Genomic DNA, 40,894 nt, shown 5'->3' on the forward strand with positions numbered 1-40,894 from the left:
GTACTAAAACTAGCATCCTCCTCTGCCAACGCCACGTATAACCCCGCCAACTCAGCCGGCTGCCCTGCCCTTCCTAGCGGCGTATCCTGGCCGAACTCCTTCATCTGCCCTTCCAACTGCCCACCCGCCACCTGCAGCGGTGTCCATACCGGACCCGGCGCCACGGCGTTGACGCGGATGCCCTTCTTGGCCAGTTGCTTGGCCATGCCCTTGGTGAGATTGAGGATGGCGGCCTTGGTCGAGGCGTAGTCGATCAGCTCTTCGCCAGGATCATAGGAATTCACCGAGACGGTGTTGATGATGCTGGCGCCCGGCGGCAAGTGTGGGATGGCGGCCTTGCTGAAGCGGAAGACGTGATAGACGTTGGTCTTGAAGGTCCGGTCGAATTGCTCGTCGGTGATTTCGAGGATGTCCGCCTTGCTCTGCTGATAGGCTGCGTTGTTCACCAGCAGGTCCAGACCGCCAAGTTGCTGGATGGCCTTGTTCACGACATCTTCGCAGGCCTCCTGGGTACGGATGTCAGCCGGCAGGGTGATGGCCTTGCGACCGGCTTCGGTGATCAGCTTGACCACTTCTTGGGCGTCGGACTCTTCGGAAGGGTGATAGTTGATGGCCACGTCTGCCCCCTCGCGAGCGAAGGCGATGGCCACGGCGCGACCGATGCCGCTGTCGCCACCGGTGATGAGGGCCTTGCGCCCGGCCAGGCGACCCGAGCCGTGATAGCTGGTCTCGCCATGATCCGGACGTGGATCCATCTTGCTGGTCAACGCCGGCCATTCCTGGCGCTGCTCCTTGAAGGGCTCACGGGTGTACTTGGTGCGCGGGTCCTGCAGCGGCCTGGCGGGGCGAGTCGCGCTGGTGCCTTCCTGAGCAACGGCAGCACCGGAAGCAGCGGCAGCTAGCCCCACGGCGGAGCCAACGAGAACGTTACGACGCGTAAGGGAGTAATCGGTCATTGGAGCTCTCCGCATGGGCAGCTATCAATTGGAAGGATAAGAGGGTCAAAGCTGCGGCAAGGCTGGCTCCGCGAAGGATTAGGTATGACGACTCCGGCAAAGGTTTCCCGAATGGACTTCGCTCGTGACCGCTGACCTCTCCTCTCAACAATTGCGTAAGGCCGAGAGACATTAGCGAATCGCGAAATCTGGAGGAGGCAGCAGTGCGACACATCGCCACAGGCCTTCATGCACACTCAATGACCAGGCTTGCACAGCAGATAACCGAAGACTTATCATTGAAAGCTTCGTGCCGGTGTAGCTCAGTTGGTAGAGCGGCGCATTCGTAATGCGAAGGTCGTAGGTTCGACTCCTATCTCCGGCACCATCCTTCCGCTTCCTCCTCTCCTTGTCTTTTCAAAGCCTGCAAGGCCTTAGCCGCCTTGGGCCGCGCCTCTCTGCGTCCTTCCCCGACCTGAACCTTGCCTGCGGGCCAACTGCACACGCCCAATCAAACTGGCGACTCCCTGCTGCTCAGCTACTCTTACCCAGCGCATGACAGTGCCTTACACCGCCTGATTTCGGCTTTCTTGACGGCCGGCAAGACCTGAACGGCGGCTGACCAAAGGGTCGAATATCCAGCCCCTCTGTGGCACCATACCGCGCTGCGAAATCCCGCAATTTCTGCAATCCATCAGCCTGCCGCACGGATGCCTGTCCGTTGCGGAGCATGAGGCTGGCGACAGGCACGTTGAGAGAATAACCACGATGAGCCGCTCTACTGAGGTCGTGAGATGAAACTAACGAAGTATCTAAAACCAACCGGTTGGCTTCTGGCCGGTGCCGCCGCGCTGCTGCTCAGCGGGTGCGACGCCGTGCTGCTGGATCCGAAAGGCTCCATCGGCGTGCAAGAACGCAACCTCATCTACACAGCGTTCGGCCTCATGCTGATCGTGGTGATCCCGGTCATCGTGATGACCTTCCTGTTTGCCTGGAAGTACCGCGCGACCAACAAAGACGCCAAGTACACCCCGAACTGGGCTCACTCCTACAAGATCGAAGCCGTGGTCTGGCTGGTCCCCCTGGCGATCGTGGTGTTCCTGAGCATCCTGTCCTGGAAGACCTCCCACGAACTGGATCCCTTCAAGCCCCTCGACCATCCCGAGCAGCCGCTGGTAATCGAAGCGGTCTCGATGGACTGGAAATGGCTGTTCATCTACCCGGAGCAGGGCATCGCTTCGGTGAATGAAATCGCCATCCCGGTCAATCGTCCGGTGCAGTTCAAGATCACCTCCGAGTCGGTCATGAACACCCTGTCCATCCCGGCCCTGGGCGGCATGATCTATGCCATGTCCGGCATGCAGAGCCAGTTGCACCTGATCGCCGATCACCCCGGCGAGTTCGAGGGTCGCTCGGCCAACTACAGCGGCGCCGGCTTCTCCGACATGATCTTTACCGTGCACGCGGTACCCACCGCTGGCGATTTCGACGCCTGGGTGAACAAGGTCAAGCAGTCGGGTGGCAAGACCCTGGATCAGGCGAGCTACACCGAGCTGGCCAAGCCCAGCGAGAAGCAGCCGATCGCCTACTACTCGACGGTCGAGCCGGATCTGTTCAGAACGGTCATCAAGAAGTTCATGAAGTCCGACTTCAGCAAGCAGACCGATCACGTGATGGACATGAGCCAGCACGGTGGTCAACACGGTACCGAGGAATAAGTTATGTTCGGTAAATTAACTCTGGCGGATATTCCGTATCACGAGCCGATCATTCTCGTGACGTTCGTTGTGGTCGCCCTGGGCGGCCTTGGACTCATCGGGGCGCTCAGCTACTTCGGCAAGTGGGGCTATCTCTGGAAAGAGTGGCTGACCACCGTCGACCACAAGAAGATCGGCGTGATGTACTTCATCGTCGCGCTGGTCATGCTGCTCCGTGGCTTCTCCGACGCCATCCTGATGCGTAGCCAGCAGGCCATCGCCTCTGGCGGCGCCGAGGGCTACCTGCCACCGCACCACTACGACCAGATCTTCACCGCCCACGGCGTGATCATGATCTTCTTCGTGGCGATGCCGTTCGTGGCCGGCCTGATGAACGTGGTGACACCGCTGCAGATCGGTGCCCGCGACGTGGCCTTCCCCTTCCTGAACTCGCTGAGCTTCTGGCTGTTCGTGGCCGGCGCCGTGCTGATCATGATGTCGCTGTTCGTGGGCGAATTCGCCGCGACCGGCTGGGTGGCCTATCCGCCGCTGTCAGGCATCAAGTACAGTCCAGGCGTAGGGATGGACTACTACATCTGGGCCCTTCAGCTTTCCGGTATCGGGACAACCTTGACCGGCGTCAACTTCTTCGTGACCGTGCTGAAGATGCGTACCAAGGGCATGACCCTGATGCGCATGCCGATCTTCACCTGGACCTCGTGGTGTACTGCCATTCTGATCATGGCGGCCTTCCCGATCCTGACCGTGACTCTGGCGCTGCTGACCCTGGACCGCTACCTGGGCTTCCACTTCTTCACCGCGGAAGCCGGTGGCAACCAGATGATGTACACCAACCTGATCTGGGCCTGGGGCCACCCCGAGGTATACATCCTGATCCTGCCGGCCTTCGGCGTGTTCTCGGAAGTGACCTCCACCTTCAGCAAGAAGCGTCTGTTCGGGTATGTATCGATGGTCTGGGCGACGGTAGCCATTACCGTGCTGTCCTTCATCGTCTGGCTGCACCACTTCTTCACCATGGGTTCGGGCGGTAACGTCAACGCCTTCTTCGGCATCGCGACGATGATCATTGCGATCCCGACAGGGGTGAAGATCTTCACCTGGCTGTTCACCATGTACCAGGGTCGTATCCAGTTCACCTCGCCGATGCTCTGGACCCTGGGCTTCATCGTGACCTTCAGCATCGGCGGCATGACCGGCGTACTGCTGGCGGTACCGGGTGCCGACTTCGTGCTGCACAACAGCCTGTTCCTGATCGCCCACTTCCACAACGTGATCATCGGCGGCGCCGTGTTCGGCTACTTCGCCGGCATGATCTACTGGTTCCCGAAGGTGTTCGGCTTCAAGCTGAACGAGAAGCTGAACAAGCAGGCCTTCTGGTGCTGGCTGATCGGTTTCTATGTCGCCTTCATGCCGCTGTACATGCTGGGCTTCATGGGCATGACCCGTCGTCTGAACCACTACGACAACCCTGACTGGCACCCCTTCCTGGTGACCGCCGCCATTGGCGCCGGCATCATCGCCCTGGGCATCCTCAGCCAGCTGTGGATGTTCTACGTCAGTATCCGCGACCGCAATCTGCCGGAAAACGTGGACGTGACGGGCGATCCGTGGGATGGCCGTACCCTGGAATGGTCGACCTCGTCGCCGCCGCCCTTCTACAACTTCGCTGAAGTGCCAGAAGTGCACGACATCGACGCCTACTGGGGCATGAAGGAAAAAGGTATCACCGAGAAGAAGGATGCGGACTACAAGAAGATCCACATGCCGCGCAACACCGCTGCCGGCATCGTGATCAGCTTCTTCGCTCTGATCCTCGGCTTCGCCCTGATCTGGCACATCTGGTGGCTGGCCATCGCCAGCTTCGTGGGTTGCATCGTCAGTGCGGTCGTCCGCAGCTACGACGACGATGTCGACTACTACGTACCGGCGGAAGAAGTGGCGCGAATCGAAACCGCGCGCATTCAGTCCCTGGCGAAATTCAAGCAGGCCTAATCCAATGGCGAATCAAGTTATGCATAATGAAGTCGCCCATGCCGAGGAGCATGGGCACCACGACGCCGGATCGATGAAGACGTTCGGCTTCTGGTCCTACCTGATGACCGACTGCATTCTGTTCGGGACGCTGTTTGCGACCTATGCAGTCCTGAGCGGTGCCCATGCCGATGGCCCCTCCCAGAAGGACATCTTCGAACTGTCGTTCGTCCTGGTCGAAACCTTCCTGCTGCTGTTCTCCAGTATCACCTATGGCTTCGCCATGATTGCTCAGCACCATGGCAGCAAGGGTGGCGTTCTGGGCTGGCTGGCGGTCACCTGGCTGTTTGGTGCCGGCTTCATCGGCATGGAAGTCTATGAGTTCCATCACCTGATCGAAGAGGGCTACGGTCCGGATCGCAGTGCCTTCCTGTCGTCGTTCTTCGCGCTGGTCGGTACCCACGGTCTGCACGTGAGCTCGGGTCTGATCTGGATGATCGTGCTGATGCTGCAGGTCGCTTCCAAGGGCCTGACCACCACCAACGTGACCCGCCTGTCGTGCCTGAGCCTGTTCTGGCACTTCCTGGACATCATCTGGATCTTCGTCTTCACCATCGTCTATCTGATGGGGGTTCTGTAATGGCGCACGATCATAACGCCCACGGGCATACCGCCGAGAGCCATGGCACTTTCAAGAGCTACATGGTTGGCTTCATCCTGTCGGTCATCCTGACGGTCATTCCCTTCGGCCTGGTGATGTTCCCCACCTTCTCCAAGGGCGCGACCCTGGCGATCGTGGTGATCATGGCGGTGGTACAGCTGCTGGTGCACCTGTACTTCTTCCTGCACCTGAACACCTCCGAAGAGCAGCGTTGGAACGTGATCTCCTTTGGTTTCACCGTGGTCATCGTCGGTATCGTGGTCGTGGGATCCCTGTGGATCATGTACCACATGCACAACAACATGATGATCCACTGAACCGGGCCGACGTGATGATCAAGAAGTACCTTCTCGTGACGAAGCCGGGCATCATCTTCGGCAACCTGATCTCGGTTGCCGGCGGGTTCTTCCTGGCGTCCAAAGGGAGCATCGACCCGCTGTTGCTGCTGGCGACGGCGATCGGGGTGTCGTTGGTCATTGCTTCCGGCTGTGTGTTCAACAACGTGATCGATAGGGACATCGATCAGAAGATGGAAAGAACCTGCAATCGCGCCCTGGTCCAGGGCACGATCTCCTCGAAGGTGGCGCTGGCCTATGCCACCCTCCTCGGCCTGGCCGGGGTGGGGCTGCTGTACGGGGCGACCAATCTGGTCGCCACCGCCTTCGCGGTGATGGGTTTCGTGGTGTATGTAGGGCTCTACAGCCTCTGGCTGAAGCGCACCTCGGTATACGGCACCCTGGTCGGCAGCCTGTCCGGTGCCGCACCGCCGGTGATCGGCTACTGCGCCGCCAGCGGCCAGTTCGACAGTGGCGCTGCGGTACTGCTGCTGATCTTCTGCCTCTGGCAGATGCCGCACTCCTACGCCATCGCCATCTTCCGTCTCAAGGACTACACCGCGGCCTCGATTCCGGTACTGCCGGTGGCCAAGGGCATCGCGGTGACCAAGCGTCACATCGTCTGGTACACCGTGGCCTTCATGGCCGCCACCCTGCTGTTGACCGTGCTCGGCTATGCCGGCTACGTCTATCTGGCAGTGGCCGCCGTGATCGGCGCCTGGTGGCTGCGCCTGGCCTTCATGGGCTATCAGGCCGAGAACGACGTGCAATGGGCACGCAAGCTGTTCGGGTTCTCCATCATCGCCATCACCGCCCTGAGCGTCATGATGTCGGTGGACTTCCAGATCCCGGGCGACGTGCTGCTGACCTACGCACGCTGAGACGCAACGCTCCATGAAAAAGCCCGGCCTGGTGCCGGGCTTTTTCATGCCTGGGTGAAAGCCCCTTCACTAGTCCTGGTTGGTGATGACGCGCCAGGTCTGACGGAGGCTGGCGGGCAGGTCACCCCGCAAGCCATTCGGCGCCTTGCCGTCGCTGCCATAGATCGCCGCGTCCGCCAGGGTCCCTTCCATGCTGAAACTGCCATCACCGTAGACGAAGGGCACGATCCCACCGAGCAGACCATCGAGCTGGATACGCCCATAGACCGTATCCGTCCCCAGATTAAACAGGCCACTGTTGCTGCCGCCGGTGTAGGGATCCAGGGCATAGAGGTAGGTGGTAACGCCGGCGGTACAGGCGTCGGTGCTGGGTATCAGGGAGCTCATCAACAGAGTGCCGCTGAACAGTTGGGGCTTGTTGATCACCAGCTCGCCATTCAAGGGCAGATTCAGATACCAGCCCTGTTTGCCATTGGTCGCCGTATTGGCGTCATAGCTGACCGACGTCGTGGAAAGGATGTTCGCCGTACTGCTGACGCTGGAACCGGCGGAGCTGGTGTAGCTGATGCGCTGATCGGCGCCCGGGGTCTGCTGCTGCAGACTGGCGATCGTCAGAACTGGAGTGCTGCTGGCCGCCGATCCATCGGTCTGGCGATCCCAGATGCCATAGAGGGTCATGGCCTTGCTGGTATTGGCCAGGGCGTCGTTGGCCTCGAGATACTTGCCAGTACCAAAGAGCACCAGATGCCCCGTTCCACTCGGATGAGCCACGACCGCAGGACCGGCGGTGATCGGCTGAACCAGATTGGTGGTACCGGGCGCGAGGCTGCTGGCCTGGGCGGTATAGAGGGGCCGCCCCCCGAAGGCGACACGGAGGTTGTCCGCTACGGCCGTTGCGGTCAGGGAGGTACCGATCAGATCGAAGCGCTAGAGATTGCCGTGCAGGTCACCGGCATAGCCATAGTCGGCGATCAGGTCGCCGTCGACATCGGCCACGAAGGGCGAACTCAGCCCATTGGGTGCCGCCACGTTATCGGTGGCGGGCAGCGCCTTGATCAGGCTGCCATCGGCCACGTTCATTACATAGAGCACGGCGTTGTCCTGGGCACTGTTGTAGCCATTGCTGACCACCACGCCCCAGCCGCCGGTATGCAGCCGGGTAATGACGGGTTGGGCGTAGGTGAAGCCCAGGTCCTTGTAACTGGCGTCGGCGTCAGACTTTTCCCAGAGCAGCACCGGGGCATTGGGCTTGGTGATGTCCAGCGCAAAGATGCCCCGCCCTCCCCCGCGCAGCGTGCCGATCAGTACCGTGCGCCAGGCGCCGTTGAAATAGACGTCCCCCACCACCGGCGTATTGTCGACATAGGACTAATGCCCGCCGCCGTTGTAGCTGCGCTCGGTCAGCCGGTTGAGAGTGCCGATAACGGCGCTGGGAACGAAGGCATAGACCTCCTGCCCCTGGTCGTTGAAGGCATGCAGCATGCCGTCGTTGGCACCCACATAGATACGCCGCTCACGGGCTGCATTGGTAGTGCGGAACGTCGCGTAGGAATTGTCGCCAACGGTCGCGTTCATCAGAGCGATGGGACTGTTGGGGCCATCCACGACCACCGGTGAGGAATTCACGATGTCCCCGAGGATATGGCTGCGTGGCCGGAACGACGGCGTAGCGCCGGGCGCCTCCTGGCCACGATCCCCACGCAGATAATCCACCCGGCGACTGCCATAGGTATCGGTGGCACCCCCGGAGGTCTTGTTGAGACTGAGTCGTTGATCGGTATTCAGATTCGCCCAGGCGAAATCGGTCAAGGCGCCGCCCTTGGCCATATAGACCTTGCGAGTGCCAAAGCCGGTATTACCTGCAGCGTACTTGCCATCGAGTTGTTGAGCGGCGCTCCAGATCCTCGTCTGGGTGGTACCCGTGCGTTGGTACTTGATGACATCCCCGCTCCAGTCGGCACTGGAAAAGGATGGGGAATAGGTAAAGAGCGCGTTGGTGTCCCCTACCCGGGTGGGCGATACGGTCTGGCTGGCGCCGACGCTGGTGGACTGGGTGATCCGCGTGACGACCTTGCCAAGGGAGGTGATCAGATCGCTGGCGTTTTCCGCACTGAAGAACTCGCCCCGCGAATTGATCGCCGCGTGCCAGAGATCGTAGATGTTGTTCTGATTGACCGAGTTATCCGCCCCCGCCACAGGCCAGGGCGTAGTGCCTGCGGCCAAGCCAGCGTAGCCACCGGCGAAGGTATCGCCATCCCAATCGGGATTGATCAGCGCACTGCTCAAGCCGATACCTACGTAGAACCCCGTGAGATGCTGCCAGGTGGCGGGGTCATTGCGCGGATTCCAGTAGGGCGAAAGCGTATTGGGGCCCCGAACCTCGCTGTTGGTCACGGTATTGTAGGGCGGTACCTTGTTGTCGAGCCCGGGTTGGGCATCGGTGCGCCAGTAGAGAAAGGCCAGGTCTGCGAGAGTGCTGGAGGTGGTGTCTTGGAAGGGTGCCTGGGGTGAGTACTGCTGCCCGTCGGGGAGGGTCGCGGCAGAGCCGTCGGCGTTGCTGGAGGTAAAGGCCGAATTCCAGATCCCGTCCGTCACCACCAGACTATAGCTGGCGCGACAGCCATAGACAGGTGACTCGCTGTTACCTGGATCGTAGGCGTATGGGCTATTGCTCCCACTGGTCTTGAGCAGCTCGCCAACACGAGCAACCGCCTGGAGCAGCGGCGTGCTCTGGTTGTAATAGACATCACCGAGCCAGGTGAAGAAAGCCGCCCGGTGCGCACCAGCAAAGGGCCTCAGCCGATTGTCATAGGTCGTGGAGCTGGAGTTGCTGATGCCGCGGCAGTTGGCATTGGCCGTTACCAAGATGCAGCTGTCACTGGTACCTAATGCCTGCCAGCCAAGCCGGAGATTTTCCGAGGCATCCGCCAGGGCCAGGTTGGTCGCTGTCTGAGCGGCCAGGGCACGGCTGCGATAGAAGGAATACCAGTTAGCAAAGTTCTGCCGCTCGTCTGTGCCGTTAGGGCCCGAGGTTACGCCGACAGGTATCCGACGGTAGCAGTCCTCGGTCTGCAGAGAGGCGGGCAGACAATTAGCGAGAGTGGTGTCGTAAAGGTAATAATAAGCCGGGACACCTGCGATGGCCGTCGAGGTATTGGTATTGGCGGTGATAGTGTAGGTCACTGAGGAAAACACTCCACCCAGATCGTAATTTACGTTACGGGTGCAGGTGACGTTGTTGTAGGTGACTGATGCAGTATTGGCGATAGTGGCAGTACAGCCACCAGTGAGGGTCTGCCCTTTCAATAGGCGAGCGAGCAAAGACGAATCGCTGATGGATACTTGGGCGCCGTTGATGGACTCGGTAAAGCCGGCGCCTAAAAGGATGTCTAGTAACGTCAAACGACCGTAGCTAGAGCTGGTTCCTTGGAAGGTGCCGTTGCTTTTAAAATCCTGCGAAGGATTTTCCGCCAGCATGCTTGGGCTATTGTTCTGCAGCCCCGGATTTCCATAGGAGTTACCCCGCGCCACATCGGGATCTGTAGTAACCAGATTGGGGTTATAGCTCCAGCTCACGCGGTAGTCGGTGGCTAGATTGACGCTACCCAAGCCAGGTCGATAGCCATTCACATAGGCACTGGTAAAGCTGGTGGACAGTCGCGTACGGGTCAGCCCGCCCGTACTGCTGTAGCTCACCGCATAAGGCGCCGGATAGCTGATCGCCGGGTTGTAGTAGAGACTATTGAAGGCCGCCGATTTGGCACGGCGGGTTGGGCGGATGGCATCGGTATTGGAGGCATCCGGCACCACCGCCATCTGCATGCTGGTGGAATTGTCCAGGGTAACGAACAGATTGGGACCGACACTGTTGGTCAGAAACAGTGGCTGTTGGCTCAGATTCAGGGCCGCCGCCTGGGCCGCAGGTGCGGCCAGGGTCAGCAGCAGGGCCAGAGACCCGATGCCCGGTGTAGCTCGGCTCATGGCACCTCCAGGGCGACGACGCTCTGCAGAATCACCGGAAAGCGCTTACCGCGATCCTGGGCAACAGCGGTGATCCGAAACAGGTTGGTGGCTGGCGCCGAGACATCGACCGAGCTGCTACCTATGGCCGTCACTACCCAACGGGGTGTCTGGGCGAAGGAAGCGCTGCCATCTGAGCCGCGATAGGCGACCGTACGAGCCGTAGGCGCCAGGGGATCATCCTGATTCGACTGCAGCGCCGCGACAGCCCAGGTCTGGGTCAGGGCGCTATTATTGAGATCGCTGGCCTTGGTCAAGATGCAGAGGTCACCGCTAGGAGTTTCGGCGAACGCCTCGTTCAAGGTAGGCACGCTATCCAGGCAGCTAGCGAAACCTGCGCTGAAGGCGGTAAAGGCTGGCTCCTGGCTGAGGGCCATCAACCGCCGCTCCCCCTCGCGCAGGGCGGCCTCCGCGGCATTGAAGGCCTGGGTGTTTTCCAGGGCGGCGCCGCCGCTGCGGGCCTGCAGCAAGGTCTGACGCATGCTGGAGGCGGCCAGCAGCGACAGCAGTAATAACATTACCAGGGCGATCAGCAAGGTCGCACCGCGCTGACTGACACTGACGGAAGTCATAGCGCGAGATTCCTGAGGGTGACGGTGCTCTGCAGGATCTGCATAGGTCGACTGGCGTCCGCGATCTGCAGTCCGGTAAGGGTTTGCCAGTTGGCAGCCGCATTGCTGGCCACGTCACTGGGTAGCGCCTCGCGGGTGTTGAGTAGCGCCGCATAACGCACCGCGGGCGCATCCGCCTTGGGTGGAATGGACCAGCGAAAGTCCTGCAACCCCTGCACCAGCACCTCGCTACCTTTTGGGGTTAGAGTGCCATCTCGCTCGCTCCAGACCGTGCATCTCAGAGTGCCATCGCCTGGAATGTCGCTTGCCATATATCGCAGCTTTATCAGGACATTACCGCCGGTGTTGAGATTCACCCGGGGAATGACATTGCCCAGGCAATCCAAGTCCTTGCCGTCCAACGCCCCCTGATAGCGAATGCATACCCCGGTAGGCGCCTCGACGCTGTCCGTAGTCGCGCCAATGGTGACGCCAGGGTCAAAGACAGGGCATTTGATGCCATCGACTGGATCTTCCTTGGAGTCAATCCTGGGAAAGGCTGCCTCCAAATTGCCCTGATAGCGGATGTCGGCGCGGAAGCCGGTGCGCGCGAGTTGCCGATCGAGTACCTGGAAGATCAGCTGGGCGTTGTTGCGATTGCCGGTCTGGCCCTGCTGGAAGAGAAAGCTGCGCTTGTTGTTGATATAGATCTGCGAAACGCCCAGCACCAGAAAGGTGCCCATGGTCAGGGCGATCATCATTTCGATGAGTGAAAAGCCCTGGTGCCGGCTACGCGCAAAAAGTCTAATGCTCATGTCATAACTCCGAGCGTAGAGCGTAGTAACAGATACCAGCTGGGCAATTCAGTTGATCATTACTAACGTCTTGCCAGGCGATTACTACCATCACCGTTGCTCGTGCGGTGTTTTCGCAGACAGTCAGCGGTATCCCTGGGTCCGTGGGACCTGCTGGCAAGAGAGGTACCTTGGACGCTGGACACACTGCGAAACTGCTAGCGATCAAGGCGTCCGTCACGGGTAGCAGCGCCTTTGCCTGATTCAACCAGCAACCCAGATCCTGACCCGCCACCGTCTCGCCGCCCGCAGAGCGATCCCGGGTCAAACAGGTCTTGCCAGCATCGAGCGCCTTGGTGCGAAAGTTGGTGCCGGGCTGCTTGATGTAGGCCCCGTCGATCTTGACCTTGTCACTTGCCATCACCTGGTCGCGATTGCTGCGCATCAATTCGAGCAGCTCGTTGGCCAGCACCATGGCGTTGCTGCGTTGCACCGAATCCTGGGACAACGCCACGCTACGCGTCTGCAGGGCGACCATGCCCAGCACGCCGATGCAGATGATCACCAGACTGACCAGCACCTCGATCATGCTGAACCCACCTTTGCGGCGCTTCATCTAGGTGCACCCCACGGCGCTGGCACGGTTAGGCGTGTAGTCGATTACCGTCAGCACCCCACCCTGGTTTAGGGTGAATTGCTTGCCCTGGGTGAGCGCATTGGTGGCGCAGACGCGAATGGTGGCTTCGCCGCTGAGTTTCAGACTGCCATTGGGCTGGAAAGTCAGACTGGTAAGGGGAGCACCGCCGATGAAACCCGTCCCGTTGACGCCATTTCCCAGCCCGCCACCGTATTGCCGCAGGACTTCGGCATTGGGCAGCACCACGGTCTTGGCTGTGGTGATTTTCAGCGCGCCCATCCAGCCATTGGTATCTTCCGGCTCGGTGGTGATCACGACGTTCACTCCCCGGCTCATGGCTTCACTGCGCGCGTAATAGAGCGCGCGCTGCAACTCCCCGGCTGCCGCCTGGACGCGGTTGCTTTGCACCAGGTTCGCGAAGCCAGGCGCCGCCAGCGCCGTGACGATGCCCAGCAGCGCGATGACGACCAGGACCTCGATGAGCGTGAAACCCGAGAGGCGTTTCGACTGCATTCCCACCGCCTGAAAGCTCGTTACTTCACCTGATAGTAGTAAGGGCTCAGGCAGCCGCTATGACCGGCTATCGCTTCTATTTGCGAGGAAAGCTACCCGGATAAAGGTGTTCACCGGAGATGAGCGAAATAGAGCACAGCGTGATGAGCCGAGGATGGCAAGGCGGAATACGGGAAGCAGAAAGATTTCGGGATGACGCTCAGCCTGGCGCTGAGAAAATAATGTCCCAGAAACGCAAAAACCCTCCTGGCGGAGGGTTTCTGGTAAAAATGGTGGGTCGTGCAGGATTCGAACCTGCGACCAATTGGTTAAAAGCCAACTGCTCTACCAACTGAGCTAACGACCCAAATATGGTCGGGGTAGGGGGATTCGAACTCCCGACATCCTGCTCCCAAAGCAGGCGCGCTACCGGGCTGCGCTATACCCCGAGAATGGAAGTGGCTCCGCGACCTGGACTCGAACCAGGGACCCAATGATTAACAGTCATTTGCTCTACCGACTGAGCTATCGCGGAATTTCTCTCTTCCAACCCCTCTTACGTCAGTGCCTTTCGAGCTTTGCCGTAAGTGAGGTGCGCCATTTTACGGAAGTAGAAACAGACGTCAACACCTAGCCTCCTGTTTTTTCACAAATTTATCGGAAACGCCGGGCGACCCTGGGATCGCCCGGCCATTTCCTAGGCGAAGACGATCTCGTCGCCCTCCAGTCGACCCTGGATCCGGCTGTTCGGCGCGAAGGCACCGGACAGGATGCGCTGGGCCAGCGGGTTCTCGATCCAGCGCTGGATCGCCCGCTTGAGCGGACGCGCCCCATAGACCGGGTCGTAACCCACCGCGACCAGCTTGTCCAAGGCCTCCGGCGTCAGCTCCAGGTGCAGATCGCGCTCGGCCAGGCGCTGACCCAGTTGCTGCAGCTGGATCTCGGCGATACCGGCGATCTGCTCGCGCCCCAGGGGCTCGAATACCACCACCTCGTCGATACGGTTGACGAACTCGGGCCGGAAATGCCCCGCCACCGCATCCATCACCGCCGCGCGCTGGGCATCGGGATCGCCCACCAGCTCCTGGATCTGCGCCGAGCCCAGGTTCGAGGTCATGACGATCACCGCATTGCGGAAGTCCACGGTACGTCCCTGGCTGTCGGTCAGGCGACCGTCGTCCAGCACCTGCAGGAGGATGTTGAACACATCCGGATGAGCCTTTTCCACCTCGTCGAGCAGGACCACCGAATAGGGTTTGCGCCGTACGGCCTCGGTCAGGTAGCCGCCCTCCTCGTAGCCGACGTAGCCGGGCGGTGCACCGATCAGGCGAGCCACGGAGTGCTTCTCCATGAACTCGGACATGTCGATGCGCACCATGGCGTCTTCGGTATCAAAGAGGAATTCCGCCAACGACTTGCACAGCTCGGTCTTGCCCACCCCGGTCGGGCCGAGGAAGAGGAAGGAACCGCTGGGCTTGTTGGGGTCCGACAACCCGGCCCGCGAGCGACGCACGGCGTTGGCCACGGCGGTGACCGCCTCGTCCTGGCCGATCACCCGGTTGTGCAGGGCCTCTTCCATGCGCAGCAGCTTGTCGCGCTCGCCTTCGAGCATCTTGCTGACCGGAATGCCGGTCCACTTGGAGACCACCTCGGCGATCTCGTCTTCGGTGACCTTGTTGCGCAAGAGCTGGTTGGCCGGCTTCTCGTGCTGGTCGACCATCTGCAGACTGCGCTCCAGATCAGGAATGGTGCCGTACTGCAGCTCGGCCATGCGATTGAGGTCACCCTTGCGCCGGGCCGCCTCCAGCTCGGTACGCGCCTGCTCGATGCGCTGCTGCAACTGGGCGGAATCCTGGACCTCGGCCTTTTCGGCTTTCCAGATTTCCTCCAGGTCGGCGTATTCCTGTTCGAGGCGGGCAATGTCTTCGTCGAGTTTTTCCAGACGCTTGCGCGCGGCCTCGTCTTCTTCCTTCTTCAGCGCCTGACGTTCCACCTTGAGCTGGATCAGCCGGCGATCGAGGCGATCCAGGGCCTCCGGCTTGGAGTCGATCTCCATGCGGATGCGGCTGGCGGCCTCGTCGATCAGGTCGATGGCCTTGTCCGGCAACTGGCGGTCGGTGATGTAGCGATGGGACAGCTTGGCCGCGGCGATGATGGCGCCGTCGGTGATGGCCACCTTGTGGTGCACCTCGTAGCGCTCCTTGAGGCCCCGCAGGATGGCGATGGTGTCCTCTTCGCTCGGCTCGTCCACCAGCACCTTCTGGAAGCGTCGCTCCAGGGCCGCGTCCTTCTCGATGTACTGACGGTACTCGTCGAGGGTGGTGGCACCGACGCAATGCAGCTCGCCACGGGCCAGGGCCGGCTTGAGCATGTTGCCGGCATCCATGGCGCCCTCGGCCTTGCCGGCGCCGACCATGGTGTGCAGTTCGTCGATGAACAGGATGATGCGGCCTTCCTGCTTGCTCAGTTCGTTGAGCACGCCCTTGAGGCGCTCCTCGAATTCACCGCGAAACTTGGCGCCGGCGATCAGGGCACCCATGTCCAGCGCCAGCAGGCGCTTGTCCTTGAGGCCGTCGGGTACTTCACCATTGATGATGCGCTGGGCCAGGCCTTCGGCGATGGCGGTCTTGCCGACGCCGGGTTCGCCGATCAGCACCGGGTTGTTCTTGGTGCGGCGCTGCAGGACCTGGATGGTACGGCGGATCTCGTCGTCCCGGCCGATCACCGGGTCGAGCTTGCCGTCCTCGGCGCGCTTGGTGAGATCGACGGTGAACTTGTCCAAGGCCTTGCGGCTGTCCTCGGCATTGGCGTCGTTGACCGCCTCGCCGCCGCGCAGGTTGTTGATGGCGTTCTCCAGCGCCTTGCGCGAGACGCCCTGCCCCAGCAGCAACTTGCCGAGGCGGGTGTTCTCGTCCATGGCGGCGAGCAGCACCAGCTCGCTGGAGATGAACTGGTCACCCTTCTGCTGGGCCAGGCGATCGGCCTGATTGAGCAGGCGCGCCAGATCCTGGGAAAGATTCACATCGCCGTTGGGATTCTGGATCTTGGGCAGCTTGTCCAGCTCTTCGGCAAGGGTCTTGCGCAGGCTGGCGAGGTCGAAGCCGACCTGCCGCAGCAGCGGGGAAATGGAACCGCCCTGCTGTTCGAGCAGGGCAGAGAACAGGTGCAGAGGCTCGATGGCCGGATGGTCGTGGCCGACGGCCAGGGACTGGGCATCCGACAGGGCGAGCTGCAGCTTGCTGGTGAAACGGTCTATACGCATGGGCAAGGTCCTATCTGAAACGCGGGACAGCGCGACAGTAAGGCGCTTTCGATTACCCGCGGGAATGACCTTTAGATAGGGGCGATGCGTAACGATTCAAGCCAGAGAGGCTTGACATCCCAAAAAAAGACCTAGGGCTTGATCCAGATCAGGCTGGCGAAGCGCCCGGTACGGGCGGCGCGCCGATAGGAAAAGAAACGCTGGTCATCGGCGAAGGTATCGAAGCCGCCACCATAGACCGCCGTGATGCCCTGAGCGGCGAGACGCAGACGAGCCAGGGCATAGAGATCGCCCAGGTACTTGTCCCCGCCCCTGGCCACGAAGCAGCGCTCGGCGTCGCCCTGCTGGGCGACAAAGGCCTCACGCACCTCGGCACCGACCTCGAAGCTGGCCGGACCTATGGCCGGGCCCAGCCAGACCAGTACCTCGGCGGGGGCTACCTCCAGACTGGCCGCGGCAGCTTCCAGTACGCCACCTGCCAGACCGCGCCAGCCGGCATGGGCCGCCGCGACGCGGGAGCCGTCACGCCGGCAGAACAGCGCCGGCAGGCAATCGGCGGTCATCATGGTCACCGCTACACCGGGCGTGGCCGTCCAGGCCGCATCGGCACGCAGCACCTGCGTAGGATCGGCTTCGACGACAGCGGTACCATGGACCTGTTCGAGCCAGGCCGGCTGACACTCCAGGGCTTCGCCCAGGCGTCGACGATTCTCGGCAACCGCCGCCGGATCGTCACCGACGTGATTACCGAGGTTGAAGCTGGCGAAAGGCGACTGACTGACCCCACCCAAACGGGTGGTGACGCAGGCCTGGACGCCGACCGGCGCCGGCCAGTCCGGCCGCAGCCAGTCGGCGCCGATCATTCGAAGGATTCCCGGTCCTGGCGCAGCAGATCCAGCAGCCAGACAAAATCCTCGGGCAGCGGCGATTCCCAGCGCAGGCGCTCGCCGGTCACCGGATGATCCAGTTCGAGGAAGCGCGCATGCAGCGCCTGGCGCGGAAATTCGCGCAGGGTCTTGATCAGGGTCGGATTGGTCGCCGGCGGGATCTTGAAGCGCCCGCCATAGACCGGATCGCCCACCAGCGGAAAACCGACGTGGGTCATGTGCACACGGATCTGGTGGGTGCGCCCGGTTTCCAGCTTGACCCGGGTATGGGTATAGGCGCGGAAGCGCTCCAGCACGCGGTAGTGACTGACAGCGGGCTTGCCGCCGGCGATCACCGCCATCTGCTGGCGACGCTGGGAATGACGACCGATGGGCGCATTGACCGTGCCGCCGGCGACGATCACCCCGGCGACGACGGCTTCATAGATGCGGCTCACCGAGCGTGCCTGCAACTGGGCGACCAGATGGGTATGGGCTTCCAGGGTCTTGGCCACCACCATGAGTCCGGTGGTGTCCTTGTCCAGGCGATGGACGATGCCGGCACGCGGCACGCTCTCCAAGCCGGGCACGTGGTGCAGCAGGGCGTTGAGCAGGGTGCCATCGGCATGGCCGGCGGCCGGATGCACCACCAGCCCGGCCGGCTTGTCGAGCACCAGCAGGTGATCGTCTTCGTAGACGATGTCCAGCTCGATGTCCTGGGCCACCCATTCGCCCTGGGCCTCGCGTTCGGCTCGCAGCGCCAGCTGGGCGCCACCATGGACGGTGTCGCGCGGGCGCAACACGGCGCCGTCGACGGTCAGGCTGCCGTCCTTGATCCAGGCGGCGAGACGCGAGCGGGAGTGTTCGGCGAACAGCTGGGCAGCGACCTGATCGAGGCGCTGACCACCCAGTTCGTAGGGGACTTCGGCATTGAGAACGATGGATTCGGACATGGATCTGCGCGGGCAATGGCGGGGCTTTTGGAATCGGCCCGACCCTGTGGTTAAATACGGCGACTTTTTTGCCCCGGCATTCCGGGTCGATCATCATAACAGGACGGTTCCGGCCCCGTCACAGGCTAGGTGAGTGCTCTCCGCGCTCATCCCTGCACCGCCGACCGTTTCGGGGAATCCAAGCCGCCATGCAATTGAAGCACCTGCTGCTGGTCACCAGCCTAGTCCTCACCGCCGCCTGCTCCTCGAAAACGCCCGAGGTTCCGGAAAATCTGCCGGAGGGCGAGCTCTATACCCAGGCTCAGCGCGATATCTCCAACAGCAGCTACACGGATGCCATCAGCAAGCTGAAGGCCCTGGAGTCGCGGTATCCCTTCGGTCGCTATGCCGAACAGGCCCAGCTCGAGCTGATCTACGCCAACTACAAGAACGGCGAGCCGGAAGCGGCGCGCACGGCGGCGGATCGCTTCATCCGCCTGCATCCGCAGCACCCCAACGTCGACTACGCCTACTACATGAAGGGCGTGTCCTCCTTCGAACAGGATCGCGGCCTACTGGCGCGCTTCCTGCCGCTGGACATGACCAAGCGTGATCCGGGCGCGGCGCGCGATTCCTTCAACGACTTCGCCCAGTTTACCAGCCGCTTCCCTAACAGCCGCTACGCCCCGGACGCCAAGGCGCGCATGGTCTACCTGCGCAACCTGCTGGCGGCCTACGACGTGCACGTCGGCCACTACTACCTGACCCGCAAGGCCTATGTGGCCGCCGCCAACCGCGGTCGCTACGTGGTCGAGAACTTCCAGGGCACCCCGTCCGTGGGTGACGGCCTGGCGATCATGACCGAAGCCTACAAGCACCTGGGCCTCTACGACCTGGCGGCCACCAGCCTGGAAACCCTCAAGCTCAACTACCCGGACAACGTCAGCCTCAAGGATGGCGAATTCCAGCTGCGCGAGCCGGACGACAAGGATCAGCAGCGCTCCTGGCTGACCCGTGCGACCCTGGGTTTGATCGATCGCCCGAGCGATCCACTGCCGCCCGGCGAGACCCGCGCCAGTCAGGACATCCAGCGCAAGTACCAGGAAGAGCGTGACAACCTGGCGCCCGAGCTGCGCATCGTCGACCCGGCCGAGGCCGAGAAGGCCGGTGGCGCGACGCCGGCGCCGGCCAAGCGTTCCTGGCTCAGCCGCCTGACCTTTGGTCTGTTCGACTGATTCCGCGTCGGACGTGAAAAGGGGAAGCCGGTGGCTTCCCCTTTTTTATTGCGCCGGAACCGGTGACCTAGTCGCCAATGCGCCAGCCCGAGGTGATGGGGTAGCGCCGGTCACGCCCGAAACCGCGCTGGGTGACCCGGGCGCCCACCGCCGCCTGGCGCCGCTTGTATTCGTTGAGATCCACCAGGCGCAGCACCCTGCGCACCGTTTCCTCGTCGAAGCCGGCGGCGACGATATCCACCGCCGAGAGATCCTGCTCGACATACAGGCGCAGGATCTCGTCGAGCACCGGATAGGGCGGCAGCGAGTCCTCGTCCTTCTGGTCGGGCGACAGCTCGGCCGACGGCGGCCGGTCGATCACCCGTTGCGGAATCACCTCGCCAGCGCGATTGCGATACTCGCACAGGCGGAACACCAGGGTCTTGGGCACATCCTTGAGCACGTCGAAGCCGCCGGCCATGTCACCATAGAGGGTGGCGTAACCGACGGCCATCTCGCTCTTGTTGCCGGTGGTGAGCACCAGATAGCCCTTCTTGTTGGAAATGGCCATCAGCAGGGTCCCGCGGCAACGCGCCTGCAGATTTTCCTCGGTGGTATCCCGTCCGAGCCCGGCGAACTCGCTGGCCAGGGTCTCCTGGAAGGCCTCGACCATGGGCGCGATGGGCAGCACGCTGTAGCGCACCCCCAGGGTTCGCGCCTCGGCTTCGGCGTCTTCCAGACTGATCTGGGCGGTGTAGTGGTAGGGCATCATCACCGCCTCCACCTGCTCCGCGCCCAGCGCATCCGCGGCAACCGCCAGCACCAGGGCCGAATCGATACCACCGGACAGCCCCAGTACCACGCCCTTGAAGCCGTTCTTGCGCACGTAGTCGCGCACCCCGAGCACCAGGGCGTCATAGACGCTGGCCTCCAGCGAGGCGACGGGAGTGAGCACGGCCGGCTGCGGTTGCAGAGCCTCATCGAAGATGACCGGATAGAGCCCCTCGAAGAAGGCCGGCGCGCGCTGGCTGACCTGCCCCCGGGCATCGACCACGAAGGAATGGCCGTCGAACACCAGTTCGTCCTGACCACCCACCTGGTTGACGTAGACCACCGGCATGTTGCCTTCGCGGGCACGTTCGCCCACCACCGCCTCGCGCTCGGACTGCTTGCCGCCGTGGAAGGGTGATGCATTGAGGTTGAGCATCAGCCGCGCCCCGGCCGCGCGTGCCTTGGCCATGGGCTCGGCGAACCAGATGTCCTCGCAGATGGTGACGCCGATGGGCACGCCCTGGTAAGCGAACACCGCGGCACTGTCGCCCGGCTCGAAATAGCGCTTCTCGTCGAACACTCGGTAGTTGGGCAATTGCTGCTTGCGATAGAAGGCCAACTCGGCGCCATCGCGATAGACCGCGCAGGCGTTGTAGCGCCGTCCTTCCTCCAGCCAGGGAAAACCCACCAGCACATGGATACCGGCAATCTCCTGGCGGATCCGCTGCAAGGCCTGCTCGATGCGGCGCTGCATGCTCGAGCGCAGCAGCAGGTCCTCCGGGGGATAGCCGCACAGCGACAATTCCGGGAAGACGATGAGATCGCCGCACAAGTCATCCCGAGCCTCCTGGGCCGCGGCGATGATCCGATCCACATTGCCGTGGATGTCGCCGACCTTGAGGTTCACTTGCGCCATCACGACGTTCAGCAGCTGACTCATGCACTCTTCCTTGCCCGATTGATCGGCGCATTTTCCCGCATGCAGCGAAGCGGGACAATCGATGCCATGCAGGGCTCACCGGCTGCGGCAGCCCTGCTAAACTCCACCCTCCTTCACGCTGCGAGATCGCCATGGGTCTGCTTCGCCTGCTGTTGTGGCTCGTCCTCCTGGGCGCGCTGTTCTGGATGATCAGACGCTGGTGGCGCGGCAAGACGCAGACGCCCCCCGCCAAGGCACCCACGCTGCCGCCCAATGCCATGGTGCGCTGTGCCCATTGCGGCGTGCATGTGCCCCAGGCAAGAGCCCTGGCCGATGGCGAAGGCCAGCGCTGGTATTGCAGCGCCGAACACCGCCGGTTGCAGCATGAGCGCCGCGACTGATCCAGGCACCCTGAGAGCCGACGCGGTCCTGCGGCTCTATCATCTCTATCGCATCGTCATCGGCCTGGCGCTGGTGGTGCTGATTTCCAGCGACCTGGATCAGCACTGGCTGCGCACCGTCGACGGCCAGCTGTTCCGCCAGGCCAGCTGGGCCTACCTCGCCATCAACGCCGTGCTGGCGGTCGGCCAACGGTTGTTGCGTGGCCGCGCCTTTACCCTGGCGCTGATCGACATCCTCGCCCTGGGCGGCCTGTTCTTCCTGGCCGGCGGCATCGCCAGCGGCATGGGCAGTCTGCTGGTGGTGACCGTCGGGGTGTCCAACGTCCTGATCCGTGGCCGCCGCGGCCTGCTGATCGCCGCCCTGGCCGCCATCGCCCTGCTGCTGGCGACCAGCTATCTCGACCTGCGCCGCGGCGACAGTGGCAGTGGCTATGTGCAAGCAGCGGGCCTGGGCACCCTCTGCTTCGCCACGGCGCTGCTGGTTCAAGGCCTGGTCCGGCGCCTGTTGGACAGCCAGGCCCTGGCCGAAACCCGCGCCACCGCCGTGGCCGAATTGGAAGCCCTCAACGCGCTGATCCTCGAACGCATGCGGACCGGTATCCTGGTATTCGATGCCGAATACCAGGTGCTGCTGGTGAATCCGGCAGCCCGCCGCCTGCTGGGGGTGGACGACGAGGACACCATCGCTCCCCTGGCCCTGGGGCTCGCCCAGCGCCTCGAGGAATGGGAGCGCAATCCCAGTATCCGGCCCGCGCCCTGGCGCGCCTATGCCAACGGCCCCCTGTTGCAACCCAGCTTCGCCCGCCTGCAGCAGGGCGAGGGTGAGCGGGTGCTGACCTTTCTCGAAGACGTCTCACGCATCGCCCAGCAGGCCCAGCAACTCAAGCTCGCCTCCCTCGGCCGTCTCACCGCCGGCATCGCCCACGAGATCCGCAATCCGCTGGGCGCCATCAGTCACGCCGCGCAACTGCTGCAGGAATCCGAAGAACTGACCACGCCGGATCGGCGCCTGGCGCAGATCATCCAGGACCAGTCGCGGCGGATGAACCGGGTGGTGGAAAACGTCCTGCAGCTGTCACGCCGCCAGCAGGCCGCCCCCCAGCTGATCGACCTGCGCTACTGGGCGCACCGTTTCGCCGGGGAGCTGCGCCCTACCCTGCCCGCCGGCCAGACGCTGCACGTCAAGACCGAGCCTGGCACCCTGCAGACGCACATGGATCCCCACCAGCTGGGCCAGATCCTGACCAACCTGGTGCAGAACGGCCTGCGCTACAGCTGCCAGAAGAATGGCATCGGCCAGGTCTGGCTCAGCACCTACCGCGATCCGGAAAGCGACCTGCCCATCCTCGAGGTGGTCGACGACGGAGCCGGCGTCGCCGCCGAGCAGCTCGACCACCTGTTCGAGCCCTTCTTCACCACCGAAAACAAGGGGACCGGGCTGGGCCTGTACATCTCCCGCGAGCTTTGCGAGAGCAACCAGGCCAGACTTGGCTATCATCCCTTGGCGAATGGCAGCTGTTTTCGCATCACCTTCGCCCATCCCCGCACAATGAGCTGAGCATGGCCCGACAGAAAGTCCTGATTGTCGACGATGAACCCGATATCCGCGAACTCCTGGAGATCACCCTGGGGCGGATGAAACTCGACACCGCCAGCGCCAAGAACATCGCCGACGCCCGGGCCGTCCTCGAACGGGAAAGCTTCGACCTCTGCCTGACCGACATGCGCCTACCCGACGGCTCGGGACTGGATCTGATCCAGTTCATCCAGCAACGCTTTCCGCAATTACCGGTAGCCATGATCACCGCCTTCGGCAGTCTGGAAACCGCGGTCCAGGCGCTCAAGGCCGGTGCGTTCGACTACCTCACCAAGCCGGTGGACCTGCCGCGCCTGCGCGAGCTGGTGGGCACCGCCCTGCGGCTGTCCGGGCCTGCCCCGGCAGTAGCCGGCGCCAGCGAAACCCAGCTGCTCGGCGAATCGCCGCCCATGCGCGCCCTGCGGGGCCAGATCGCCAAGCTGGCGCGCAGCCAGGCGCCGGTCTATATCAGCGGGGAATCGGGCAGCGGCAAGGAGCGGGTGGCACGACTGATCCATGAGCAGGGCCCGCGCGCGGGCCGCCCCTTCGTCCCGGTCAACTGCGGCGCCATCCCTTCGGAACTGGTGGAAAGCGAATTCTTCGGCCATCGCAAGGGCAGCTTCACCGGCGCCATTGAGGACAAGCAGGGCCTGTTCCAGGCCGCCCAGGGCGGCACCCTGTTTCTCGACGAGGTGGCTGACCTGCCGCTGCCGATGCAGGTCAAGCTCCTGCGCGCCATCCAGGAAAAGGCCGTGCGCCCGGTAGGCAGCCAGCAGGAGATCAGCCTGGACGTGCGCATTCTCAGCGCCACCCACCGGGATCTCGCCGCCGAGGTCGCCGCCGGGACCTTCCGCCAGGATCTCTACTACCGCCTCAACGTCATCGAATTGCAGGTGCCGGCTCTGCGCGAGCGCCGCGAAGACATCGGCGTCCTGGCCAGCCATATGCTCGAACGCCTGGCGCGCGACTCGGGCCTGGCCGCGGCCACGCTGGGCGAGGATGCCCTGGCCAAGCTCAAGAGTTACAGATTCCCCGGCAACGTGCGGGAACTGGAAAACATGCTGGAGCGGGCCTACACCCTCTGCGAAGGCGACGTCATCCGCCCGGCCGACCTGCGCCTGGCCGATGCGCCAGCGGCCACCGCCACTGGCGAAGCCAGCCTGGCCAACATCGCCAATCTCGAAGACCACCTGGAATCCATCGAGCGCCAGCTGATCATGCAGGCGCTCGAAGAGACCCGCTGGAATCGCACCGCCGCCGCGGAGCGCCTGGGTCTCTCCTTCCGGTCGATGCGCTACCGCCTGAAAAAGCTCGGCATCGACTGATCAGCCCACCACCAGCCGCGTGCCTGGCGCATAGGGCGCCGGATCGATGATCGGCGTGCGTTCGGTGAGCAGATCGGTCAGCAACTGGCAGGAGGCCGGTGCCAACACCAGGCCGTTGCGATAGTGCCCGCAGTTGAGCCACAGGCCGGGCAGCTCGGGCACCGGCCCGATGAAGGGCACGCCATCCGGCGACCCTGGCCGCAGTCCTGCCCAGTGCCCCACCGGCGCCTGGCCGGCCAGCGCCGGCAGCAACTCGGCAGCCGACGCCTGCAGACTGGTCAGCGCCTCGGCGGTCGGCGTCTTGTCGAATTCGGCATGCTCCAGGGTGCTGCCGATGAGGATATGACCATCGCGCCGCGGAATGGCGTAGCGCCCCTTGGCCAGCACCATGCTGGTCAGAAAGCCCACCGGCTGGCGATACAGCAGCATCTGCCCCTTCACCGGCCGCACCGGTACCGCCAGCCCCAGACTCTGCAGCAATTCCCCGCTCCAGGCCCCCGCGCACACCACGACGGACTCGGCATGGATGGCCTCGCGCGCGGTCTGCACGCCCACCACGCGCTCGCCCTGGCGCAGGAAGCCGGTCACCGGCGACTCGCTCACCAGCGTCACATTCGGCATGCGCAGCAGGGCTTCACGCAGGGAGCGCACCAGCCGGGGATTGCGCACATTGGCCACCCCCGCCATGAAGACCGCTCGCTCATAGCCTGGCCCCAGCACCGGGACCCGCTGCCGTACTTCCTCGACCGACACCGCCGCCAGCGGCCGCACATTGCGCCGCGCCCAGTCCAGCGCCTCGGCTTCGTCCTCCAGATCGAGCCAGTACAACCCGGTCACTTCGACCTCGGGGTCTACCCCCGTTTCCTGTCGCAAGCGCTCCCCCAGCACCGGATAGAAATCCTGCGACCAGTGCGCCAGCGCCGTCACCGCCGGCTGATAACGCCAGGGATACAGCGGCGAAACGATCCCGCCGCCAGCCCAGGACGCCTCCCGCCCCGGCTCGCCACGCTCGACCACCACCACCCGCCGACCGCTCAAGGACAGGCAATAGGCCGACATCAGCCCTAGCGCACCCGCCCCGACCACCGCTACATCAAAGCTCACGTCACACCTCTACATCCTGCAATTGACTGTTCCGCCGTCTTGGCGCAAAACGGCTAGCGCGGCCAGGAAGGCCGCCTACCCACAAGGACGTCAACATGACCTATCGCATCGCGCGAGGCTTCAGCCTCTTCGAATCCCTGATCTGCCTCAGCGTGCTGAGCATCGTCGCTTCCCTCGCCATTCCCGCCTTCGGTGGAATGCTGCAGCGCAATCGTCAGCAGCTCGCCATTCAACAACTCAGGGAGACGGTCAACTTCGCCCGGGCGGCTGCCATCAACGGTTCTGGCAGCGTGTCCATCTGTCATGCACCGGCAGGCGACTGCGACAGCTCGAATCTCTGGTCGGTCACCACGCGGGTCTTCCGCGACTGGGATCGCGACGGCCTTCAGTCAGCCGAGGAGCCCACCCTGCTGACCAGTCAGCTCCCCGACGGCCTGCACTGGCGCTGGAACAATTTCCGTACGCTACCTCATCTGACGTTTTTGAACAGCGGTGTGACCAACGCCCTGAACGGCAGCTTCATCCTCTGCCAGGGCACCGAGCCGCGCGCACGACTGGTCCTGAACAAGGCCGGACGGATCGAAGTGACGAATCTTCGTACCACTGATCGCTGTGCCTGAAAGCACTGACCAAATACCTTGCCGTTTTGACCGGATATCCGCCGTACGCTGGCCCAGCCACGCATGATCCCCCATGCTTGGCCTTACAGCCTGGCGAAAAAGACGATGCGTACCCAGTACGGCTTTACCCTGATCGAAACCATGGTAGCGATCGCCATTCTGGCGATCGTGATCAGCATTGCTGCGCCATCCTTTACCCGAATACTGCAAAGCAATCGTGCGGCTGTGTTAAGCAACGAGTTGCTGGGCACCCTGCAACTCGCGCGGTCCGAAGCTCTAAAGCGGCGGACCAATGTCGTGCTCTGTCGCAGCACCGCAGGTAGCAACGTTTGCGTAGACGGCGCGGACTGGTCATCCGGCTGGCGCCTGATGCAAGGCACCATCGTGTTACGAACCTGGGAACCTATCAGTGGTGGCACTCTCACGGGTCCTAGCACAGGCATTACCTATCAAAGCAATGGCCTCAGTGGCGCTCAGGCAACATTTACGATTACTACGGCGCCCACGTGCAGCCGTACCATCCAGATCAGCGCAACCGGTAATGCCACGGTCAACGTAGGTGGCTGCCCATGAGCGGGTACGGATGGCAAAAGGGCGCCACCCTGATCGAGGTATTGGTCGCCATGCTCATCCTGGCTATCGGCTTGCTGGGTCTGGCCGGTTTGCAGACAGTGAGCGTGCAGAGCAACCAGGGCGCCTACTATCGTTCCCAGGCCACCATTCTGGCCAATGACATCGTGGATCGCATGCGCGCGAATCGAGTTGCAGCGCTGGCCAACCGGAGCAGCTATTCAGTGAGTTTTCCGACCTCAAAAAGCGACAACGCGCTTTCGGGTTCAGCGGCCCAGCAAGACGTAAATGGCTGGCTAAATGCCTTGGCTCTTAGCCTTCCCCAAGGCACAGGCAGCCTTAGCCTGGATAACAGCAACGCAGTCATCGTCACCATCTGCTGGAATGATCGCCGCGCTGCCATCAAATCGGCTCAGGCGGTGGCGCCGACAAGCGACAGTTGCAGCAGCCCTGCCACTAGCAACAGCAGCTTCGAGCTCTTCACCTACAGGACGCAGCTATGAGGCCCATCTCAGCCAAGCGGCAAGGCGGCCTTTCCATCATAGAGTTGATGATAGCCCTGCTACTTGGGCTGCTATTGATGGGCGGCGTACTGCAGCTGTTCCTATCCTCCAAACGTACTTACCAGACCAATTCGGCGCTGTCGCAAGTGCAGGAGTCAGGACGCTTCGCCTTGGAATTTCTGTCCTTCGACCTGCGGAACGCGGGTTATCGAGGGGGATGCCTGACAGCTCTCACCAGTTTGCTGCCGACCACCCTCACCCAACAGGAGGATGGCACGGACGATATCCGCTATGTCTTGACTACGGGTATACAGGGCTGGAGTACCACGAGTGATGTCAATAACCAAGCCCCGAACAGAACGCCCCCTTGGTTCAAGCCAACCTTCGATGCACGCACGCCTGACACCGATGTAGTCTTTCTTGCACATGCGGTGACACCTGCCGGTGTCTTGCTGACTGGCGCCACGGCAACCCAGATCTCGACCTCCGCCGGCCTACCTCAGAATCGTCTGCTGGTCATCAGCGACCCATTGAGCTGCCATCTGTTCGCCAATCAGAGCGCGGTCAACGACAATCGTGTATCCCTACCCAATGGCAGGACCTTCGCCCCACACGACTACGGCACCACCATCGCCAAGAACACCAGTAGCAGCACCAGTCCCAGCACTAGTAGTGACATGGCTCAGCTGTTGCTTTATCAAAGCGTGGTGTATTACCTGCAGAACAATCCTGATACCGGTGTCCCTTCACTCTGGCGCAGGGTCTACGACGGCCTCAATCAACCAGCGGAAGAACTGGTCAGTGGTATCCAGCGGCTCCAGATCCGTTATGCCACAGCAACCACTAATGGCAGCCTCAGCACCTCGGGTACCGGTATCTATAAAGACGCTAGCGATATTACAGATTGGCAAAGCGTAGTCTCGGCACGCATCCGCCTGCTAGCCGTGAGTCGCGAGCGCAATGCCGTCACGCCCAATCAACAGGTGGTCTTCAATGATCCTCCGGTCCAGGGTGTCGATCCACTAACCATCGCCGATGGCCGCATTGGCCAGGTCTTCACTCTTACCGTCAGCATCCGAAATCACCTGCCATGAATCAGCTTCCCTCGGCACAGCGCGGCGCGATACTGATCGTCACCCTGGTGATGCTACTGCTCTTGACCTTGCTAGCCCTTGGCAGCATGCGTGGCACGACCCTTGAGGAGCGCATGGCCGGAAATCTGCGTGACGAAAGCCGAGCCTTCCAGGCTGCCGAGATGGGCCAACGAGTCGCCGAGACGTGGGTAATGAACGCCAGTCTCGCTACGCTGCAGAACATGATGGTGCCACGGTCCGTAACGATCACTCCGCCAGAACTGCAGTCGACCATCTACAGCATCGTGCCGCTGCCCGGGGTCACCCTGCGAACTGCTGGAGGGGATATAGGTAGCAGCAAACCCATCACGACCAGCGTCGTCCGTATCCTTAGCAAGGGTCAGGGTGCAGCTCAAGACTTGTCCCTCTCTAGCAACGGTCAGTCCGCCAGCTCTGCAGCCAGTTCCAGCGTAGAAATCAGTACCCTTTACATCAGGCGTTAGGCCCGGAGATTTCCATGCGCCGATCTACTGCACCTTTCAGCCGCCTTAGCACTTCTGGCCTGCTGGCTTGTCTCGCCATAGCGCCATTAGCCCAGGCGACCGTTTCGCAATCGCCTCTGGTAACCGGTGGTGACATACCCGGTAGTCTCGCGCTGGTACCGTCAGTAGAGTGGCCGACGGTACTTTCCGTAGCCAACCTTGGCAGCTATAGCTCAGCCAACACCTACAGCGGCTATTTCGACTCCAATAAGTGCTACGTATACAGTTACGCGAATGCAACCGGTCAAGGTGGTACCAACTTGGATAACAGTTGGTTTCAGCCTCAAAGCGCCGCTACCGGCCGTAAATGCACGGGCGCCAAGCAGTGGAGCGGTAACTTTCTCAACTGGGCCGCGACACCTACCATCGATCCGTTTCGCAGCGCCCTGACAGGTGGTGCTCGCGTCAGGGATACCGCAACCCTTACGGTGCTTCAAAAAGCCCGACATGACGGGCAGAACAGCGCTGGCAATCGCCTTAACACTGATCAAGGGGTTATACCTCCGTCCGAAATCGCCGGCGCAACGCCTTTCGCAGCCACTTGGGACAACCTCTACGTTCGGTTGGAAGGTCAGGGTTTCGACATGCTGTTTTCCAACTGGAACGACCGTATTGGCGGCGGCGGTTCCGCGAACTATGGTTATGGCAACAACTGGTCTGAGGTCTGGGTTGATCTGGACCCAAGCAATACGCGTCAATGGGATGGCAACAATCTTCGCAGAGACTACTACCCCGGAGGTATTGCCCTTTATACCAACAGCGTCTATCGCGTGCGCGTTCAGGTACGGGTCTGTAATCCGGCGGTAGGCATTGAAACTAACTGTAAGCGTTACTCGGACACCAACTACAAGCCCGAAGGCTTGCTACAACAGTATTCAGATCGACTACGCTACTCAGTATTCAGTTATCTCAACGATTCCGATCAGCTTCGCGATGGCGGCGTACTCAGAGCCAACCAGGCATTCATCGGCCCGGTAAATCCTGACCAGAGCAGCAACTCCAGGACGGAGTGGGACGCGACCACTGGTGTTCAAAGTATCAATCCTTCACCTACCGAAGCCAGCGACACACCGGGCACTACAGGCATCACCAACAGTGGCGTCATCAATTACCTGAATAAATTCGGCTCAATGCCCTATGACGCCCAGAAAAACTATCGAAATTTGAAAAGTTTAGACCCGGTCAGCGAGCTCTATTACACAGCCATCCGCTATTTCAAGAATCAAGGCAACGTGGCCTCTTATAGCAATCTCACCGGGAACGCGACCAATCGTTATGCTCAAGCCGATGGCTTCCCAGTTGTTACCAGCTGGCAAGACCCCATCACCTACTCTTGCCAGAAAAACGTGATTCTCGGTATCGGTGATACCAATACCTGGCAAGACAAGAATCTCCCAGGAGGCGACACTTCCTCAGGTGGCGAACCCGCTAAGCCCCCCGAGGTGACAGCAGACACCACGGTGAATGTACAAACCGCCACCCAGAAAGTTGCCTCGCTGGAAAACATCACCATCAACACGCCCTTTACCGGCCGTGGAAACTCGGCCTATATCGCCGGCCTTGCCTACGATGCCCATACCCAAGATCAGCGCTCGGATCTGGCCGGCAATCAAACGATATCCACCTACTGGATGGACGTTCGGGAAAACCAGACGCTCGCTGGAAAAAGTCAGAACCAATATTGGCTTGCAGCCAAATATGGTGGCTTCGTAGTACCCAGTAATTTTCAACCCTATGCAACCACGACCACTCAGGCCAGCATCACCGAAAACCTTTGGACAACCAACGGCGAAACCCTGCCGACAGGAGACAAACGTCCGGACAACTTCTTCGTGGCCAGCGACGCTCAAGCCATGACTACCAGTCTGAAGAACGCCTTTGCTAAAATCGCCAGCGAAACCAGTAACACCAGCACCTCTCTGGGCGCCAACAGTGGCTCTCTGGAAACCGGCACAGCTTTCTACCAAGCGAACTTCAGTGCCCGTTACTGGAGCGGGGATCTGATTGCAAAGACCTTCAATACCGACGGCACCCTGTCTGCCACCAGCCTCTGGAGCGCTGCGGCCAAGCTGGATGCCCAGTCCTGGTCTACGCGCAAGATATTCACCATGGGGCCTTTTACGGGTACCAACCTGGTATCGACGGATCGCCAGAACTTCGACTGGGATGGCATCAAAGCGGAGGGGCAGACCGCGCTACGTCGCAATACCGACGGCAGTCAAGCCAGTGAGGATGAGGGCAAACGTCGATTGGCCTATCTGCAGGGCAACCGCAGCGAGGAAACCGCCGCCTCCAATCCCTTGCGTAAGCGTGCTAGTCGCCTAGGCGATATCGTCAATTCCGACCCGCTGTATGTAGGTCAGCCAGACTACGGCTATAACCTGCTGCCTAGCGCCCTTGGCGGCGATCAATACATCGCTTTCCGCCAAGGCACAGCCTATAAGAACCGCACACCTTTGATCGTCGTCGGCGCCAACGATGGCATGTTGCATGGCTTTGATGCCAGCCTTACCAGCTCGGGTGGAACCGAACTTTTTGCCTATGTGCCTCAAGCAGTGATGGGCAACCTCTACCGGCTGACCCAAAGCAACTACAGTCATAGATACTTCGTGGATGGCTCTCCAGCGACTTCTGACGTCTACTTCGGCAACAGTTGGCATACTCTGATCGTAGGCACCACAGGGGCCGGTGGCAATGGAGTCTTTGCCTTGGATGTCACGAATCCTGGAGCTATGACGAATCAAGCAGCGCTCTGGGAGTTTTCCTCTCCAGACATGCGCTATCCCATTCAAAAGCCGGCCATCGTCGCCCTACCCAATGGCAAATTCGGCGTCATCGTCACCAGCGGCTTTAGCGATAACGCCGTGACTTCAGGCAAGGTATGGATTCTTGATGCCAGCAATGGCGATGTACTCAAGACCTTTACCCTTACCACCACGGGCGGCCTGGGCGAGCCGCTGGCGATAGATCTGAATAATGATCGCATCACTGACTATTTCTATGTAGGAGATACGGCCGGGAATCTGTGGCGTTTCGACGTTTCCAGCACGGATAGCACGGCCTGGCAAACGCCTAGCGCCCCTATGTTCATTGCGACTGCCGGCAACGCTAGTAACGCTGCCAGACAACCCATCACCGCTCCTCTCAGCGCGGCCCTGAATACCGATGGCAAAGCCATCATCCTGTTCGGGACCGGTAGCTACTTTCAGATAGGCGACAACAACCTGACTGGTACGCCGCGCATGGAAACCTTCTACGGGATCGTTGATCGCGGCCAAACGGTTACCAGAAGTCAGCTGCTTGAGCAGAAGATCCTCAACGAGCGAACGGTTGGCACAAGAAAAGGACGTCGTGTCAGCACCTTCGACCTTACCTCAAACCAAGCCGGCTGGTTCTTGGACCTGGTGTGGAAGAGCGCAAATGGCGGGCCGGGTACTTTGACCGGAGAAAGAGTGGTTTCGTCGAGTAGACTGCACGGTGGTGCATTGGTATTCACGACACTGACGCCTTCAAGCGACCCGTGCACCGGCGGCGGCACCAGCTGGACCATGGCAATCAATCCGTTAAATGGCGGTTCGCTGAAATACACCTATTTCGACCTGAACCAAGACAATCAACTGAACGATAGCGACAACGACACCTTGCTCGGAGGAAACATACCTGACTCCGGCATGATAGATATCAATGGCGGTATTCTCAAAACACCTACCATATTGAATAGGGATACCTTGGCGGATGGTACTCCTTCATCTACAGACGTGCTTTATGACAGCCAAGGCAACCGTCTTGTTATTCCTAAAGGAACGAGGACATCAGGGCGAGTCTCTTGGCGAGAAATCAGGAACTGATTATGCCTGCATCCAATAAGTGGCCACATCTACCCAGACAGACTGGCTTCACGCTCATTGAACTTATGATCGTGGTGGCCATCGTCGGCATCCTGGCCGCCATCGCCTATCCGTCGTATCAGGAGCACATACGCAGGGCTAACAGAGCTGATGCCCAGGCCTCACTCATGGAGTTGGCACAGTTTATGGAACGAAACTACACCCGCCTGGGACGCTACACCACAGATGCGGCCGGTACGGCACCCACCCTGCCGTTCACTACCGCTCCCAAGGATGGAGGGCGGCCCGTTTATGATTTGAGCCTGAGTGCGGTGACGGCTACTGGCTACACCCTTCAGGCGGCCCCTCGTGCAAGCGGCCCCATGGCCGGCGATCGCTGCGGCAACTTGACGCTCGACAATGCCGGCTTGAAGGGCCAAAGCGGCACCGGCGCCACTACCGCCGACTGCTGGCGCCGCTAGGGCGCCAGGGACGTCCTATACCGCCTTTACCCTGAGCTCTCGCGGCAGGGTGAAGGTGATGTGTTCCGGCTCGCCTTCCAGCTCGACCTCGCCGGTGGCGCCCCAGCTCTGCAGCTGGTCGATGACACCGCGTACCAGGACCTCAGGGGCCGAGGCGCCGGCGGTGACGCCGATGCGCTGTACACCTTCGAACCAGCTCTGCTGCAGGTCTTCGGCGCCGTCGATGAGGTAGGCCGGGGTGCCCAGACGTTCGGCTAGTTCGCGCAGACGGTTGGAGTTGGAGCTGCTGGGGCTGCCCACTACCAGCACTACGTCGCTTTCCAGCGCCAGGGTCTTTACCGCGTCCTGGCGGTTGGTGGTGGCGTAGCAGATGTCGTTCTTGCGCGGGCCGTTGATGTGGGGAAACTTGGCGCGCAGGGCGTCGATCACAATGCGGGTGTCGTCCATCGACAGGGTGGTCTGGGAGACGTAGAACAGGGCTTCGGGGTTGCGCACCTCGAGCCTTGCCACGTCGTCCTCGTCTTCCACCAGGTAGATGGCACCGCCGGCACGATCATCGTACTGACCCATGGTGCCCTCCACTTCCGGATGCCCGGCGTGGCCGATGAGGATGCATTCCTGGCCATCGCGGCTGTAGCGCGCGACTTCCATGTGCACCTTGGTCACCAGCGGGCAGGTGGCGTCGAACACCTTGAGGCCACGCTCGGCGGCCTCGCGGCGCACGGCCTGGGAGACGCCATGGGCGCTGAAGATGAGAATGACGTCGTCCGGTACGTCGGCCACGTCTTCGACGAAGACGGCGCCCCGGGCGCGCAGGTTGTCGACCACGAACTTGTTGTGCACCACTTCGTGACGCACATAGATGGGCGGACCGAAAACGTCCAGCGCCCGATCGACGATGTCGATGGCGCGGTCCACGCCGGCGCAGAAGCCGCGGGGATTGGCGAGCTTGATCTGCATAGGCTCCTCTGCCCGCTTCACGGGCGGCGGTAGATCAGTGGGAGACGGCAGGCTCGATGGCCAGGATGTCCACGTCGAAGGTCAGCACACGGCCGGCCAGCGGGTGGTTGAAGTCGATGATCACCTGCTCGTCGTCGTAGCTCTTGACCACGCCAGGCATCTCGCCACCGGCGGCGTCGCCGAAGATGATCAGCAGACCGGGCGACAGCTCCATGTCACTGAAGTCGTCCCGGGCCATGGTCTGCAGGTTGCCGTCGTTGGGCTGGCCGAAGCCGCGCTCCGGTGGAATGGTCAGGCTGGTCTTGGTACCGGCTTCCAGGCCGAACAACGCCTGCTCGAAACCGGGCAGCAGATTGCCGTCGCCAACGGTGAAGGTGGCCGGCGCCTTGTCGAAGGTGCTGTCCACCACGTCGCCGTTCTGCAGCTTGATGGCGAAATGCAGGGTGACCCGGGTATCCGGGCCGATGGTGATTTCAGCCATGGGCTTCCTCGGGCTTCTTCTTGCGGAACATGTCCAGGGCCAGCATCACGGCACCGACGGTGATGGCGCTGTCGGCCAGGTTGAAAGCCGGGTAGTACCACTCCTGGCGCCAGTGCACCAGGATGAAGTCGATGACGTGGCCCAGCACCAGGCGGTCATAGAGATTGCCCAGGGCGCCACCAAGGATCAGGGCCAGGGCGATGGCGGTCCAGGTGTCGTTGCGCAGGCGCTTGAGCCAGACCACCAGGACCACGCTCACCACCGCCGCGATGCCGGCGAAGAACCAGCGCTGCCAGCCGGAGTGATCGGCCAGGAAGCTGAAGGCAGCGCCCGGGTTGTAGGCCAGGGTCCAGCTGAGGATGTCCGGAATCACCGGCACCTGCTGGTAAAGCGACAGGTTGGCCTGGAAGTAAAGCTTGGTCAGCTGATCCAGCAGGATCACCAGCACACTCAGGGCCAACCAGGGCAAGGCACCGAAACGCTGGGCGTCACGCATGCTCACGTACCTCGCCTGCGCCGTAGACGTTGGTCACGCAACGCTCGCAGATCTCCGGGTGTGCGGCATCCTGGCCGACGCTGTGGCTGTGATGCCAGCAACGGGCGCACTTGGGGGCCTCGGACTTGCGCACCACCAGCTTGAGTCCACTCAGTTCGCTGGTCACGGCGCCTTCCGGGGCCTTTTCCAGCGGCTGGACAGCGGCCTGGGACGAGATCAGCACGAATCTGAGTTCGTTGCCCAGGGCCTCCAGTACGGTCTGCAGGGCGCTGTCGGCGTAGAGGGTGATCTCCGCCTGCAGGCTGCCACCCAGGGTCTTGGCGGCGCGCTGGTTCTCCAGCTCCTTGTTGACCGCGGCCTTGACCGCCATCACCTGATCCCAGTAGGCGCGATCCAGGGTCGCACCCTCGGGCAGGGCGAAGAGGCCGTCGTACCAGGTGGTCAGCATCACCGACTCTTCACGCTCGCCCGGCAGGTACTGCCAGATCTCGTCGGCGGTAAAGGACAGGATGGGCGCGATCCAGCGCACCAGGGCTTCGGCGATGAGATACAGCGCGGTCTGGCAGGAGCGCCGCGGCAGGCTGTCTGCGCCGGTGGTGTACTGGCGGTCCTTGATGATGTCCAGGTAGAAGCCGCCCAGCTCCTGCACGCAGAAGTTGTGCACCTTCTGGTAGACGTTGAGGAAGCGGTACTCGGCGTAGGCCTGCTCGATTTCCTGCTGCAGCAGCAGGGCGCGATCCACGGCCCAGCGATCCAGGTCGATCATGTCCTCGGGGGCGACCCGATTGACCGCCGGATCGAAGCCGGACAGGTTGGAGAGCAGGAAGCGCGCGGTGTTGCGGATGCGACGATAGGAGTCGGCGCTGCGCTGCAGGATCTGGTCGGAGACCGCCATCTCGCCGGTGTAGTCGGTCGAGGCGACCCAGAGGCGCAGGATGTCGGCGCCCAGGCTGTCGATGACCTTTTGCGGAGCGACCACGTTGCCCAGCGACTTGGACTGCTTGCGGCCCTGTTCGTCCACGGTGAAACCGTGGGTCAGCAGTTCCTTGTAGGGGGCATGGCCGTCGATGGCGCAACCGGTCAACAGCGAGGAATGGAACCAGCCGCGATGCTGGTCGGAACCCTCAAGGTAGAGATCGGCCACCGGCCCCTGGTCATGGGCCAGCTCGGCATGGGAGCCACGCAGCACGTGCCAGTGGGTGGTGCCGGAATCGAACCAGACGTCGAGGGTGTCGCGGCTCTTGTCGTACTGGCCGGCTTCTTCGCCGAGCAGTTCGGCGGGATCGAGCTTGAACCAGGCTTCGATGCCCTCGCGCTCGACGCGCTGGGCGACGGCTTCCATCAATTCGACAGTGCGCGGATGCAGCTCGCCGCTTTCCTTGTGAGTGAAGAAGGGAATCGGCACACCCCAGTTGCGCTGGCGCGAGATGCACCAGTCGGGACGGCCGGCGATCATGCCGTGCAGCCGCGCCTGGCCCCAGGCCGGGACGAACTGGGTCTGCTCGATGGCCGCCAGGGAGCGCTCGCGCAGGGTGGCGCCTTCGTTGGGCTGCTTGTCCATGCCGACGAACCACTGGGCAGTGGCGCGATAGATCAGCGGGGTCTTGTGGCGCCAGCAGTGCATGTAGCTGTGATTGATCGCTTCGTGCTTGAGCAGCGCGCCCGCCTCTTGCAGCGTGGCGACGATGGCCGGATTGGCCTTCCAGATGAACTGGCCACCAAACAGCGGCAGCGACTCGGCGTAGACGCCATTGCTCTGCACCGGATTGAGGATGTCGTCGTTGCTCAGGCCGTATTGCTTGCAGATGCGGAAGTCGTCCTCGCCATAGGCGGGCGAACAGTGCACCACACCGGTCCCGGCGCCCAGCTCGACGTACTCGGCCAGGTAGATGGGCGACAGTCGCTCGTACAGCGGGTGGCGGAAGTTGATCAGTTCCAAGGCGGTACCCGGGGCAGTGGCGATCACCTCGCCCTGCAGGCCGTAGCGCGCCAGGCAGCTTTCCACCAGTTCCTCGGCCAGCAGCAGCAGGCGATCGCCGACGTCCACCAGCGCATAGGTGAATTCGGGATGCACGTTGAGCGCCTGGTTGGCCGGGATGGTCCAGGGGGTGGTGGTCCAGATGACGATGGCGGTGGGCTTGGCCAGCGCGCCGAGGCCGAAGGCGGCTGCCAGCTTGTCGGCATCGGCGACCGGGAAGGCCACGTCGATGGCGTCGGACCTCTTGTCCTGGTACTCCACCTCGGCCTCGGCCAGCGCCGAGCCGCAGTCGAAGCAGAAATTGACCGGCTTGAGGCCCTTGAAGACGAAGCCCTTCTGGACCAGTTCGCCCAGCGCGCGGATCTCGCCGGCCTCGTTGGCGAAGTTCATGGTCAGGTAGGGATTGCTCCAGTCACCCAACACGCCCAGGCGGACGAAGCCGGCCTTCTGCTCTTCGATCTGCTCGCTGGCATAGGCGCGGCAGCGCTCGCGGGTCAGGTCCGCCGGCTGATTCTTGCCGAAGGTGGTTTCCACCTTGTGCTCGATGGGCAGGCCATGGCAGTCCCAGCCCGGCACATAGGGGGCATCGAAGCCGGCCAGGGTCTTGGAGCGGGTGATGATGTCCTTGAGGATCTTGTTCAGCGCATGACCGATGTGGATGCTGCCGTTGGCATAGGGCGGACCGTCATGCAGGATGAAGGTCGGACGGCCCTTGCCGATGGCGCGCAGCTTCCCGTACAGGTCGATGTCCTGCCAGCGCTTGAGCGCTTCCGGCTCGCGCTGCGGCAGGCCGGCTTTCATCGGGAATGCCGTTTCCGGCAGGTTGAGCGTCGCTTTGTAATCGGTCATGTCAGTCCAGGCTCGTTGACGGTTGCCCCTGCCAGTAGGCGCGGGCCGTGGCGACGTCCGCTTCGATCGCCGCCTTGAGGGCCTCCAGAGAGGCGAATTTCTGTTCGTCGCGGACCTTCTGCACGAAGGTCACGCTGAGGTGGCGACCATAGAGGTCGCCGGAAAAGTCCAGCAGATGGATTTCCAGATGCGGACGGCCATCGCCCTGCACCGTCGGTCGCTGGCCAATGTTGGCCACACCGGGTACCACCTGCCCATCGATCAGGCTGCTGACCAGATAGACGCCGCGCAGCGGCGGTCGGCGCCGCTTGAGCTGAACGTTGGCCGTGGGCCAACCCAGCTGACGCGCCAGCTTCTGGCCGTGCAATACCCGCCCCGAAAGGCTGTAGGGGCGTCCCAGCATGCGCGCGGCCAGGGCCAGATCGCCGTCGGCCAGAGCCTGGCGGATCAGGGTGCTACTCACCCGCAGGCCGTCCAGCTCGACGGTGGTAGCGGCTTCCAGGGTGAAGCCATGGTCGCGGGCGGCCAGATTCAGGTAGGTGAAGTCGCCGGCGCGGTCGCAGCCGAAGCGGAAGTCGTCGCCGATCTCCAGGTGCTTCACCCCCAGGCCGTCCACCAGCACCTGCTGAACGAAGGCCTCGGCGGACAACTCGCGCAGCCGCCGATTGAAATTCAGGCAGAGCACGTTGTCGACGCCCAGGCGCGCGAAGCATTCCAGTTTCTCACGCAGGCGGGTCAGGCGCACCGGCGCGATGTCGGGCAGGAAGAATTCGCGGGGCTGCGGTTCGAAGATCACCACGCAACTGGGCACCCCGAGCTCCGCCGCTCGCTCACGCAGCCGCGCGAGGATGGCCTGGTGCCCCAGGTGAACCCCGTCGAAGTTGCCAATGGTGGCAACGCAGCCCTTGGGAAAGGCGTCGAGATGATGGAGACCGCGAAACAGCTGCATGGATAGGGATTGCTCAGAAATTAATCGATTATATCCGGATGCCCGCCGCGAGGACAGGCGCACACCCGGCCTTGTGCAATCACAGCACCGCGCGCCGATTGAAGTCGCGCACGCGGAAGCCGAGCAGGAAGAGACTGGCGAAATAGGCCAGCACCCCCGCCGCGACCAGGCCGCCCAGACGCAGCAGGCGCTGCCACATCAGTCCTTCGCTCCAGCTGGGCAACAGCTGCATCAGACCGAACAGGACGGCGGTCATCACCGCCACCGCGATCAGCAGCCGGAGCAGGAAGCCCGTCCAGCCCGGTTGGGGGATGAACAGGTTATGGCGGCGCAACTGCCAGAATAAAAGGCCGGCGTTGAGACAGGCCGCCAGACCTATGGCCAGGGCCAGGCCGACGTGCTGCAGCGGCCCGATCAGGATCAGGTTGAGCACCTGGGTCACCGCCAGGGTGAAGATGGCGATCTTTACCGGCGTCTTGATGTTCTGCTGGGCATAGAAGCCCGGCGCCAGCACCTTGACCAGGATGATGCCGAGCAGTCCCACGGCATAGGCGACCAGCGCCCGCTGGGTCATCAGGGCGTCATGGGCATCGAAGCGACCGTACTGGAACAGCGAGACGGTCAGCGGCTCGGACAGCAACGCCAGGGCCGCGGAACAGGGCAGCACCAGCAGGAAGCAGAGTCGCAGCCCCCAGTCGAGCAGTCGCGAATACTCCTGGCGATCGGCTTTGGCGTAGGTGCGCGACAGCGCCGGCAGCAGGATGGTCCCGAGCGCCACGCCGAGCACTCCCGAAGGCAACTCCATCAGGCGATCGGCGTAGTACATCCAGGACACCGAGCCGGCCGCCAGGAAGGAGGCGAAGATGGTGTTGATGATCAGCGAGATCTGACTGACCGAGACCCCGAGGATCGCCGGCCCCATCTGCTTCATGACCCGCCAGACGCCGGTGTCGCGCAGATTCAGCCGCGGCAGCACCAGCATGCCGATGCGCTTGAGGTGTGGCAGCTGATAGAGGAACTGGGCCAGGCCACCCACCAGGGTCGCCCAGGCCAGCGCCATGATCGGCGGATCGAAATAGGGCGTCAGGAACAGCGCGAAGATGATCATGCTGATGTTGAGCAGGGTCGGCACGAAGGCCGGTACATTGAATCTGTTCCAGGTATTGAGCACGGCGCCGGCCAGGGAGGCCAGGGAGATCAGCAGGATGTAGGGAAAGGTCACCCGCAGCAGGCTGGACGTGAGGGCGAATTTCTCCGGGGTATCGGCAAAGCCCGGCGCGGTGATCCAGATCACCAGGGGCGCGGCCAGCATGCCCAGCACCGTGACCACCGCCAGCACCAGGGTCAGCAGGCCGCTGACATAGGCCAGGAAGGTCCGGGTGGCCTCCTCGCCCTGCTGGGCCTTGTATTCGGCCAGGATGGGTACGAAGGCCTGGGAAAAGGCGCCCTCGGCGAAGATGCGGCGCAGGAGATTGGGCAGCTTGAAGGCGACGAAGAAGGCATCGGTGGCCATGCCGGCGCCAAAGGTGCGGGCGACGATGGTGTCGCGCACGAAACCCAGCACGCGGGACAGCATGGTCATGGAGCTGACGGCGGCCAGGGACTTGAGCAGATTCATGGCTGGGAGAGGACTCGGTGAACGCAGCGGGACGTGACGAAGGAAGCGCGCGAGCGCAGTCGTGCGATGGGCATAAGCGATCGAGTGTAACGAGGCCCTTCATCGGCGACCAGCCGGATATCCATCCAGACGGCCTTGACAGCCGACGCCAGGGACGTCAAGATTCGCGACCTTAATTTAGCTCTGTACTTGCTACAGAGTTCGCTCTGTACCCAATACAGTCTTTTTCGAAGGAGCTCCACGGTGGCTAACTCCCCCTCCGCCAAAAAACGCGCCAAACAGGCTGAGAAGCGTCGCAGCCACAATGCGAGCCTGCGCTCCATGGTGCGTACCTACATCAAGAACGTCGTCAAGGCGATCGAAGCCAAGGACCTGGAAAAAGCCAAGTCCGCTTACGTTGCTGCCGTCCCGGTCATCGACCGCATGGCCGACAAGGGCATCATCGACAAGAACAAGGCCGCTCGTCACAAGAGCCGCCTGAACGCTCACATCAAGGCCCTGGCTACCCCCGCCGCTGCCTGATAAGCGTTCGAACAAGAAACCGGCCTAGGCCGGTTTCTTGTTCGAACGCTTATCAGGCA

The 40,894-nt window shown here is 62.1% G+C and carries 33 protein-coding genes, 4 tRNA genes and 1 pseudogene; 18 read left to right on the forward strand and 20 right to left on the reverse strand.

Annotated elements, in window-relative coordinates:
• On the reverse strand, positions 1-956 hold a 956-nt coding region (locus OMP44_RS24105; RefSeq protein WP_280311515.1), incomplete at its 3' end, for an SDR family oxidoreductase.
• Positions 957-1,247: 291 nt separating this feature from the next.
• On the opposite strand from OMP44_RS24105, the gene OMP44_RS24110 reads away from it, so the two are divergent.
• From OMP44_RS24110 to cyoE, 6 genes are all read left to right on the forward strand, one after another.
• Positions 1,248-1,323: transfer RNA gene (locus OMP44_RS24110), tRNA-Thr, on the forward strand.
• Between the two features lie 406 nt (positions 1,324-1,729).
• Positions 1,730-2,653, forward strand: a complete 924-nt coding sequence (cyoA, locus tag OMP44_RS24115; protein WP_280311516.1) for a ubiquinol oxidase subunit II — start codon at positions 1,730-1,732, stop codon at positions 2,651-2,653.
• Between the two features lie 3 nt (positions 2,654-2,656).
• Positions 2,657-4,645, forward strand: a complete 1,989-nt coding sequence (cyoB, locus tag OMP44_RS24120) for a cytochrome o ubiquinol oxidase subunit I (RefSeq protein ID WP_158896248.1) — start codon at positions 2,657-2,659, stop codon at positions 4,643-4,645.
• A gap of 4 nt (positions 4,646-4,649) precedes the next feature.
• Positions 4,650-5,264 carry a cytochrome o ubiquinol oxidase subunit III gene (locus tag OMP44_RS24125; RefSeq protein WP_133861288.1) on the forward strand — a complete coding sequence of 205 codons (615 nt, stop codon included), beginning with the start codon at positions 4,650-4,652 and terminating at the stop codon, positions 5,262-5,264.
• Positions 5,264-5,602, forward strand: coding sequence for a cytochrome o ubiquinol oxidase subunit IV (gene cyoD, locus OMP44_RS24130; RefSeq protein ID WP_133861289.1), 339 nt, complete (start codon positions 5,264-5,266; stop codon positions 5,600-5,602). Before OMP44_RS24125 ends, cyoD begins: the two co-directional genes overlap by 1 nt.
• A gap of 11 nt (positions 5,603-5,613) precedes the next feature.
• Positions 5,614-6,501, forward strand: a complete 888-nt coding sequence (cyoE, locus tag OMP44_RS24135) for a heme o synthase (protein WP_263258815.1) — start codon at positions 5,614-5,616, stop codon at positions 6,499-6,501.
• A 69-nt stretch (positions 6,502-6,570) separates the two neighbouring features.
• On the opposite strand, the pseudogene OMP44_RS24810 reads toward cyoE, so the two are convergent.
• From OMP44_RS24810 to rluD, 11 genes and pseudogenes are all read right to left on the reverse strand, one after another.
• Positions 6,571-10,482: pseudogene (locus OMP44_RS24810) on the reverse strand (pilus assembly protein).
• Positions 10,479-11,093, reverse strand: a complete 615-nt coding sequence (locus OMP44_RS24145) for a pilus assembly PilX family protein (protein WP_280311517.1) — start codon at positions 11,091-11,093, stop codon at positions 10,479-10,481. Before OMP44_RS24145 ends, OMP44_RS24810 begins: the two are co-directional and overlap by 4 nt.
• Positions 11,090-11,887 (reverse strand): PilW family protein, encoded by a 798-nt coding sequence (locus OMP44_RS24150; protein ID WP_280311518.1) that lies wholly within the window; start codon positions 11,885-11,887, stop codon positions 11,090-11,092. Before OMP44_RS24150 ends, OMP44_RS24145 begins: the two co-directional genes overlap by 4 nt.
• Position 11,888: 1 nt before the next feature.
• Positions 11,889-12,482 carry a type IV pilus modification protein PilV gene (gene pilV / locus OMP44_RS24155; protein ID WP_280311519.1) on the reverse strand — a complete coding sequence of 198 codons (594 nt, stop codon included), beginning with the start codon at positions 12,480-12,482 and terminating at the stop codon, positions 11,889-11,891.
• A complete protein-coding gene (locus tag OMP44_RS24160; RefSeq protein WP_280311520.1) occupies positions 12,483-13,016 on the reverse strand; it encodes a GspH/FimT family pseudopilin in 534 nt (177 codons plus the stop codon).
• A 270-nt stretch (positions 13,017-13,286) separates the two neighbouring features.
• Positions 13,287-13,362 (reverse strand) — tRNA-Lys (locus tag OMP44_RS24165).
• A gap of 5 nt (positions 13,363-13,367) precedes the next feature.
• Positions 13,368-13,444: transfer RNA gene (locus OMP44_RS24170), tRNA-Pro, on the reverse strand.
• A gap of 10 nt (positions 13,445-13,454) precedes the next feature.
• Positions 13,455-13,530, reverse strand: a tRNA-Asn gene (locus tag OMP44_RS24175).
• 162 nt (positions 13,531-13,692) lie between these two features.
• Positions 13,693-16,257 (reverse strand): ATP-dependent chaperone ClpB, encoded by a 2,565-nt coding sequence (gene clpB / locus OMP44_RS24180; RefSeq protein ID WP_187980245.1) that lies wholly within the window; start codon positions 16,255-16,257, stop codon positions 13,693-13,695.
• A 131-nt stretch (positions 16,258-16,388) separates the two neighbouring features.
• Complete coding sequence (pgeF, locus tag OMP44_RS24185; RefSeq protein ID WP_280311521.1) at positions 16,389-17,120, reverse strand: peptidoglycan editing factor PgeF; 732 nt, start codon at positions 17,118-17,120, stop codon at positions 16,389-16,391.
• On the reverse strand, positions 17,117-18,076 hold the full coding sequence (rluD, locus tag OMP44_RS24190) for a 23S rRNA pseudouridine(1911/1915/1917) synthase RluD (RefSeq protein WP_208692756.1): 960 nt from the start codon (positions 18,074-18,076) through the stop codon (positions 17,117-17,119). The genes pgeF and rluD overlap by 4 nt, the downstream gene beginning before the upstream one ends.
• Positions 18,077-18,264: 188 nt before the next feature.
• Between rluD and OMP44_RS24195 the strand changes: the two genes are divergently transcribed.
• Positions 18,265-19,290, forward strand: a complete 1,026-nt coding sequence (locus OMP44_RS24195) for an outer membrane protein assembly factor BamD (RefSeq protein ID WP_280311522.1) — start codon at positions 18,265-18,267, stop codon at positions 19,288-19,290.
• Between the two features lie 67 nt (positions 19,291-19,357).
• On the opposite strand, the gene OMP44_RS24200 is transcribed toward OMP44_RS24195, so the two are convergent.
• Entirely contained in the window at positions 19,358-20,980 is a 1,623-nt protein-coding gene (locus tag OMP44_RS24200; RefSeq protein ID WP_280311523.1) for an NAD+ synthase, read from the reverse strand.
• A gap of 131 nt (positions 20,981-21,111) precedes the next feature.
• On the opposite strand from OMP44_RS24200, the gene OMP44_RS24205 reads away from it, so the two are divergent.
• The 3 genes from OMP44_RS24205 to OMP44_RS24215 are packed head-to-tail and all read left to right on the forward strand — an operon-like array spanning position 21,112 to position 24,261.
• A complete protein-coding gene (locus OMP44_RS24205; RefSeq protein WP_187980249.1) occupies positions 21,112-21,360 on the forward strand; it encodes a PP0621 family protein in 249 nt (82 codons plus the stop codon).
• On the forward strand, positions 21,344-22,918 hold the full coding sequence (locus OMP44_RS24210; protein ID WP_280311524.1) for a sensor histidine kinase: 1,575 nt from the start codon (positions 21,344-21,346) through the stop codon (positions 22,916-22,918). Before OMP44_RS24205 ends, OMP44_RS24210 begins: the two co-directional genes overlap by 17 nt.
• 2 nt (positions 22,919-22,920) lie before the next feature.
• Positions 22,921-24,261, forward strand: coding sequence for a sigma-54-dependent transcriptional regulator (locus OMP44_RS24215; RefSeq protein WP_280311525.1), 1,341 nt, complete (start codon positions 22,921-22,923; stop codon positions 24,259-24,261).
• Here the strand turns inward: OMP44_RS24215 and thiO are convergent, their stop codons facing one another.
• Positions 24,262-25,365, reverse strand: a complete 1,104-nt coding sequence (gene thiO, locus OMP44_RS24220; RefSeq protein ID WP_280311526.1) for a glycine oxidase ThiO — start codon at positions 25,363-25,365, stop codon at positions 24,262-24,264.
• 95 nt (positions 25,366-25,460) lie between these two features.
• On the opposite strand from thiO, the gene OMP44_RS24225 reads away from it, so the two are divergent.
• The 7 genes from OMP44_RS24225 (at position 25,461) to OMP44_RS24255 (ending at position 32,982) form a co-directional block, all read left to right on the forward strand.
• Positions 25,461-25,985 (forward strand): GspH/FimT family pseudopilin, encoded by a 525-nt coding sequence (locus OMP44_RS24225; RefSeq protein ID WP_187980253.1) that lies wholly within the window; start codon positions 25,461-25,463, stop codon positions 25,983-25,985.
• Positions 25,986-26,090: 105 nt separating this feature from the next.
• Complete coding sequence (locus OMP44_RS24230; protein ID WP_280311527.1) at positions 26,091-26,558, forward strand: GspH/FimT family pseudopilin; 468 nt, start codon at positions 26,091-26,093, stop codon at positions 26,556-26,558.
• Positions 26,555-27,058, forward strand: a complete 504-nt coding sequence (pilV, locus tag OMP44_RS24235; RefSeq protein WP_187980254.1) for a type IV pilus modification protein PilV — start codon at positions 26,555-26,557, stop codon at positions 27,056-27,058. Before OMP44_RS24230 ends, pilV (OMP44_RS24235) begins: the two co-directional genes overlap by 4 nt.
• Complete coding sequence (locus tag OMP44_RS24240; RefSeq protein WP_280311528.1) at positions 27,055-28,152, forward strand: PilW family protein; 1,098 nt, start codon at positions 27,055-27,057, stop codon at positions 28,150-28,152. The genes pilV (OMP44_RS24235) and OMP44_RS24240 overlap by 4 nt, the downstream gene beginning before the upstream one ends.
• Positions 28,149-28,634: a pilus assembly PilX family protein gene (locus OMP44_RS24245; RefSeq protein ID WP_187980256.1), complete on the forward strand. Its 486-nt coding sequence runs from the start codon at positions 28,149-28,151 to the stop codon at positions 28,632-28,634. The genes OMP44_RS24240 and OMP44_RS24245 overlap by 4 nt, the downstream gene beginning before the upstream one ends.
• A gap of 14 nt (positions 28,635-28,648) precedes the next feature.
• Positions 28,649-32,521: a pilus assembly protein gene (locus OMP44_RS24250; protein WP_187980257.1), complete on the forward strand. Its 3,873-nt coding sequence runs from the start codon at positions 28,649-28,651 to the stop codon at positions 32,519-32,521.
• A gap of 2 nt (positions 32,522-32,523) precedes the next feature.
• Complete coding sequence (locus tag OMP44_RS24255) at positions 32,524-32,982, forward strand: type IV pilin protein (protein WP_187980258.1); 459 nt, start codon at positions 32,524-32,526, stop codon at positions 32,980-32,982.
• Between the two features lie 15 nt (positions 32,983-32,997).
• On the opposite strand, the gene ispH is transcribed toward OMP44_RS24255, so the two are convergent.
• The 6 genes from ispH to murJ form a co-directional block, all read right to left on the reverse strand.
• Entirely contained in the window at positions 32,998-33,942 is a 945-nt protein-coding gene (gene ispH, locus OMP44_RS24260) for a 4-hydroxy-3-methylbut-2-enyl diphosphate reductase (RefSeq protein WP_208692784.1), read from the reverse strand.
• A 34-nt stretch (positions 33,943-33,976) separates the two neighbouring features.
• A complete protein-coding gene (locus tag OMP44_RS24265) occupies positions 33,977-34,423 on the reverse strand; it encodes an FKBP-type peptidyl-prolyl cis-trans isomerase (RefSeq protein ID WP_187980260.1) in 447 nt (148 codons plus the stop codon).
• Positions 34,416-34,919 carry a signal peptidase II gene (gene lspA, locus OMP44_RS24270; RefSeq protein ID WP_133861310.1) on the reverse strand — a complete coding sequence of 168 codons (504 nt, stop codon included), beginning with the start codon at positions 34,917-34,919 and terminating at the stop codon, positions 34,416-34,418. Before lspA ends, OMP44_RS24265 begins: the two co-directional genes overlap by 8 nt.
• Positions 34,912-37,746 carry an isoleucine--tRNA ligase gene (gene ileS / locus OMP44_RS24275; RefSeq protein WP_273861777.1) on the reverse strand — a complete coding sequence of 945 codons (2,835 nt, stop codon included), beginning with the start codon at positions 37,744-37,746 and terminating at the stop codon, positions 34,912-34,914. Before ileS ends, lspA begins: the two co-directional genes overlap by 8 nt.
• 1 nt (position 37,747) lies before the next feature.
• Entirely contained in the window at positions 37,748-38,695 is a 948-nt protein-coding gene (ribF, locus tag OMP44_RS24280; protein WP_133861312.1) for a bifunctional riboflavin kinase/FAD synthetase, read from the reverse strand.
• A 79-nt stretch (positions 38,696-38,774) separates the two neighbouring features.
• Positions 38,775-40,313 (reverse strand): murein biosynthesis integral membrane protein MurJ, encoded by a 1,539-nt coding sequence (gene murJ, locus OMP44_RS24285; RefSeq protein ID WP_133861313.1) that lies wholly within the window; start codon positions 40,311-40,313, stop codon positions 38,775-38,777.
• Between the two features lie 243 nt (positions 40,314-40,556).
• Here murJ and rpsT point away from each other — a divergent pair, with 243 nt between their 5' ends.
• Positions 40,557-40,835 (forward strand): 30S ribosomal protein S20, encoded by a 279-nt coding sequence (rpsT, locus tag OMP44_RS24290; RefSeq protein ID WP_007160795.1) that lies wholly within the window; start codon positions 40,557-40,559, stop codon positions 40,833-40,835.
• Positions 40,836-40,894: the final 59 nt, after the last annotated feature.

The sequence above is a fragment of the Pseudomonas flavocrustae genome (assembly GCF_029872515.1).
Taxonomy (GTDB): Bacteria; Pseudomonadota; Gammaproteobacteria; order Pseudomonadales; family Pseudomonadaceae; genus Chryseomonas; species Chryseomonas aestiva.

What these genes read in the sequence shown, in the direction of transcription:
- cyoD (WP_133861289.1), top strand. Translation starts at nt 5,264, where the DNA reads ATGGCGCACGATCATAACGCCCACGGGCATACCGCCGAGAGCCATGGC.
- OMP44_RS24125 (WP_133861288.1), top strand. Translation starts at nt 4,650, where the DNA reads ATGGCGAATCAAGTTATGCATAATGAAGTCGCCCATGCCGAGGAGCAT.
- pgeF (WP_280311521.1), bottom strand. Translation starts at nt 17,120, where the DNA reads ATGATCGGCGCCGACTGGCTGCGGCCGGACTGGCCGGCGCCGGTCGGC.
- OMP44_RS24240 (WP_280311528.1), top strand. Translation starts at nt 27,055, where the DNA reads ATGAGGCCCATCTCAGCCAAGCGGCAAGGCGGCCTTTCCATCATAGAG.
- OMP44_RS24210 (WP_280311524.1), top strand. Translation starts at nt 21,344, where the DNA reads ATGAGCGCCGCGACTGATCCAGGCACCCTGAGAGCCGACGCGGTCCTG.
- pilV (WP_187980254.1), top strand. Translation starts at nt 26,555, where the DNA reads ATGAGCGGGTACGGATGGCAAAAGGGCGCCACCCTGATCGAGGTATTG.
- OMP44_RS24195 (WP_280311522.1), top strand. Translation starts at nt 18,265, where the DNA reads ATGCAATTGAAGCACCTGCTGCTGGTCACCAGCCTAGTCCTCACCGCC.
- cyoB (WP_158896248.1), top strand. Translation starts at nt 2,657, where the DNA reads ATGTTCGGTAAATTAACTCTGGCGGATATTCCGTATCACGAGCCGATC.
- OMP44_RS24160 (WP_280311520.1), bottom strand. Translation starts at nt 13,016, where the DNA reads ATGCAGTCGAAACGCCTCTCGGGTTTCACGCTCATCGAGGTCCTGGTC.
- pilV (WP_280311519.1), bottom strand. Translation starts at nt 12,482, where the DNA reads ATGAAGCGCCGCAAAGGTGGGTTCAGCATGATCGAGGTGCTGGTCAGT.
- OMP44_RS24150 (WP_280311518.1), bottom strand. Translation starts at nt 11,887, where the DNA reads ATGAGCATTAGACTTTTTGCGCGTAGCCGGCACCAGGGCTTTTCACTC.
- OMP44_RS24250 (WP_187980257.1), top strand. Translation starts at nt 28,649, where the DNA reads ATGCGCCGATCTACTGCACCTTTCAGCCGCCTTAGCACTTCTGGCCTG.
- ispH (WP_208692784.1), bottom strand. Translation starts at nt 33,942, where the DNA reads ATGCAGATCAAGCTCGCCAATCCCCGCGGCTTCTGCGCCGGCGTGGAC.
- OMP44_RS24215 (WP_280311525.1), top strand. Translation starts at nt 22,921, where the DNA reads ATGGCCCGACAGAAAGTCCTGATTGTCGACGATGAACCCGATATCCGC.
- OMP44_RS24225 (WP_187980253.1), top strand. Translation starts at nt 25,461, where the DNA reads ATGACCTATCGCATCGCGCGAGGCTTCAGCCTCTTCGAATCCCTGATC.
- OMP44_RS24245 (WP_187980256.1), top strand. Translation starts at nt 28,149, where the DNA reads ATGAATCAGCTTCCCTCGGCACAGCGCGGCGCGATACTGATCGTCACC.
- lspA (WP_133861310.1), bottom strand. Translation starts at nt 34,919, where the DNA reads ATGCGTGACGCCCAGCGTTTCGGTGCCTTGCCCTGGTTGGCCCTGAGT.
- ileS (WP_273861777.1), bottom strand. Translation starts at nt 37,746, where the DNA reads ATGACCGATTACAAAGCGACGCTCAACCTGCCGGAAACGGCATTCCCG.
- rluD (WP_208692756.1), bottom strand. Translation starts at nt 18,076, where the DNA reads ATGTCCGAATCCATCGTTCTCAATGCCGAAGTCCCCTACGAACTGGGT.
- OMP44_RS24255 (WP_187980258.1), top strand. Translation starts at nt 32,524, where the DNA reads ATGCCTGCATCCAATAAGTGGCCACATCTACCCAGACAGACTGGCTTC.
- OMP44_RS24205 (WP_187980249.1), top strand. Translation starts at nt 21,112, where the DNA reads ATGGGTCTGCTTCGCCTGCTGTTGTGGCTCGTCCTCCTGGGCGCGCTG.
- clpB (WP_187980245.1), bottom strand. Translation starts at nt 16,257, where the DNA reads ATGCGTATAGACCGTTTCACCAGCAAGCTGCAGCTCGCCCTGTCGGAT.
- OMP44_RS24200 (WP_280311523.1), bottom strand. Translation starts at nt 20,980, where the DNA reads ATGAGTCAGCTGCTGAACGTCGTGATGGCGCAAGTGAACCTCAAGGTC.
- murJ (WP_133861313.1), bottom strand. Translation starts at nt 40,313, where the DNA reads ATGAATCTGCTCAAGTCCCTGGCCGCCGTCAGCTCCATGACCATGCTG.
- cyoA (WP_280311516.1), top strand. Translation starts at nt 1,730, where the DNA reads ATGAAACTAACGAAGTATCTAAAACCAACCGGTTGGCTTCTGGCCGGT.
- OMP44_RS24230 (WP_280311527.1), top strand. Translation starts at nt 26,091, where the DNA reads ATGCGTACCCAGTACGGCTTTACCCTGATCGAAACCATGGTAGCGATC.
- OMP44_RS24145 (WP_280311517.1), bottom strand. Translation starts at nt 11,093, where the DNA reads ATGACTTCCGTCAGTGTCAGTCAGCGCGGTGCGACCTTGCTGATCGCC.
- OMP44_RS24265 (WP_187980260.1), bottom strand. Translation starts at nt 34,423, where the DNA reads ATGGCTGAAATCACCATCGGCCCGGATACCCGGGTCACCCTGCATTTC.
- ribF (WP_133861312.1), bottom strand. Translation starts at nt 38,695, where the DNA reads ATGCAGCTGTTTCGCGGTCTCCATCATCTCGACGCCTTTCCCAAGGGC.